This is a genomic window from Salinibacterium xinjiangense, assembly GCF_014645015.1.
In the GTDB taxonomy this organism is placed as follows: Bacteria; Actinomycetota; Actinomycetes; order Actinomycetales; family Microbacteriaceae; genus Rhodoglobus; species Rhodoglobus xinjiangensis.
The window spans coordinates 288,358-345,213 of sequence record NZ_BMLC01000002.1 but is presented as its reverse complement, the minus strand read 5'-3'; the positions used below and the strand labels follow the sequence as shown (position 1 = coordinate 345,213).

The window sequence follows — 56,856 nt, the reverse complement described above, 5'->3', positions numbered from 1 at the left end:
CCAAAGTCACCATCGCCCCCTGGGTCGGTGTGGCGGTCGCCGTCGCCCTCATGGCCCTCGCGATGCTTGTTCCCTGGGCGCTCAACCAGAACGTGTACGTCAGGTCGTTTCCCCCGCTTCATGCCGAGTGGATGCCGCGGGTCGGGCCCGGCACGATCGCCGCCGTAATTCTTGCCGTCGTCGCAATCCGCTACGCGACGGATGCCGCGGCCAGGGCGCCGTGGCGGTGGCTGCTGCTGGGCAGCTTCGTCGTCGCTGGTGCCTGGATGGTGAGTCTCGCCGCGGTCGACGGTCTGGACGGGATCGGCGTGATCCTCGACACCCAGTACGAATATCTGCGGACGGCCAGGGAGGTGACCGATTTCGGCGCGACGCTGCGCGAATACATCGCACATATCCCCCTCGACTCCGTCGACAATTGGCCTGTGCACATCGCGGGCCACCCACCGGGGGCCCTGCTCTTCTTCGTCGTGCTCGTGCAACTCGGGCTCGGCAGCGGGCTCGCGGCAGGCTTCGTCGTCATCGTGATCGCTGCGACGACCCCGGTCGCAGTGTTACTCACCCTGCGTCGGCTCGGTGCCGAAAAGGGTGCACGGCTTGCAGCGCCCTTCCTCGTCATGGGACCGGCCGCGATCTGGATGGCGGTCTCAGGCGACGCGATGTTCGGGGCCTTCGCGGCGTGGGGGCTCTGCCTCCTCGCGTTCGCCGCAACCTCCCCGAGGATGCGCGGCATCGCGGGATGGGGAATAGCCGCCGGGTTGCTGCTGGGCTACTGCGTGATGCTGTCCTACGGCCTCCCGCTTCTCGGAATCCTCTCGGTAGCGGTGCTGGCGATCGCCCGCACCTGGAAGCCTCTGCCGTGGGCGTTCGTCGCGGCCGTGGCCGTCGTGCTCGCGTTCGTGGCGGGTGGCTTCGTGTGGTGGGATGCCTATCCGGTGCTTGTCGAACGATACTGGGACGGCATCGCCACCCGCCGCCCGATCACCTACTGGATCTGGGGAAACCTCGCGGCTCTCGCCTTCAGCGCCGGGCCGCTGGTCGGGGCTGCTGTCGCCGTCGCAATTCGGGGGGCCGCCCCTATCCGGAGCTTACTGTCGCGACCGATCGTCATCCTGGCGCTGGCAGCATCCCTGACGATTCTCGCTGCCGACCTGTCTGGCATGAGTAAGGCCGAGGTCGAGAGAATCTGGTTGCCGTTCGTGCCGTGGCTGCTTGTCGGCACGGCGCTGCTTCCCGAGCGATGGAGGCGACCGGGTTTTACCACCCAGGTCGCGTTCGCGCTCATCGTGCAGCACCTGCTGTTCACCGGTTGGTAGCTCGCGCCGGCCCCGCCTTTCGTCTCGCCCTCCGCGAGGGTGGGCCTCTGCTGTCGCCGATCATTATTCGCGTTGTGCGATGGCTCGTGCCCTAGAGTCGAAACTCACGCGCGGCGCATATTTCCCAGCCGTCCAACGCGAGGAGGGCACGTGCCTACGGAGCGAATCGGGCCGCGCCATCCGATCAGGGAATTCGCCCGCACCTCCCCCGCCCGTGCCGCAGCACTCGTCTTCGTGCTTGCCGCCGCCGTATTCAGCGCGCTGCTCGCGTTGCCGATCTCGACCGATGACCCCAGGGGCACTCCCCTCATCGACGCGATCTTCACAGGTGTGTCTGCCGTGACGGTCACCGGGCTCACGACTCTTGATACTGCGAGCCATTGGTCGCTGTTCGGCCAGATCGTCATCCTTCTGGGGATTCAGGTCGGAGGGTTGGGGATCGTCACGATCGCGCTGCTGCTCGCCCGTGCCGTCACCCGGCATCTCGGGGTGCAGAGCAAGGTGTTCGCGCAGCAGAGTATCGGCACGTCGAAGCTGGGGGAGGTCGGCACGCTGCTGCGGATCGTGGTGCTCACCACCCTCACGATCGAAGGTGCGTTGTTCCTGCTTCTGCTGCCGCCGTTCCTGCTGGTCGAGCCGAATTGGTGGGAGGGCGCGGGAAATGCCCTTTTCTATGCGATCTCCTCTTTCAATAACGCGGGATTCTCGGTGCACGCCGGCGGGCTCGAACCGCTCGCCGGAAACCTGTTCATCATCACGCCCATCGCCCTGGGTGTCTTCGTCGGCAGTTTCGGATTCCCGGTCTTTCTCACCCTCATCATGCAGCGCTGGAATCGCAAGCGCTGGACCCTGCACACCAAACTCACCCTCTCGGTGACCACCGCCCTGCTGGTTCTGGGTGCCATCGGATGGGGCGTCTCCGAGTGGAACAACCCCGGCACGATCGGCGGGGAGACACCCATCGAGAAGGTGATTCACGCCGTCTTCGCGTCCACCATGATGCGTTCGGGTGGATTCGCCCTCATCGATACCTCGGCGTCGAACTCCGTGACCCTGCTGCTGACAGACGCCCTCATGTTCGTGGGCGGCGGTTCGGCATCCACCGCCGGTGGCATCAAGGTCACCACGCTTGCCGTGCTGTTCCTCGCGATCATCGCCGAGGCTCGGGGCGATAAGGACCTGAGGGTCGCGGGGCGGTCGATTCCGAGCGAGGGCCTGCGGGTCGCGATCAGTGTGGTGTTCCTCGGGGCCACCCTCGTGCTCGTGGCCACCTCGCTCATCCTCGCGTCGAACCCCGGGACGTCTCTCGAACGGGTGCTGTTCGAGGTCATCTCCGCCTTCGCCACCTGCGGGCTGTCGGTGGGGTTATCGGCAGAGCTCGACGGATTCGGAAAGATCGTGCTCAGCCTGATTATGCTCGCGGGTCGAATCGGCCCCGTCGGGCTCGCGGCCGCTCTCGCCCTCAAGCAGCGCAACCTGTTTTACAACCTTCCCGAAGAGCGACCCATCATCGGTTGATGATCACCGGGCCGGTTCCCAGCGGGAGCTTAGCTAAGCTGGATCTGGTATCCCGCAAAGTCTGGTGGGCGGGGTGACCGCGGAGTCGCCCGTTTCGACGACCGCTCCCGAAAGGTGTTCACATGTCACACGAACCGGATGACTCTTTCCGTCACCAGCAGCCACACTCGATCTGGTCGGGCATCCACCAGTCGCTCAAACAAGACACCGTCGGCGGTGCGCTTCTGCTCGGAGCCACTGTGTTGGCGCTCATTCTCGCCAACTCCCCCGCTGCCGGGTTCTACGAAGCGTTGCGTGACTTCACCTTCGGGCCAGAGGCGCTGCATCTCAATCTCTCGGTGGGATCCTGGGCGGCCGACGGCCTGCTCGCCATCTTCTTCTTCGTGGTGGGCCTGGAGCTGAAGGAAGAGTTCGTCGCGGGCAAGCTGCGGAGGCCGCAAACCGCGATCCTGCCCATCGCCGCCGCGATCGGCGGCGTCGCGGTGCCCGCACTGATTTACGTCGCGGTCGTCTCGAGCGTCGGCGGTGAAGCGATCAACGGATGGGCGATCCCCGCGGCAACCGACATCGCCTTCGCCGTCGCGGTGATCGCGGTGGTCGGCCGAAACCTGCCACCGGCGCTGCGCACCTTCCTGCTGACACTCGCTGTCGTCGATGACCTGCTCGCGATCTCGATCATCGCCATCTTCTACACCGACGACCTACAACCGCTCATCCTGCTGCTCGCCATCATTCCGCTCGCGATCTTCACGCTGGCTGTGCAGCGTGGCGTTCGAAGCATCTGGATCCTGCTTCCGCTGGCCCTGGTCACCTGGGGGCTCGTGCATGCCTCCGGAATTCACGCGACTGTCGCCGGGGTGCTGCTCGGATTTGCCGTCCCCGTCATCGCGACCCGCAGGGCGCGCGTCGAAGTCGGCAAGGATACCGCGGGCGAGCCGGTCTACGAAGGCCTCGCCGCCCACTTCGCCGACCGGTGGAGCTCGGTGTCATCCGGGGTCGCTGTGCCGATCTTCGCCTTCTTCGCCGCTGGCGTGGCCGTCGGCGGTCTCGATGGGCTCGGTGAGGCGTTCGGCGACCCGATCGCCATCGGAATCATCGCCGGCCTGGTGCTGGGCAAGGCGATCGGCATCACGGGGACGACATTTCTCGTCACCCGCCTGCCTGGGCTGGCCATTGATTCGAGCCTGAAATGGATCGACATGATCGGCATGGCGTTCATCGCCGGTATCGGCTTTACGGTGTCGCTGCTCGTCGGCGAGCTCTCGTTCGGTGCCGGCAGCGAATCCGACGACCACGTCAAGGTAGGTGTGCTCGCCGGATCCCTTATTGCCGCGGTTATCGGCGGCATCATCCTGAGTATCAGGAACAAGCACTACACCCGCTTACTGCAGCAAAAGCAGTGACGGATCGCCCCAGGACGACCCGTCACTGAGGTTCTACTCGTCGCGGTGAGGCAGTTTCCAGCCCGGTCGGATCGAGTGGCAGGTGTATCCGTTCGGACGCACCTCGAGGTAGTCCTGGTGCTCTTCCTCTGCCAGCCAGAATCCGCCAACGGGCTCGACCTCGGTGACGACCTTGCCCGGCCAGAGGCCGGACGCGTCGACGTCGGCGATCGTGTCACGGGCGACCCTCTGCTGCTCGTCATTCTCGAAGAAAATCGCGGAGCGGTATCCACGGCCTACGTCGTTGCCCTGGCGGTCTATCGTCGAAGGGTCATGGATCTGGAAGAAGAACTCCAGCACGTCGCGATACGAGATCAGCGACGGGTCGAAGATGACCTCCACGCTTTCGGCGTGATCGCCGTGGTTGCGGTAGGTCGCGTTGGGGGTGTCGCCCCCGGAATAGCCGACGCGGGTGGAGATGACTCCTGGTCGACGACGCAGCAACTGCTGCGCCCCCCAGAAACATCCACCGGCAAGAACTGCGCGCTCAGTAGTGGCCATGATCAGGCCTCCTTCGTATTGTGTGGGCCGCCGGCTGCGACCCTCATGGGTGAGAACAGTCACTGAGGGTAAATAGTTCCCGGTGCAACTGGGAATCGCCCCCGAGCTGCACCGTGGCGCACCTCGAGGGCGATCGCGCGACCAGCCTGGATTACGGCGCGGGCACTGCCGACGGGGTCGGAGTCGGGGTCGACTGCTCGTTGAAGTCGGCTCCGGTGGCCTGCAGCACGAAGGCCTGGAACGAGGCGAGGTCAGAAACCGAACCTTCGTACTTGAGTCCATTCACGAGCACGGTGGGGGTGCCCTGCACCTTGTCGATGTTCGAGTTCGGGATCGGGCCGTTGAGCGCACGGGCCGTCGATGCGTTCACCCACGACTTGAATTCCTGGTCGTTGATACACGCCGAGACATCGCTGGCGGACTCAACCTTCGCCTGCGTCGCGAACTCGATCAGTTGGTCGTCGGTGAGGCCAGTGGTGTTCTCGGCCGGCTGGTTCGCATAGAGCAGATTATGGAAGTCGTAGAACTGGTTGGGCGAGTAGTTCGCAACACAGGCCGCGGCATTGGCTGCTCTCGTCGAGTACTTCGTACCCTGCGACAGTCGATCGAGGATCGTGATCGGGTGGATCTCGACCGTCGTCTTACCGTTCTCCATCAGGCTCGAGATGTACTCGCCGTTGGTCTTCTCGAAGTCACCGCAGACCGGGCAAAGGTAATCGACATACATCTGGATGTCGAGGATGCCCGCTGCCTCGTCCCTCTTATTCGCAACCGGCTTGTCATCCGACTTCAGCGCGGGGGTCTCGGTGGCGATGGAACCCTGGGAGATCTGGATGCCGTCGCTGGCCATGTTCTGCGGACCGGGGCCGACGGGTCGAACGGAGTTGACGATCATGAGAGCGATGACAGCCACGGTCGCAAGCGAGGCGAGGATGATTCCTCCCTGCAACAGGAACTTCGTGCGGCGATCTTTCTTCTTCTGGTCTTCGCGAAGAATTCGGGCCTTATCGCGTGCGGCTTCGCGCTTCTCGTTCTTCGAGAGCCGCCCGTCGCCGGGTGTGACGTTGCTCAATCGATCCTCATTCATCAGGTCGGCACATGCGCGTCAGGAGCGACGCGCCTGTGGAATTCTACGAGGGATGCCTGTGTAATGCCCAAACGCGATCACTATGGCCCCGCTTCGGGTGCCATAATAAAAGGTGGTGGCACTGTCACCACTTCCATTCACTAAGGATCGTCCGGCACGTACCTGCCGGTGAAGGAGCGTTTGAAGTCATGGCATCAGTCACATTCGACAAGGCAACCCGTCTCTACCCCGGCTCGACCAAGCCGGCCGTAGATGCTCTCGATCTCTCGGTCGCCGACGGCGAGTTTCTCGTTCTCGTCGGTCCGTCCGGTTGTGGAAAGTCGACCAGCCTCCGCATGCTTGCAGGCCTCGAAGAGGTCAACGACGGCAACATCCTCATCGGTGACCGCAACGTCACCGATGTTCCGCCGAAAGACCGCGACATCGCGATGGTTTTCCAGAACTACGCGCTGTACCCGCACATGACTGTCGCAGAGAACATGGGCTTCGCCCTGAAGATCGCTGGCGTCAACAAAGACGAGCGCGCCACTCGCGTTCTCGAGGCAGCCAAGCTGCTCGACCTCGAGCCTTACCTCAGCCGCAAGCCGAAGGCGCTCTCCGGTGGCCAGCGCCAGCGCGTCGCCATGGGCCGCGCGATCGTTCGCCAGCCCCAGGTGTTCCTCATGGACGAGCCGCTGTCGAACCTCGACGCCAAGCTGCGCGTGCAGACCCGCACCCAGATCGCGAGCCTGCAGCGTCGACTCGGCGTCACCACCGTCTACGTCACCCATGACCAAACCGAGGCGCTCACCATGGGTGACCGCATCGCCGTGCTGAAAGATGGCGTGTTGCAGCAGGTCGGCACGCCACGAGACCTGTACGAGGCACCTCAGAACGTGTTCGTCGCTGGCTTCATCGGAAGCCCCGCCATGAACCTCTTCGACGCCGACCTCGTCGACGGTGGACTGAGATTCGGATCCGCGGTTGCCGCGGTCGACCGCGACACCTTCAGCGGCACCCAGGCCAGGACGGTCACCATCGGAATCCGTCCGGAAGACGTCAAGGTCTCCCACACCGGCGACGGCCTCGCGGTCGACGTCGACCTCGTCGAGGAGCTCGGCGCCGACGGCTACCTCTATGGTCACACCGAGATCGGCGGCAAGCGCGTAGACATCGTCGCCCGCGTCGACGGCCGCAACCACCCGAACGCCGGTGAGAAGGTCTTCATCACCCCGGAGCCCAACCACATCCACGTGTTCGAGACCGAGTCCGGACTGCGCCTCAGCAAGGCCGTCACAGTAGCCTAAGTATTTGACAACGATCGGGCCTGTCGGATTTCCCGGCAGGCTCGATCCGTCTTTAAGGACACCATGAGCGGCTCTTTGAACATCACCGCAGCGACCGTCGATCCGGCCCTCCTGGACCTACCCTGGTCGTTGCCACTGGAGACCTGGCCGGAAGACACGATCGCCGCATTGCCCAAAGGCATCTCCCGGCACCTCGTGCGTTTCGTGAATCTCAGCGGCTACGTGGTCGCCATCAAAGAGACATCAGCAGAACTCGCCCGCAAAGAATACGACATGCTGCGAAACCTCCAGCGGCTCGACATCCCCTGCGTCGACCCGCTCGCGGTAATCACGAACCGCACCACAGACACCGGTGAGCCACTCGAATCGGTGCTCGTCACGCGGCACCTCCGCTTCTCCCTGCCATATCGAGCCGTCTACTCCCAGAGCCTGCGGCCCGAGACCGCGACCAGGCTGGTCGACGCTCTCGCGGTGCTGCTCGTCAGACTGCACATCGTCGGTTTCTTCTGGGGCGATGTGTCACTCTCCAACACACTCTTCCGCAGGGATGCTGGCGCGTTCGCCGCCTACCTCGTCGACGCCGAGACCGGCAAGCTCTACAGCGGCCTGTCGAATGGCCAGCGCGAGAACGACCTGGAGATCGCCAGGGTCAATATGGCCGGCGAGCTTCTCGACCTGCAGGCAGGAGGACGCCTGGACGATGACATCGACCCCGTCGAGATCAGCAACGGGATCGTCGCCCGCTACCGCACGCTCTGGAAAGAACTCACAGCGTCCGAGGAGTTCGACCAGTCCGAACGCTGGCGCATCCACCAGCGCGTGGAGCGGCTCAACGAGCTCGGGTTCGACATCGAAGAGCTCGCCATCAAGACCGACGAGTCTGGAACCCAGGTGCGCATCCAGCCCAAGGTGGTGGATGCCGGCCACCACTCCCGCCGACTGCTGCGCCTCACCGGCCTCGACGCACAGGAGAACCAGGCGCGACGACTGCTCAACGACCTCGACTCGTATCGCGCCACGTTCGAAAAGCAGGATCTCGACGAGGAGGTCGTGTCACACGAGTGGGCCGCGAGGGTGTTCGAGCCGGTCATCCAGGCCATCCCGAAGGAGCTGCGGGGCAAGCTGGAGCCCGCGGAGATCTTCCACCAACTGCTCGATCACCGGTGGTACCTCGCGCAGAACGAGTCCCGCGATATCCCTCTGGCCGAGGCGGTCTCGAGCTACATCGAGAACGTGCTGCAGCACCGCCGCGATGAGGCGACCATGATCGACCCGCCGACGGGCACGTACACGCTCCCGACGCCGGTCATCGACGCGAGTGACTGGCGCTCGAAGGTTTAGACGAGCATTCCCAGCGGGCTCTCAATCCGTTTCACGAATGCAGCGAGCCACCGGGCCGCGAGCGCGCCGTCCAGGGCCCGATGATCTGCCGAAAGAGTGACGGTCATGATCGAGCCGATGGCAAGTTCCCCGTCGACGACGATCGCCTGCTGGCGAGCAAGACCGATGGCGAGAATGGCCGACTGCGGAGGGTTGATGATTGCCGAGAACTCGGTGACCCCGAACATGCCGAGGTTGGAGACCGCAAAGCTGCCGCCCTCGAGCTCGTGCTGCTTGAGCCGGCCGGCACGGGCTCGCTCGGCGAGGTCTGCGACATTTCGCGCGATCTCCGTCAACGACTGCTTTTCGACGGATCGAAGCACTGGGGTCACGAGCCCACCATCGATCGACACCGCGACCGACATGTCGACAGTGGAGTACTGCCGCGTCGCAGTCTCACCCCACGTCACGTTCGCTTCGGGAACATCCATCAGCGCAAACGCCGCCGCCTTCAGGACAAAGTCGTTGAGCGACACCTTGACGCTCGCGCTTTCGTTGACCGCTTTTCTCAGGGCGATCAACTGGTCGACATGACAGTCCGCCACGAGGTAAAAGTGCGGCACCGTCGACTTGCTCTCGGTGAGCCGGCGCGCGATGGCACGGCGCATGCCCGTGTGCGGCACGTCGACGAAGGCCTCTTCTGTTCCGGATGCCACGGCAGGGGCCGCGGTGACCACCGGGGCTGCGGGTTCCGGTACCCGATCGAGGTCGGCCCTGACCACGCGTCCACCAGGTCCCGTGCCAGTCAGGCTCGCGAGGTCGACCCCGCGTTCCCGAGCGAGTCGCCGCACCAGCGGGCTGACGAACCTGCGGTCTCCGGCGGCGCCGGTCGCGGCATGCTGAACCGGATCAGCCGCAGGCACCTCGACCGGGACGCCCGCCACGGGTGATGGGGCCCGCTCTGGTGCCGTTTCAGGCTCGGGCGCAGAAACGGTCGGGGCTGTTGCGACCTCCGGAGCGGGCGACTCGAGGTTGTCGATGTTCTCGCCCTCGGCACCCAGGACGGCGATCGGGTCACCGACCTTCACCTGCACGCCCTCCTCGACGAGCAGCTTCAAAACAGTGCCCGAGGTCTCCGAGGCGTATTCGACGATCGCCTTCTCGGTCTCGACTTCGGCCAGCGGTACGCCGACCTCGACGGACTGCCCGAGGGTCACGAGCCAGGTCTGGATCGCCGCCTCGCCCGAGTTGGCGAGAACCTCCGGCATCCGGATGATGGTAGCCATCAGCGCTGCCCCAGCCCAGTGCGGATTCGCTCGAGGCCGGCGACGACCTCTTCGGTGCGCGCGATCGCCGCACGCTCGAGCACCCGGGAGATGCTCGGCGACGCCTCGGATCCCGTCACCCGCTCGATCGGCTGGTCGAGCCAGTCGAAGAATCGTCGCTGGATCTCGTCGGACAACCAGGCGCCGTAGGAGGTGCCCTGGGCGCCCTGCTCGACGATCAGCACGCTGTTCGTCTTGCGGATGCTCTCACCGATCGTGTCCCAGTCGATGGATGCGCGGTCGAGCCAGCGCAGGTCGATCACCTCGGCGTCGATGCCGGACTGCTCAACCGCTTCGAGTGCGTGGCGCACCATCGAGAGGTAGCTGATGACGGTCACCTCGTTGCCCGCCCGGCGGATCGCGGCGTGACCCGGCAGCAGGACGTAGTCGAGGTCACCCTCGGGAACCCTGTCGGGCAGGGCATAGAGATCGACGTGCTCGATGACGAGCACCGGATCCTGGAGCATGAGCGCTGCGTTCATCAGACCCACGTAGTCAGCCGCCGTCGACGGGGCGACGATGCGCCAACCCGGGCTGGTCGCGAAGATGCCGGCCGGGTCCATGAGGTGTTGCGACCCGTACCCCGAGCCCATGGCCACCTTGGTGCGAAGAACGAGTGGCACGGCGTTGTCTCCGCCGAACATGTGCCTCGCTTTACCGATCTGGTTGAACACCTGGTCGGCGGCGACCCACATGAAGTCCGGGTACATGAACTCGATGACAGGCCGGAATCGTCCGTCCAGCGCGAGACCGGCCCCGAGCCCCGTGAAGGCGTTCTCGCTGATGGGGGTTCCGATCACACGGTCTTCCCCGTACTTCTTGAAGAGACCCTTCGTGGCGCCGTTCGTGCCTCCGCTGAGTCGGTGCACGTCTTCGCCCATGACCACGATGCGATCATCCTGTTCCATGCGGCGATCCATGACCTGGGCGACGGCATCGACGAACTTCACATCACGCCAGGCACCGGTATAGGTGAGCGGGTCGTCGACCTTCGCGTCCGCGAGTTCGCCGCCGTCGCCGCGCACGCCCACGTTGACGAAGCCGACATCAGGCCACAGTGCGGCGCGGATTCGGCGTTTGCCGGATGCCTGGGGGTCAGGTTCGAGCAATTCCCCTGCGGCGCCGACCATCGCCGACTGCGCCTGGGCGCGCACGGCATCGACGCCGGCCTGATTGATGAGCCCAAGGGCGATCATCTCGCGTGCAACCCGGTCGAGCGGGTCCCGGGCGCGCCATGACGCCTCTTCGTCCTTCTCGCGGTAGCCGAATGCACTGCCGGGGTATGGACCGTTCTGGTGGAAGAACCGGTATACCTCGACCTCGATGATCGCGGGCCCGTCTCCCCGGCGCATGCGCTCTGCGGCCTGCTCGGTCGCGAGGTAGACGGCCAGTGGATCCATGCCGTCGACCCGCCAGGACGGGATGCCGAAACCCTGGCCGCGAACGGAGAAACGCGGATCGGCTGTGACCTCTTCGGCTCGGGTCGATACGGCGTAGAGGTTGTTCTCGATGAAGAAGGCGACGGGAAGTTTCCACGCGGCCGCGAGATTCATGCTTTCGAGCACCGAGCCGATCTGGCTCGCCCCATCGCCGAAGTAGTTGATGGTGAGGTCTGTCGTGCCGCCGTGTTTCTGGGCCCAGGCGTTGCCTGCCGCCATGGCCGCGCCACCGCCGACAATCGCGTTGGTGCCGAGCGCGCCGGCCTCGAACCACTGGAGGTGCATCGAGCCTCCGCGCCCGCGACAGAATCCCTGCGCTAGTCCGAGGATCTCGGCGAGAGTGCGTTGCAGCACGGTCTGGATCTGCGGGTTGACGAGGGAATCCAGATCGAGCCGACCGGCGCTCACGTGGGTAATAGCTTTCGCGAGGAACTGGTGGTGACCGCGGTGCGAACCGTTCACCCCGTCGGTCGAGCGCAAGCCGATGATGGAACCGACTGCTCCACCCTCCTGGCCGATGCTGGAGTGCGCCGGGCCATGCACGAGCCCCTCGCCCGCCAGTTCGAGAACCGTCTCCTCGAAGGCACGGATGAGATGCAGCTGGCCGAGCATCGATGCCAGCAGAGAGGGATCCGCCGCTTTCCAGTCATCGGTGGTGCTGGTGATCTCGACCCAGTCGACCCCAGTCTCAAGCGTGCGCGTTGTCGGCATCGTCCCTCTATCTCCGTTGATCGACGTTCTCCGACAATAACCCTCGATTGGATTCAATTGCAACCTAAGACCTTGATATATCTCGCAAATAAGGGATGATTGGGGCTAACTGGATTCAATCCATCAACAAGGAGGTTGGCATGGCTCTGCCAGGACTTCGCGGCACCGACCACATCGGGTTCACGGTGCCAGACCTCGATGTAGCCGACGATTTCTTTGTCAGGGTGCTCGGCTGCGAGTTCGTGTACTCCCTGGGGCCTTTCGCACGAGAGAAGGGCGAGTGGATGCAGAATCACCTCGGCGTGCATGCCCGCACCGTGATGCGCAGGCTCAACTTCTATCGCTGCGGCAACGGATCCAACTTCGAGGTATTCGAATACGAGGCCGCGGATGGCCAGGCGCCGCAACCGCGAAACAGCGACATCGGCGGTCACCATCTCGCGTTCTACGTCGATGATTTCGACGCTGCGCTCGACTATCTGCATGCCGAAGGCCTCACCATCCTGGGCGACCCCACGGCCAGCTCGAGTGCGAGCCTGGGCCAGCGTTGGGTCTACTTCCTCAGCCCCTGGGGAATGCAGTTCGAACTCGTTAGCTACCCCGATGGCAAGGCATACGAGAAGGATGCGCGGGTGCTGCTGTGGCATCCGTAATAGATAAAGGAGTTGAGCACGTGCAGAATGTCAGGATCGCTGTTGTCGGAACCGGAGCGAACGGGGCGTCGATGGGCGCCGACATGGTGCGCGCCGGACTCGACGTGACCTTCATCGAGCAGTGGCCAGCCCACGTCGAAGCGATGCGGGAGCGCGGCCTGACCGTGCACCTGCCCGATGGCACCAGCGAGAACACCAGCGTGGCGGTGCTGCACTTCTGCCAGGTCGCCGAGATTCGTGGCACCTTCGACATCGTGTTCATCTCAGTCAAGACCTACGACACCCGCTGGGTCACCGAGCTCGTGAAGCCGCTGCTGCATGATTCCTCGGTCGTGGTCGGGTTACAGAACGGCATGACCATCGACGACGTTGCAGACATTGTCGGCCCGCATCGAACGATTGGGGCGGTGCTGGGTATCGCGGCCAACATGTTCAATCCCGGGGTCGTGATTCGCCAGGTCTCGCGTGCAGGAACCTGGCTCACGGTCGGCACGCTCGATGGTGCGAGCACCCCCATGCTCGAGAATGTCGTGGAGGCGCTGGGCCATGCCGGGCGCATCTCTATCTCCCGCGACATCCGCTCATCCAAATGGATGAAGCTACTCGCCAACATCCCCGAGATGCTGCCGTCCGCACTCATGAATGTGCCGCTGCTTACGGCCGCGAACACTGAGGGCATGCGCCCCGTCATGGACGCCATGTCTCGCGAGGCGTACCGCACAGCGATCGACCTGGGAATCACGATGGTGCCCGTACTCGGGAAGACGGCTGCAGACGTTCCGGACAGCGACCAGTACGCGATCGACCTGCTCGACACGATCCTGGAGTCGTATTCCCTGCCGGACACCCGGGTCGCCGTGCTGCAGGACTGGGACAAGGGTCGCCGGGCCGAACTCGACGCGTTCAGCGGATACGTGGTCTCGAAACAGCGGGAGCTCGGCACCACCGCTCCAGTGAATGAGGCGATCCTGCGCCTGTCTGAACGAGTCGAGCGAGGCGAACTCGCACCGAGCCCCGACAACGCGGCGCTCATGATCGAGGCCCTCACAGCCAGCTCCCGGCCGGGCTGAGGCGCGGCGAACTCCGCCGCAGCCACTGCAGTCAGCGCACCGCCATGGCCGGGCGGTAAAGTGACATTACTGCAGGAATCGCGGCACGACGACGTGTCGACAGGCGAGGGAGGGTTGATCGAGGTGGTGTTCCAGATGACCCCCTCGATCTCGCCTACCCACGGTAATGCCAGTGCCCGCATCGCCGAGCAATTGCGCTCCGCCATCCTGCAGGGCGAGTACCAGCCAGGGCAGCGCATCAGGCAGGATGACGTCGCCCAGCGTTTCGGGGCGAGCCGGGTTCCCGTGCGCGAGGCGTTCCGAACACTCGAAGCCGACGGTCTCGTCACCCTGGTGGCCAACACCGGAGCCTGGGTCTCGCGACTCAGCCTCGCCGAATGCGACGAGGTGTACCAGACCCGTGAGCGTGTCGAACCACTACTGCTGCGCTATGCCTTGCCCGGCATCGACGAATCGAAGATGGATCGGCTTGACGAGCTCGCCGCGCAGATGCAGCACACTGAGAGCGTCGAGGAGTTTCTCAGGCTTGATCGCGAGTTTCACCTCGGATCCTACGAATCGGCTGAGACCACCGTGCTCGGGGACCTCGTCCGGCGACTCTGGAACACGACCCAGCACTACCGTCGCGCCTTCACGCTGCTGCTCGACGAGCATGCGGCACGTGTCGTGCACGACGAGCATCACATGCTCGCCGGCGCGATCCGTGACGGGGATGCGGATGACGCGGAGCGCATTCTGGCCGGGCATATCCGGCGCACCAGGCTGGGGCTCGGCCGTCACCCCGAAGTTTTCGACCTCACTCCCGACCTCCACCAGCGAAAGGCATAATCATGGCCATTGCCACAGTCAACCCAGCGACCGGCGTCACCGAGAAGACTTTCGAGGCGCACGATTCGCAGGAGGTCGACAGGCGCATCGCACTGGCGGACGCCGCGACCCGCGGCATGCGGACCACGAGCTTCGAGGAGCGCGGCCGGTGGATGAATGCTGCCGCAGACCTGCTCGAGGCCGATGTCGATGTGGTCGCGCGCATCATGACCCTCGAGATGGGCAAGCCCATCGCCCAGGCGAGGGGCGAGGCACTCAAATGCGCCAAGGGCATGCGGTTCTATGCAGAGCACGCGGCCGAGTTCCTGGCCGACGAGCCGCTCGAGAATCCGTCGAGCGTCAATGCCTCCGCCGCGTATTCGGTCTACCAGCCGCTCGGTGTCGTGCTCGCTGTCATGCCGTGGAACTTCCCGATGTGGCAGGTCGTGAGATTTGCAGCTCCCGCCCTGATGGCGGGCAACTCCGGGCTTCTCAAGCATGCCTCCAATGTTCCGCAGACGGCGCTGTATCTCGACACCCTGTTCACCCGCGGAGGCTTCCCGGAGGGCGCGTTCTCTACGCTGCTGGTCGGCTCGCAGGCGATCGCCGCCGTTATCCAGGATTCCAGGGTCAAGGCGGTCACCCTTACGGGCTCAGAACCAGCCGGGCGTGAAGTCGCCGCCAACGCCGGCAGCCAGATCAAGAAGGCCGTGCTCGAGCTGGGCGGCTCAGACCCGTTCATCGTGATGCCCAGCGCTGACATCGAGAAGGCCGTCGATGTGGCGGTCACCGCCCGCGTGCAAAACAACGGCCAATCATGCATCGCCGGCAAGCGCTTCATCGTGCACGCCGACGTCTACGACCGGTTCGCGGCGCTCTTTGCCGACAAGCTCAGTGCACTTATCGTCGGCGACCCGATGGATGACGCGACACAGGTCGGCCCGCTGGCCACCGAGTCCGGGCGCGACGAACTCGCCGAACTGGTGGATGACGCGAAGCTGCACGGCGCCACGATTCTCGCGGGGGGCTCGGCCCCCGATCGCGCCGGCTGGTTCTACAACCCGACGCTCATCGCCGACCTGCACAACGGCATGCGACTGGTGATGGAGGAGGCTTTCGGCCCCGTGGCATCCCTCTATCGGGTGGAGTCGCGCGAGGAGGCACTCGAGATCGCGAACCAGACCACCTTCGGTCTCAGTTCTGCGGTGTGGACGACGGATGCCGTCGACGAGCAGTACTTCATCGACGCACTCGACGCCGGCGCCGTCTTCGTCAACGGCATGACGATCTCGTATCCCGAGCTTCCGTTCGGCGGAATCAAGGCGTCGGGATACGGCCGCGAGCTTGCTGCCGCGGGCATCAGGGAGTTCTGCAACCTGAAGACCGTGTGGAAGGGCTGAGGCAGCTGTTCACTTGGACTTGGTAAGTGTTCAGTGAGAGTGTACATTTGCAAGGTGCTACGACGACGTAGCCGGAAAGGTCGCTGCAGCCAATGTCTATAAGCACCACCTCAGCAGGAACACACAGGGCTCTCGTCGTCGGATCCACCGGGATCGTCGGCCAGACGGTCGGCCGGCAGTTCGCAGAACAGGGCTGGGAGACCTTCGGTCTCTCGAGATCGGCATCCGTCGACATCCCCGGCGTGACCAACGTCAGCGCCGATCTGCTCGATCCGGAGTCGCTCGCAGCAGCCCTTGCTGACGTGAACCCCGAGGTGGTCGTGATCACCGCATGGATGCGCAACGACACCGAGGCGGAGAACATCCGCGTCAACAGCGCGACAGTGCGCAACGTGCTCGCGGCGCTCGAAGCCTCGGGTTCGGTGCGACACGTCGCGCTGCTCACCGGGCTCAAGCACTACCTCGGGCCGTTCGAGTCGTACGGCACCGGCGTCATGGCTGACACCCCCTTCCACGAGAGCGAGCCGCGACTCGACTTCCCCAACTTCTACTACGCCCAGGAAGACGAGGTCTTCGCGTCAGCCGAGCGCAACGGTTTCACGTGGAGCGTCCACCGCGCCCACACCATCTTCGGCTTCGCCACGGGCAATGCCATGAATATGGCGCTCACCCTCTCGGTGTACGCGACGCTGTGCAAGAAGCTCGGTCAGCCGTTCATCTTCCCCGGCTCCGAAGAGCAGTGGAACTTCGTGACGGATGTCACGGATGCCGACCTCCTCGGTGAACAGCTCATCTGGGCATCCACTCATGCCGAGGCCGAGAACGAGCCGTTCAACATCGCGAACGGCGACGTGTTCCGGTGGCGCTGGCTCTGGCCACAGATCGCCGCGCACTTCGGCATCGAATGGGAGGGATTCGCGGGCGAGATGCGACCCCTCGAGTCACGGATGGCAGGCATGGAGCAGGCCTGGAGCGAGATCGCGACCGAGAACGGACTGGTCGAGAGCGACCTCGGCAGGCTCGCATCGTGGTGGCACACCGATGGGGATCTCGGCCGCACCATCGAATGCCTCACCGACATGACGAAGAGCCGTGAGGCCGGATTCCTGAACTTCAGGTCGACACCGGCCAGCTTCTTCGACAAGGTGCAGCGCTACCGCGACGCCCACATCATCCCCTGATTCGTGACAGAGGAAGCGGCGCTGGCTCCCACAGCCAGCGCCGTTTTTCACGCGATCACGCTGGGACTGGCGCGTCGAACTCTATGTGGGCCTTGATCATGGACTGTGGATGATGTGCCGCGTCCAGCGCGTCGAGGGCTGTGTCGACGCCGAACCGCGCGGTCACGAGCGGGCTCAGGTCGATGCCACTGCTGGCAAGGAACCTCAGGGTCTCCGGCCACACCCCGGGGGACCCTATCGAGCCGGTGATGCTCAACTCCTTCGACTGGATCAGGCCGAGCTTCGCGGGCGCCTCGCGGCCGACGTCGATACCGATGTAGCAGACGCGTCCCCGGTATCCCGCGAGTTCGAGGGCTCTTGCCATCACGTCGGGACGGCCACTGGCCTCGACGACGACATCGGCTCCCCGGCCTCCTGAGACCACGGACAACAGCGCATCGATTTCCTCGGGTGTCGTCACATGCGCCGCTCCCAACGAGAGCGCCGCGGCACGGCGCTCTGCCGATGGCTCGACGACAATGGTCACGGCCCCGAGCGCCGAGGCGGCCGCCGTCACGGCGAGTCCGATGGGACCAGCGCCGAGCACCACCAGCACGTCGCTACCGTTCACGTTCCCGGCCCGCATGAGGGCATAGTAGGCCACGCTGAAAGGCTCGACGAGGGCACCGTTGGTGTAGCTCAACTCATCCGGGAGCTTATGAAGCCACGCAGCTTTGGCGACGAAATATTCCGCAGCGGCCCCACTGATCGAGAAGCCGAAGTGCTCCTGGCCGATCACGCATTCGCCGACCACACGGTCGCCGACGGCGAAGTTCTCGACGGCACTTCCCACGCGAGCGACCTGCCCCGACCACTCGTGGCCGGGGACAACCGGAAAGCTGAACGGGATGATGTAACGCCCCTCCAGCAGGTCGATGTCGGAATGGCACACACCGACCGAGCGGGAGGCGAGCAGCACTTCATCCGGACCGATCTCCGGAATGGCCAGGTCGTTCACCGCCGCGACACCTTCGGAGACGAACTGCAGGCCCCTCATCATTTGCCCCTCGCGTTGACGAGCACCTTGACCTGGTCGCCGGTCGGCGAGAGGAGCGTCTCGAAACCCCGTTCGACCACGTCGTCGATCGCAATCTTCGCACTGACCACCTTCTCGACGGGGTACCGGCCGCGCGCGATGAGATCGATGATGCGCGGCCAATCGGTGACCGGGAAGCACCAGGTTCCGGACAGCGTGATGTCGTGCCTTGACAGGATCATGGGGTCGATGGATGCCGCTCGCGTGTGCAGTCCGGTCTGGGAGATCCGCCCGGCCGAGCGCACCGAGGTGAGCGCGGTCTGCAGTGCGCGCTCGTTACCGGAACACTCGATGACGGCATCGACACCGATGCCCTCCGTCGCATCCTTGATCCACGCGCTCACGTCGATGGCCGAGGGGTCGAGCACCTCGCCGATGTCGAGGCTCCGAGCCAGCGCCGCCCTCGTGGGGTTGAGTTCGGAGACGAACACCCGTGCACCGATGGAAGCGGCATACAGCGAGGCCAGGGCGCCGATGGGCCCGGCTCCAGTGATCAGGACGGTATCGCCGGGTCGTACCTGCGCGGTGTCGACGCCGTAGGCCGCGACGGCCCCCGGTTCGACGAGAGCCCCCTGCAGGTCGCTCACCTCGTCGGGCAGCACACTCAGGTGCGACGCCGGCACGACGGCGAACTCGGCGATGCCGCCCCACTGGAAACTCAGGCCGACACACGCCATCGACTGGCAGAGGTGGTTGAGTGAGCGCCTGCAGTAATAGCAGTTGCCGCAGTGGAGCAGTGGCATGACAGAGACCCGCTGGCCGGGCCTGATGCCGACAACCCCGGAGCCGACCTCCATGACCTCGGCGGAGAACTCGTGGCCGAGGATCTGCGGAAGCACGGATCCGTTCAACGGATGGGGCGTTGCCGGAATGACGATCGGCCCCATCGCGTACTCGTGCAGGTCAGTGCCGCAGATGCCGCACCAGTACGGCTTCAGGAGCACATCGCCCACGCCGAGATCGGCGGGGGCCGCGACATCCTCGACCCTGATGTCTTTCGCCCCGTAGAACACTGCGGCTTTCATGCGGTAACGCCTTTCGTCGTCGTACCGCCATCGGCACGAAGTATGGCATCCATCGGCAGCGATGGATCGAACAGGACCTTGCCCTCGATGCGGCCACGGGCGAGATCGTCGAGCAGCGCCGGCAGCGCCGACAGGGGGTTGACGGAGTCGAGCAGTTCGGCCGCCAGCGATGTGGTCGCAAGAATCTGGAGCGCGGGAGCGAGGTCGGCATCGCATACGTGGGCGAGTGTCGAATCGATGGTCACCTCGCGCATCACGAACGAGTGCACGTTGATCGGCTGGTCAGCGGACGGCAACCCGACCTGCAGCACCCGGCCACCCACCCGCACGAGCGAGAGGGCGTTCGCAAGCTGGCCGGTGGCCCCACTCGCCTCGATCACGACATCGGCTCCACCTACTCCGATCGCAGCGTCGATGTCGGATGCTGCGCCCTCACCAGCAGGCACGACTCGAGTCGCACCCACCCGCGCCGAGCGCTCCAGCCGCTTCCCCGGGAAGTCGACGACGGTAATGTCGGCATCACCGAGTGACAGCAGCCCGGCGAGCACGAAGGTGCCGATCGCGCCGGCACCAATGATGATGACGCGATCGCCGGATGCCACGCCCGCCCGTCTCGCCGCGTGCAGGCCGACGGCCAGCGGCTGGGCCAGCCCCGCGACATCTGGTGACATGCCGTGCGGTACCCGCACCAGGTTCTTCACGGGGACGCTCGCAAATTCGGCCATGCCCCCGGCGATATTGAGACCCAGGGTGTAGTAGGTCGAGCAGAGGTTGGTGCGGCCCTCCAGGCATCGCGCACACTCACCGCACCAGACGCCCGCGCCGCTCACGACAAGATCGCCCACGGAAAGGTCGCTGTCCTCGTCGATGTCGAGGATCTCGCCGATGAACTCGTGCCCCGGGATCATCGGCCCGGTGTGGCCTGTCACGGGATGCACGCGGTTGACGGGGAACGTCAGCGGCCCGGTGCGCCACTCCGTCGCGTCGGTGCCGCACATGCCGCTGCGAACAACGCGGATCATCGCCTCTCCCTGGCGACGCTCCGGCCGATCCACCATCTCGATGCGCACATCGCCGGGGCCATAGTAGACGGCCGCGGTCATGAGACCTGTCATCAGGCAGGCTCACCCCGACCGGCGGCCGTGTTGAGGTGTGACTGCGGATTGCGCAGCAGCGGCAGCGGGCCACCCACCGAGTAATAGCGCTGGCCGGCAACCAGGAGGTCTTCAGCGGGGAACTTCGTGATGACCTCGCAGCCGGTGGCAGTAACGACGAGTTCCTCCTCGATGCGGGCTGCCCCCATGCCGTCCTTCGACGGCCAGTACGTCTCCAGGGCGAAGACCATTCCCTCCTTCAGCACCTCGGGGTGGTCGAGCGAGATGAGCCGCGAGAAGATCGGCTTCTCCCAGATCGACAGCCCGACGCCGTGCCCGTACTGCAGTGCGAAGGCGGCCTCCTCGTCAGGGAACCCGAACTCCTGTGCTGTCGGCCACACCGAGACGATGTCTGCGGTGGTCGCACCGGGGCGTACCAGGGCGATGGCCCTGTCCATGTATTCGCGGGCGATGCGGTAGGCGTCGTGCTGGGCGTTGCTCGCTGAGCCGACAGCGAAGGTGCGGTAATAGCAGGTGCGGTAGCCCTGGTAGCTGTGCAGGATGTCGAAGAACGCGGGATCGCCGGGCCTGATCAACCGGTCGGAGTAGACATGCGGATGCGGCGAGCAGCGCTCACCGGAGATCGCGTTGACACCCTCCACGTACTCTGAGCCGAGGTCGTACAACACCTTCGACACGAGCCCGACCGCCTCGTTCTCGCGCACGCCGGGGCGGAGGAATTCGTAGAGTGACTCGTAGGCGGCATCCACCATCGATGCGGCGTGACTGAGCAGCGCGATCTCGTCGCCCGTCTTGACCGTACGCGCGCCGAGGAAGACCTGCTGGCCGTCGACGACCGTGATGCCCTCCGCCTGCAGCGCGAACAGGATCGGCAGCTCGATCAGGTCGACGCCGAGCGGTTCGTTCTGTAACCCAAATTTCTCGAGCTCGCGCTTGATCTTCTTCGCGACGCCCTCCGCGATTCCCGCATCGGGGCTGAACGCACCGCGCAGGGTCGAGATTCCGGCGCGAGCACCAGACTCGAGCCGCGGCTTGACGGCTCCGTGGTGCGGTGCGTGCGGGTCGGCGTCGGCTTCGGCCGTCGTCGTGTTCAGCCACGGGTTGTACAGCTGGTGGTGCTTGGCCGCCGAACCAAAATCCCAGACTATGGGATCGCTGTGGCGCGTCAGCAGCGAGAAGCGGATCAACTTGTCCATCGCCCAGGTGCCGATGTGGGTTGCTGACATGTAGCGGATGTTCGCGAAGTCGAACGCCAGCACCGCCCCGAGGTCTGATGCAGCAAGCTCGGCCTTGAGCTTGGCCAGTCGCTCTGATCGCAGGCGGTCGAAGTTGATGCGCTCCTCCCAGTCGACGGCGTTCGTACCGAATGTCGCAGTGGTCATGATCGTGTGGTGTCCCTTCGGAACGGGTGTTGGGGTGATGAGAGCGTGCTGGGGCTAAACGAGGATCATTCCGCCATCGATGGGAATGACCTGGCCGGTGATGTAGTCGGAGTCGGCGGCCGCCAGGAAGATCGCGGTCGGCGCGATGTCTTCCGGCTGCGCCGGTCGCCCGAGCAGGATTCCGGCCGCCATTGAGTCGAAGCCGGAATCGCCCTCCCCCATCGCTTCGAGGTCGGCGTCGAGCTTCGTCCACAGTGGCGTGGCGACGACGCCGGGTGCGAAAGCGTTGACGGTGATGCCGTTCGTGGCGAGCGCTCGAGCGCCGGCCTGGGTCAGGGAGATGACGGCGGCCTTGGATGCGCTGTACGGCGCGAAGCTCGCAAAACCCTGCCGGCCAGCGATCGACGCGGTGTTGATGACCTTGCCACCGCCGCCCTGGGCGATGAACTGGCGAGCGGCCTCCTGGATGCCGATGAGCACACCGAGTGCGTTGACCCGCATTACGAGTTCGAAATTGCTTTCCGTGATGTCGAGGAATTTCATGGGGGCATTCATGCCGACGTTGTTGAAGTAGGCATCGAGTCGACCGTGTCGGGAGACTGCCTCTTCGATCCCGGCGACCACAGACGCGCGATCCGTCACGTCGACGCGCACCGCATAGGCCGCGCCGCCCGTCGCGGTGATCTCATCGGCTACCCGTTCAGCGCTGTCCAGGTCGAGGTCGGCAATGACGGCGTTCGCGCCCTCTGAGGCGAGTCCGCGACAGATCCCCGCGCCGATTCCGGAGGCTCCGCCGGTCACGATGATCGTGCGTCCCGCGAGTCGATCGCCCATCTTCGCCTGCTCCTTTGCAGCGCTGGAACCTACGGTGCGATCCGGAAGAATCGCGACAAGTTCACCCAACGTGTGTAGTGCCACTGTACAGTGTGTACACGATCATTCAAACTATTCGAGTGTGGCTTGTCAACACGGTGGTCACACCCGAACGGCACAACGACAACAAAGGAGTTGTTCATGGCTTTCACCATCACCGGGGTGCACCACATCGGTTTGACGGTCAGGGACATCCGGGCATCCTTCGACTGGTACACCCGGATGTTCGACCTCACCCCCGGCCCCATCAATGAGGGGTCTGGTGAGGCCCTGTCGAAAGCTCTGCAGGTGGATGACGCGTCCCTCGCGTTCTCCATGATCGCCATAGGAACTACCCGGATCGAGTTCCTGGAGTACCGGAACCCGCGTGGACGCGACTTCGACCGCACGAATGGGGATGTCGGGTCATCCCATGTCTGCATCGAGGTCAATGACGCGGCGGCGGCGTATGCGGACCTGCAGGCGAAGGGCGCGATTTTCAATGCGCCGCCCATCACCCTCACCGATGGCGACCTCGCCGGATCGACCTGGGCATATCTCCGCGACCCAGACGGAATCCAGCTTGAAATCTGGCAGTCTGCGTACTGACCCAGACCGCTTCGCGCACGATTGTTCAGTATTGGTTTACAGGAAGGCAGTGGGATGACGACAGTAGGTTTCATCGGACTCGGCGCCATGGGCGCCACGATGGCACGCAGGCTCATCGACGCAGGCCACGAGGTCGTGTTGTTCAACAGGTCCCCTGGTGCCGTCGATGCCCTCGTGGAGGCTGGCGGTGTCAGGGCAGCCAGCGCTCACGAGGCGCTGGCGACCGGACTGGTTTTCTCCATGCTCCCCCACGACGCCGCGGCGGAAGCTGTCTTCACCGCTGAGCTCCTCGCCACCGCCCCGGATGGCAGCGTGCACGTCAGCTTCGCCACCCTCAGCGTCGCCGCTGCCGATCGGCTCGATGCGCTGCACACCGCGGCCAGCGTGCAGTACGTCTCGGCTCCGGTGCTCGGCAGGCCCAATGTGGCCGAGGCGGGGCAGCTTAACATCGTCGCGGGCGGCCAGTCCAGCGCCATCGTGCGAGCCCAGAACCTGCTCGACGTGCTGGGCAAGCGCACCTGGGTCGTGTCAGAGAAGCCGAGCGCCGCGAATCTGGTCAAGATCGGCGTCAACTACAACCTCGTGCACACCATCCAGGCCCTCGCCGAATCCGTCACCCTGGTAGAGCACGGCGGCATCGACGGAGGCACGTTCGTCGACATCCTGACCGACACCGCCTACACCGGCACCGCCTATTCGGGATACGGCCGGATGATCGTGGCCAGGGAATACCCGCCGCTCTTCACTGTCGCGCTCGGGCTCAAAGACCTGATGCTCGCCGAGCAGGCAGCGGCCGCCACCGGCGTTGCCCTGCCCACGGCACCCGTGCTGCACGAGCTGCTCGACCTGGCTGTCGCCGACCCCGAACTGTCTCAGGGCGACTGGTCAGCGATGGCCGAGATCACTCGCGCGCGGTCGTCGCAGCCCTAGCCGTCTGCGGTGTCCGCAACATTCCCGCTACTGGCACTTTCCGTGCACGAACCACACACCGGTCATGATCTCGGTACCGGCGTTGCGGAATGAGTGCGGAATCGATGAGTCGAAGCCGAGCGACTCTTCGGGGTGCAGCGTGAATGTCTCATCACCTATCGACACGTCGAGGGTGCCCTGGGTCACGAAACCGTACTCGTAGCCCTCGTGGCTGAGCATCTCGCCACCGTCGGTGGAGGCGGCACCCGGCGCGTACGAGATCTTCATGAAGTTGACCGAGCGCTCGGGGGTCGCGGCCAGGCGTTCCCATTCCACTCCGGCGGCCATGTCGAGGTGGGAGCGATGCGCAGGATGCACGACAGACACCCGGTTCGCGTATTCGGACGGCTGCCAGGCGTCCGAGGGGTTTCGCAGGTCCCCGCGCGTCATCGAGTCAGCATCGAATACGGCGGCAGAGACATCGGCGACGGCGGGACGGCTCTCGAACAGGTCATCCACAGACACATTCAATAGCTGCGCGAACGCGTAGAGGGTCGCCACAGATGGCTGGGATTTCCCGTTCTCGATCTGGGAGATGAACGATGGCGACACTTCGGCCTGGCGGGCGAGCTCGCGCAGCGTCATCCCGGACTTGAGGCGGATGTCTTTCAGCCTTGACCCCAAATTGTCCATCTGGATCAATGCCCCCTGTCGGATGTCAAGCATGACTCATCCGGCTTTCGCGCACTGAGAATGTTCGGGATACCCGCAGGTTGGGCCGCGGAGGCACCGAGAGCCACTGCCTCCCCAATATACACAGCGACAGTCTGGGCTCAGCTGTTGTGTGGCGGGCAAATTGCGGCGCGTCGCTCTCGACCGCGGCGAGACCGGCTTTCATGCGAGAGTCCGCTTCTTTCGTGCCCGCGCCAGCGAGTACAGCACGGCAGCAGCCAGGATGAGCACACCCTGGAAGATGTACTGCCACATCTGGCTGAGTCCAAGGAAGGTGGTCGCATTGAGAACCTGGACAAGCAGCACGGCACCGAGCACGGTACCGATGAATGTTCCGCGCCCGCCCAGCAGGCTCGTGCCGCCGAGCACCACCGCCGTGATGCTCGTCAAGGTGTAGCTCACGCCCTGCGCGGGGTCACCGACTCCGATTTGAGCCATGAGCATGATCGCACCGAGGAACGTGAAGCCTGATGTCGCGACGTAGGCGAGGATCATCGTGGCGTTGACTCGCACTCCGGATCGCCTTGCCGATTCCTCGTTGGATCCGACGGCACGCAGGTTCCAACCCCACCGCCGTTTCCTGAGGAAGAACTCGAGCGCGAGGGTGACGAGGATCAGGATGATGAAGGCGACCGGAAGTGGCCCAACCTTGAAGGTGATGATGTCGGTCGCGGAGCGTGCGATATAGCCATCCGGTGCATCACGCAGGATGAAGCTCAAGCCCTGCAGGGCAATGTACATCGTGAGGGTCGCAGCGATCGCGGTGAACTTGCCAATCCGGATCAGGGTCCCGTTGATGAGCCCCGCGAGCATCGCGATGACGAACATCACGACCAGCCCGATCACGACGACGCCGAATGGTTTGTCGTCGTTGATGAAGAACGAGCCGACCACGACCAGGAACCCGGCGAGCGGGCCGACGGACAGGTCGATCCCCCCGATCAACAGGGCGATCGTCTGGCCGAGCGCGATGAACCCGAGGGCGCTCACCAGCATGAGCATCGAGAAGATATTGAAGTCGTTGAGGTAGCGGTCGTTCTGGGTGAGGACAAAGGCGCCGAGACCGAGCACTACCGCGACCAGCAGGGCGCTGGGAGCGTAGTCACCCTGGATGAAGCGGCGCACCGCCGACCGACGATCGGCGTCGCCGTCCAAAGCGCGCTGGCTCGCCGCACGGGTGTCACTGATGGCCGTGACCGACTGGGTCGTCGAGCTCACAGCGGCATGGATCATCCGCTCCTCACTGATGGCCCCGCCGACAAGCGTGTCGACGACGTGCCCACGGGACATCACGATGACGGTGTCGCAGAGCCCCTCGAGTTCTTTCGCGTCAGACGAGGCGACGATGACCGGGATGCCGGAGGCCGAGACTTCGCGCAGGATGCGGTAGATCTCGGCGCGAGCGCCGACATCCACCCCCTGCGTCGGCTCGTCGGCGATCAGGAGTGTCGGCTCGGAGAGAAGCGCCCTGGCCATGACGACCTTCTGCTGGTTACCACCCGAGAGCGACGAGACGTCTGCATCCATGGATCGAGCCTTGACGGCGAGAGAGTCGAGCGTGTCTCCGACGGTCTGGTTCTCCTGCTTTCGGCTCAGGAACAGTCCCCTACTGAACCGGGACAGGGCGGAGACTGCCGCATTCTCGCGCACGGTCAGGCTCATCATGAGCCCCTCACGGTGCCGATCGGCTGGCATGTACGCGACATCCCGCACCATGCTCTTTGTGGTCAGTCGCATGCCGTTCACGGTCACTGTCCCGGTGAACTGCTCGAGTCCGGCGAGCGCCCTGAGCAACTCGCTTTGGCCGTTGCCAACGACACCTGCAATACCGATGATCTCCCCGCGGCGACCCTGCAGGGTGATGTCGGTGAAGCCGGGGCCACTGAAGCCCTCGATGGAGAGGTTCTGCGCACCGTCACCCTCGTGTTTGGGCGGGAAGGTCGACTCGAGCTGGCGACCGACGATCATCGCGAGCAGTTCACCGTCAGTAATTTCGGAGACGATCTCGGTTCCGCGTACCCTGCCATCGCGCAGCACCGTCACCCGATCGGCGAGTTCGCGCACTTCGGCGAGCCGGTGGGTGATGTAGACGACGGAGGTACCCTCGAGCACGGCAGAGCGCACACGGGCGAAAAGCAGGTCGACGGAGGCCTGGCCGAGTGGTGCTGTCGGTTCATCCAGCACCAGGAGTTTTGGTTTCAGGGCGAACGCCTTGGCGATCTCGAGCAGGTGCTTCTGCGCAACCGAGAGCGACTCGACCCGATCCTTGAGGTGCACGGTCAGGCCAACATCCGCCAGCAGCGCGGTCGCGACGCCGTAGATGTTCCCTCCCTCGAATACCGAGGGAGGCAGGGCGACGAGCAGGTTCTCCTCCACGGTCATGTCCGGCATCACGGCCGGATGCTGGTGCACGACGGCGATGCCGAACTGGGCCGCGAGAGTGGGGGTGAGGGTGGATACCTGGCTTCCCTCGATGGCAATCAAACCCATATCCGGCTGGGCGATGCCGGATGCCACGTTCATCAGCGTCGACTTGCCTGCGCCGTTCTCGCCGAGCAGTGCATGCACCTCACCCCGGGCGACTTCGAGCGACACGTCGGTGAGCGCCGCCACCCCGGAGTAGAGCTTGGTTATGCCTGACAGGAGGAGGGTGGGGAGCGTGGTGGGCCCACTGTCAGTCTGAGTTATCACCGGTTGCGCCTTTGCATGTCGTATGTGGTTTATGCAGTCGTCAGGTCGGCCATGACGCGCGTGGCCGACCCGACGACTGTGGTGTTGCTGGCGTACTGTGCTGCTACTTGAGTAGAGCTGCCTGGTCTGCAGGCGACATCTCGGCTGACAGGAAGATGTCTCCCGGCAGGTCACGCTCACACTCGACGGGGTTCGGTGTTCCGCTGACCGAATCCTCGAACGCCGGGGCGTCGAAGGTGGTCGACGACGGCACCACGCCACCGGTTGCAACGGCGACGGCGTACTGCACCGCGAGGCGCACGTTGTCGTTGCCGGTGGCAACCGTCATCAGCTTGAAGTCGGGGTTCGCAGCCTTATTGTCTTCCCAGAAGCAGCCCAGGACGTTTCCGTCAGAGGTTACGAGGGAAGGAATCGAGCGACCACTTTTTTTGAACTCGGGAAGCGCTCCCACGAGTGACGGCCCGAAGTCGGAGACGATGACGTCGATCTTCGGGTTTTTCGCAATTGCAGCCGTGAGCACCTGCTGGGTGAGAGCCGGGTCCCAGTTGGTTGGGTCGAACGGCGTCTCTCCGACAAACACGTACGAGTCGTCGAGAACTGTCTTCATTCCGGCGAGCTCGTCCGCGCCCTGGCTGTTGCCCTTCGGGCCACTCAGGAACAGGATATTGCCACCGTCGGGGAAGTTCGTCTTGATCCAGTTGCCCCAGTTCGCGCCATCGGTGGTGAAGTCAGCACCGATCCACGCGTTGTAGTCGACTCCGTCTTTTCCGCCCGGGTTGACGCGGTAGGGAACGGTGACGACCCCCGCTTCGTATGCGCTGCGAAGTGCAGGAAGCATGGCCTGGCCGGCGTCGGGGAACACGACGAGCGCATCCACTCCCTTCGCGACCATGCCCTGGATGTCTGCAATCGACTTCTGCGTGTCACCCTGGCCATCCGCGTATTCGTAGTTGGTCACACTGGGGCACTTTGCCACTTCGTCAGCACCAGCAGCGGTCGTAATGAGTCTCCAGCTGTTGCCACCGAAGCCGTCGAGCAGGCCCAGGGTGATCTCTTTCGAGCCACACCAGTCTGGTGCGCCAGCAAGCGGCCCACCTTCCGTGCCACCCGTGCTGCCGCTGGTCGAACTGCAGCCTGCCAGCGCGAGCATGACGACGCTAACCGAGAGGGCGAGTGCCGCACCGATTTTGCGATTCTTCATAATTGCTTTTCCTCCTGTTGGTGCACGACGCCTCTGTCGCGCTGTTTCGACGATGGATGCCGAAAGTCGGGTGGGGTTGTTGGTCACGCAACCTGTGCGGGTTGCCTGCGAGAGAATCTCTGTCTCACGGCGGCCCAGTCGATCGTGTACACCGCGACGCCCGCGGCGAGCGCGGCGGCCTGCAGTAGTGTGCGCACGGCGTATGGCACGCCCAGCGCGAGTACGAACTGGTCGAGCTGGCTGAGAAAGAGTGCGGCGACCACGGTGGAGATGGGGAAGCCCCTGCCACCGAGCAGCGAGGTGCCACCCAGCACCACGACGGCCACTGCGGGCAGTAGATAGGAGTTGCCCTGGAACGCGGTCGGTTGCGCGGTGATGCCTGCGAGCAGGATGCCAGCGAGGCAGAAAAGCAGCTGGGCCCATACGTAGGCTGCAGTCTGCTGGAGCTTCACGCGGAGCCCCGCGACCAGTGCGGTGTTCGGGTTCGCGCCCGTCGCCTCGAACCTGCGACCAGACGCTGTGCGCTTGAGCAGCAGAGCGACGACAACGAGGGTACCGATGGCGAAGAACACGGAGTTCGGGATTCCGGCACTCACGCCACCGGCTATTGAGGCGAGCAGGTCGGTCGTGCGCCGAGGGGAACCACCGGAAATACCCAGGACCGCTCCGAAGAGCAGTGCGTTGGTGCCGAGGGTCGCGATGATCGAGTTGAGTCCGAGTCGGCCGACGAGTAGTCCGTTGACCAGGCCGGCTGCGATGGCGAACAGCACGGCCAGGAAGATCGCCGGCACCAGGACGCTGTCGTCACCGTTCGGAACACGACTGACCACGACGATCGCCAGTGATACCGCGCCGGGGATGGAAAGGTCGATTCCGCCCTGCTGTACAACCAGCATCTGACCGAGGCCGACGATCGCCAGCACCGCCGCGAAAGGCAGCATGCCGAGCAGCGCTCCCTGCGAGACACTGGATGGAGCGATGGCTGTGCTCAGAAGGAACAGAGCGATCGTTGAGACGGTCACTGTGACGAAACCCTTGGGCACCGACATGCGTGATCGAGTCACGGCTTTCGAGTCGCGCATCGTTGCGTCTTGCATTCCGTCTCCCACGCTTTGACTCGACTTCGAGTCTCGCTTTAACATCCTTGTTCAGCGTCACTTTACAACAACCCGGAGTGTTCACAATAGGTTTCGGTAACGATTGAACAGTTTAAAGCTAGAAAGACGCGGAATTTTCCTCGGGAAATACACGATCACTGCAATCACGTGATGCAGAAGTGAACACCACGACTCGATACGGCCTCGTCGACGAGGTTTTCGGGCGAGGCCGGTTGAACCATGCCACTGCATCGCGACAGGGCCAGCAGGCCGCGCGACCCTGGCCGTGTAGCGGGGTAGCTACTTGCGCTTTGCCGCAGCCCGCAGTTTTGAGATCTCGTACAGCGTCACGCTCGCCGCGATGCCCGCGTTGAGCGATTCCGTGCTCGACGAGATCGGAATCGACACGACGGCGTCGCAATTCTCCGTCACCAGTCGCGAGAGGCCTTTGCCTTCGCTGCCGACGACAATGAGCACGGGTTCCTTCGCAAGCGCCAGCTGGGGCAGCGAAACGTCGCCATCGCCGTCGAGCCCGAGCACGAAGACGCCCTGCGCCTTGAAGGCCTTGATCGTCTGCGTGAGGTTGGATGCCATGGCCACCGGCGTGCGTGCTGCGGCACCCGCCGAGGTCTTCCACGCCGACGCGGTCAGTCCGACCGAGCGGCGCTGCGGCACGATGACGCCCTGGCCGCCGAACGCTGCAACGGAACGGATGATCGCCCCGAGGTTGCGCGGATCGGTGATGCCATCCAGCGCGACGAAAAGCGGCACCTGTCCGCGAGAGACGACCTTCTCCAGCAGCTCGATCGGATGCGCGTACTCATACGGTGGCACCTTGAGGGCGACGCCCTGGTGAACGGAGTCGAAACCGGCGAGGCGGTCGAGCTCGGGGCGCATCACCTCGAGGATCGGGACTCCGCGCGTGGTGGCGATCTGCAGGATCTCCTTCACGCGGTCGTCGAACTCGATGCGAGCCGCCATGTACAGCGTGGTCACAGGGATCTTCGCCCTGAGTGCCTCGAGCACCGAGTTGCGGCCGGTGACCATCTCGGATTCGTCGCTCGTCTTCGGGCTGCGGCGAGCCTGGGTGCGCTGGGGGGCTGCGCCATCCGGAACCTGCTTCTTGCGACCACCGGCTGCCTCGAACCGGTCGGCTGCGGCCCTGCGCTTGCCCGCGGGGTGGTACGGGCGGTCGACGGCCTTCGGCGTGGGCTTCTTGCCCTCGAGTGCCTGGCGTCCCTGGCCTCCCGATCCGACCTGCGGACCCTTGCGTCCCTTGCGGACGGCACCTGCGCGTGGCTTGTTTCCTGGACTCTTCATGCTAATCAATACTCCAATGGGATCCCGTGGCGCCGTCTTCGACGGTGATGCCCGCAGCGGCAAGTTCATCGCGGATCCGATCGGCCGCTGCGAAGTCTTTGGCCGCGCGTGCGGCATTACGATCGGCGATGAGCGTCTCGACGAGTGAGGTGAGCGCCATCTCGGACGGGCTCGCCCTCGCATCACGCCACTGAGGTGACAGCGGATTGATGCCGAGCACCTCGCTCATCGCGAGCACGGCACCGCGGGCGTCAGCCACCGCGCGAAGATCGCCGTTGTCGAGGGCGGCGTTTCCTGCACGCACCGTCTCATGCAACACGCCAAGAGCCTGCGGCACGGCGAGGTCGTCATCCATCGCCGCAGCGAACTCATCGGGCACGATCTCGACGCCACTGCCAGCGAACCGGGTGGAGTCGAGCCGACGATCGGCGCGCGCGAGAAACACCTCGACACGGTCGAGCGCAGCCTCTGCCTCGACGAGCGAACCGTCGTGATAGTCGATGGTGGACCGGTAGTGCGCCGCGCCGAGGAAGTACCTCACGACGATCGGCGGCGCCTGCTGCAGGAATTCGGCCGCGAAGATGGAGTTGCTGAGCGACTTCGACATCTTCTGGTTGTTAACATTCACGAGCCCGTTGTGCACCCAGTAGGTGGCGAACGCGTCCCCGGCAGCCGTGGACTGCGCGAGCTCGTTCTCGTGATGCGGGAACCGGAGGTCGAGCCCTCCCCCGTGGATGTCGAATGATGCACCGAGGTAGCGCTTCGACATCGCCGAGCACTCGATGTGCCAGCCGGGCCGTCCAGCGCCCCACGGCGACGGCCACGAGGCATCCGCCGGCTCATCGGGCTTGTGGCCCTTCCAGAGCGCGAAGTCCCTGGGGTCGCGCTTGGCGCGGACTTCCGAGTCTGCCGCCGCCACCGTCTCGTCGGGTTTCTGGCGGGTCAGCGAACCGTAGGCCGACCAGCTCGCGGTGTCGAAGTACACGTCGCCGTCTGCCGCATAGGCGTGTCCGTTGTCGATCAGTCGCTGGATGATGTCGCGCATCTCGCTGATCGACGCGGTCGCGCGCGGCTCATACGTCGGAGGCAGGATGCCCAGGGCCGTGTACCCGGCGGTGAACTCCAACTCGAACCGGTACGCGAGAGCCCACCAGGGCTCCTTGCCATCGGCAGAGGCGAGGATCTTGTCGTCGATGTCGGTCACGTTGCGCACGAGTGTCACATCGAAGCCACGGTACGTGAGCCAGCGACGCCAGAGGTCGTAGACGAGTGCCGAGCGCAGGTGGCCGATGTGCGGGCTCGACTGCGCCGTGGGTCCACAGACGTAGATGCCGACCCTGCCCTCAACAAGAGGAACGAAGTCGACCTCGGCCTGCAGCCGTGAATCGTAAACTCGCACTGTCACTGGGTAAGTTTAGCGATCCGAATGCACCAACGCGGTCGCGATGACCGCTACGCCCTCGGAGCGACCGGTGAAACCGAGCCCATCGGTGGTGGTGGCGGCGACGCTGACCGGTGCCCCGACGAGGGCCGTGAGGTGATGTTCGAGTTCGGTGCGCCTCGATCCGAGTCGTGGATGCTTCGCCACGAGTTGCACGGAAACGTTGCCGATCGCGAACCCCGCGCCCGCCACCAGCGCGACAGTTTCGGTGATGAAGACGTCACCGTGGGCGCCAGCGAACCGCGGATCACTCGTACCGAAGCGTCCACCGATGTCCCCGAGCCCCGCGGCCGACAGCAGCGCGTCACAGATGGCGTGGCAGAGGGCATCACCGTCGGAATGCCCCGCGAGCCCCACCTCGTCGGGCCAGTACAACCCCCCGAGCCACAGGGGCTGGGCGGGGTCGTAGGCATGAACATCCATTCCGACGCCCGTACGTATCGCTGTCGAGACGCCGAGCATGTGCCCGGCGCGCTGCAGGTCCCAGGGGGTGGTGATCTTGAACGCCTGCGCGACGCCCTCGACGGTCTCGACCTGGTGGCCGGCCGCTGAGTAGAGCGCGGAATCGTCGGTGTACTCGACGGTTGCTGACGCGTACGCGGCAGCAAGTAGAGCACGCGGGAAACCCTGCGGGGTCTGCACGTGCACGAGTTCGCTGCGGTCGACGGTGTCGAGCACGATCGGCCCATCCACTCGCTTTATCGTGTCGCTGACCGGAAGACTCGGAACGACCCCATTGTTGCTCGCGCGCACGGCACGGGCCACTCGATCGAACGCCTCACCCGGAGTCAACGCCCTCGCCGCGTCGTGCACGAGCACGATGTCGACGTCGTCACCCAGGGCTGCGAGCCCCGCCGCAACCGAGGCCTGGCGGTGCTCCGCGCCGACGACGACGGAAATGGCTCCGGATGCCGCTCCCGCGGCTCGCCGGGCGATCGCCTGCGCGACCACGAGGTGCGATCGCGGCGCGACCACGACGACCTGTGCCGGTTCCACGGACTGGAACACTCCCCCGAGCGCGCGCTCGAGAATCGTGATCCCCTTGAGTTCGACAAACGCCTTCGGCCCACTGACACCCAGCCTGGTTCCGCTGCCTGCAGCGACGACAACAATCCCGATCATGTCATCAGGATGCCAGAACCTCGTCGAGCCCGAGCAATGCCTGCTCTTCCTCGGTGATGATCCACGTTTTCCCGTCACTGGGGGTCGCGGCGCTGTGATGCGCGTACACGACGGCGTCACCGGCCTCGAACCGAAGAGGAGGGTGCTTTCGCCGGGGTAATAGGTCATCGCGGCGATCTTAAGGTTAGGGTCGCCTTACTCCTCTACTGTGCGCCCCAGAAGATAGGCTAAGTGGGTGAAAACTCGCAACCCTCTCGCCCGCGCTGCGGCATCCGTCGTCATCGCCGCCGCCCTGCTCGCGGGCACTGCAGGATGCACCTTCGTCACCCCGCAGGCCACGCTCATCGAGTACAACCCCGGTAACGGCGTCGCGGGCCAGGTCGGATCGGTCGAGCTGCGCAACGTCGTGGCGATCAGCGGCGACGATGGCAAGACCGTCAGCCTGCTCATCACCCTCATCAACTCCGGCACCGATGACGCAACTGTCCAGTTGCAGTTCGAGTCTGGTGGCGAACCCCTCAACGACCTCAAGGCGGTCAAGGCCGGGGAAGCACTGGCGTTCGGCAATAAGGGCGAAGAACAGATTGTCATACCGAACGCGGGCGTGGAACTGGGGGGCCTCATGCCCGTCTACGCGCAGTACGGCGACAACGCGGGGGTGCAGCTGATGGTCCCGGTGCTTGGTGCCGACGGGATCTACGACGGTCTCGGCGCAGATCCCGTCTCCAACTAGCGCCCGGTTCTCCCCGGAATCACGCTGAACGGCTAGCTCTCGAAGCGGTAGCCGAGACCTCTTACTGTCACGAGCATGGTGGGCTCTGACGGCACCTTCTCGATCTTGGATCTGATGCGCTTGATGTGGACGTCCAGTGTCTTCGTGTCGCCGAAGTAGTCTGCTCCCCACACCCGGTCGATCAACTGGCCGCGGGTCAGCACGCGACCCGAGTTGCGCAGCAGCAGTTCGAGCAACTCGAACTCTTTGAGAGGCATCGGGGTCGTGACTCCATCCACGGCCACCGTGTGTCGCTCGATATCCATGCGCACAATCCCCGCCTCCAGCACGGTCTCGCTGTCATCGTCTGTTTCGACGCGACGTCGGAGTACTGCACGGATGCGCGCCAGCAGTTCGCGGGTGGAGTAGGGCTTCGTGACGTAGTCGTCGGCGCCCAGCTCGAGCCCGACGACGATGTCGACCTCGCTGTCTTTCGCTGTCAGCATGATGATCGGCACGCTGGAGCGCGCCCTCAGTTCGCGGCAGACCTCGGTGCCCGGCAGTCCCGGGAGCATGAGGTCGAGCAGCACCAGGTCGGCTCCGGCGCGATCGAATTCCGCGACGGCAGCAAGACCGTCGTCCGCGATCTGGGTTTCGTATCCTTCGCGTTCGAGAAGGTAGGCGAGGGGCTCGCTCAGCGAGGATTCGTCTTCGACAATGAGGATTCGGGTCATTTCTGTGCTCCCTGCGGGATCGGGATTGCTGTGATTGCCTTTGGCAGGCGGATGGTGAAGGTGGAGCCTTTTCCGAGCTGTGACCACACGCGAACGTCGCCGCTGTGATTCTGGGCGACATGTTTGACGATACTGAGGCCGAGACCCGAGCCACCGGTGTTGCGGCTGCGAGCAGGGTCGCCGCGGAAGAACCGTTCGAACACCCTGTCGAGTTCGTCGGCCGGGATACCGGCACCCTGGTCGGTGACCGCGATTTCGATGACATCATCCCGACGGATCACCCCCACTCCCACCCGGGATCTCACCGGGGAGTACTGGATCGCGTTGGCGATGAGGTTGTGGAGCGCAGTAACCAGCAACGCCTCGTCGCCGTAGACGCGCGCGCCGCTCTTTGCTTTTGTCACGAGAAGCACCTCGTGGGATTCCGCCGCGACCCTGTTCTGGTCGATGGCCATGCTCACCACGAGGTCGATGTCGACGAGCTCGGGGCGCGCGAGGGCATCCGTCGCCTGCAATCTCGACAGTTCGATGATCTCCTGGGTGATGCGTGCGAGCCGTTCAGACTCTTTGGTGAGTCGCTTGGCGAACCGTTTGACCTGCTCCGGTTCGCTCGATGCGCTGACCAGGGCTTCGGCCAGCAGTCCGACGGCGCCAATCGGTGTCTTCAGTTCGTGGCTGATGTTGGCGATGAAGTCACGTCGCATCTCGTCCAGGCGGAACGACTCTGTGCGGTCTTCAGCGAGCAGCAGCACGTAACGTGCCCCCAGTCGGGCAACTCGCACGAACAGGAGGAGGCTGGCATCGCCGAACGGCCCGCGGCTGAGGTGCAGTTCCTGGGTGACCGGTTCGCCGTCACGGCGCACCTTGTCGACGATGTCTGAGAGTTGAGGATGCACCAGCTGGCCGTTGGCGACGATGCCGAACGTGAACGCCCCGGGTGACGCTTTCACGACGCCGTTCGAGGGGTCGATGACGGCTGCTGCTGACTCGAGGGCTTCGATCACCTGGTCGACGCCATCCGGAACAGCGGTGCTCGTCACCTCCATGGCAGTCTGGCCCCTGCGGGCTGCTGCGAGCACTATGGCGAAGATACCGACACCGAGGATTACACCGAAAGCCAATGCGACTAGCACCAGCGTCTGGGAGTCCATATCGACTAGATTAGTTACATTGGGCGCGACGCGGTGTCAGTGGCTTCTCAGACCGTTCCACTTCAGGTGATGTTCAGATCCGGAACACCGGCTGTTCACCTCCTACGACCAGTCTGAAACCGATCCGTGCGGGTGAGAGCTGAATTGCACGGGTCTTGCGGGTAACCCCGGCTACAGTCTGAACCGTTCGGGTGTGACCCGTGATGAAGGGACCAGAGTAAACGTGCGCGAAGTATTCCAGCAGGAACTGCGCGAGGTGCAGGATCGCCTCGTCGAGATTTCGACCCTCGTGGCCGTGTCGATCGAGAACGCCACTCGTGCGTTCAATGAGTCCGATGTCTCATTGGCCGAAGCCGTGATCGCCGACGACGACCGGATCGATGAAGCTGCACTGGCACTGGATGAGCTCGCCATCAACATCCTTGCTCGCCAGCAGCCGGTCGCTCGTGACCTCCGCATCGTCGTCAGTGCGCTGCGTGTCAGTGCTTCGCTCGAGCGGATGGGCGACATGTCCGAACACATCGCCCAGCTGGCCCGCTACCGTTTCCCTGACAAGGTCGTTCCGAAGTCGCTGCGTGCAACGTTCGCCGAACTCGGCACACTCGACGTCGCTATCGCTCGCAAGCTGGTCGAGCTCCTGACGTCTGGCGACGTGCGAATCGCGGAGCAGATCCGTAACGATGACGACAGGATCGACGCGCTGCACCTGAGTGTGTTCGACAAGGTGCTCGGTGAAACCTGGAAGGGCGGCGCTGTCGACACCGTGGATGCGACTCTCGCGTCGCGGTATCACGAGCGTTTCGCAGACCACGCCGTCTCTATCGCGAAGAAGATGCAGTATCTCGCGACCGGCGACTGGGTTGCGCCTGAGCTGTAGCTCTCCCCTGACTGAGGTGCTGAGTCAGTAGTTCGCCTGGGTTGTTTATTGCTTCGCTTGACGGCGGCTCCCGGTTGTCGGCGGTTCGGCCCAGCGGTAGCTCAGCCCGTCGATAGCTCAGCCCAGCGGTAGCTTGGCCCGTCGATAGCTCAGCCCGTCGGTAGCTTGGCCCAGCGATAGCTCAGCCCAGCGGTAGCTTGGCCGGTCTGCATCCGGACGACAGCTTCTCGCCCTGCTCTTCCTGCTGCCGTCGCACTGTCCCTCGTGTGTGGGCAGATCCTCTCCCGTGGGCAGATCCTCCCTTCGGGCAGGGTTATCCGGTTTGTTGGAGTGGGCATTTCGAGTGCAGCTGTGTGGGCTGGGCGTGTAGTCCGGGAAGTCCGGGCTGTCCGGGTGGTGGTGTGAGCCAGTAGCTTCCGTCGGGTCGTTTCTGGATGGACCAGTTGTTGGCGTGGAGTTGCATGTGGTGGAACCGGCAGAGGCTGATCCCGTTGACAAGGGTGGTGTTGGTCCCGTTGAAGGGGTCGAGGTGGTGCACTTCGGTGAATTGGGGTGGCCGGTCGCAGTCGCCCCAGGCGCAGCCGTTCCATTGCGCGGTGATAGCAGCGCGTTGTCGGGGGCTGTGGAGCCGTTGGGTGCGTCCTGCGTCGATCGGGGTGTGTCCGTCGAGCAGGATCGGCAGTATTCCGCTGAGGCAGAGGTGTCGTTCGGCGGTGCTGATACTGACCAAGGCAGACTGGCCTTCAAAGTAGGCGAACCCCCGGCTGCTCTGGAGGGCTTCGGCCTGCACGTGCACCCTGACGGCCGGCGACTTCTGCCCGAACATTGCCGTGGCGCCGGCAGCTCGGGTCGCGAGTTGCACGATCTCCACGAGGGTGTCAACGGCGAGCTGGTCGTTGCTGCGGGGGTCATCCAGCATGTCCTGGGCGCGCTGCACCTCGGCTGGGTCGACGAACCGTGGCCCGCCGCGGCGTGGGGACAGGGCGGTGGCAAGAGCGCCGGTGATGATCGCGGCGGATTCCGAATCCAGTAGCGCGTGAAGCCGGGTCATCCCGTCGGCGGTCTCGAACCAGCTCAGGGTGCGCCGGGAGCGGCGGTGTTCTTCCAGGTCTGCCACCGAGTCCGTGTCCAGTCGTGCGCGGGCAAGACGGGCGGCTTTGGCGATGTCTTCGGGCGTGGCGGTGCCGGCGCAGGAGACCAGGACCGTGGCGACCTCCCGCAGGTCGCTACTGGAGACCGCAGCGGAGGGCTCGCCGATACCCGTGGCGATTGCGGCCGCGCTGGCCACCGACAGCTCCCCGCACGACACCGCCTCGGCGACCGTCGACAACCACACCGAACCGCCACCCTGCACCGCGTCGAGGGCTTTACCGGCAGCCGTCAGCGCGCGGGCCTCGGAGGCGGTGGCTCCGGTCAGTTTCTGGATCAACTTCTCCGCCGAAGATTCCCCCGCACGCGCCGCGAGCCCCTGCTGGCCGAGAGCACGATCTGAGCGTCGCGCGATCTCCGCCGCCACGACCGCAGCCCGGGCATCCAACCGCCTAAGCGCCAACCCGAGCTCACCCTGAATAGCAAGCAACGCATCATCGGCCAGAGACCCCACTCCGACCACCGACGGCAACACCATGATCGTGTCGTCAGAAGATGAATTTCGGGCCATGGTCAACGTTCGCAGAATTCGAACAGAGTTACTACAGTGCAGCCCTAATTGAATAATAGAAATCGAAACTAAATACGACCATAAACTGCGTTGCATTCAAACAACACCCTGCCACCAATGCCTCGGCGTTGTCGGTGGCGGCCCTCGCGCTGATCCTGTTGCCGGGGCCGAGCGTGCTGTTCGTCATCGGCAGGTCGATGTCCCTCGGGCGAAAAGGCGGGGTGCTGAGCGTCGCCGACAATGCGCTCAGCACGCTGCCGGCCATCACTGCGATCTCGCTGGGCGTCGGGGCGATCGTCGCCGAATCTGTGGTGGTGTTCACAGTCATCACGTTCGTGGGAGCCGCCTACCTCGTTTACCTCGGCGTGCAGGCGATTCGCCACCGTGGCGATCACACAAGGCCTGCTGCCACCGTTTCGAAGCGGCCGTCGGTTCTGAGGCTTCTGCTCGAGGGTTTCTTCGTAGGGGTGTCGAACCCGAAGACGATCGTGTTTTTCTTGGTGATCCTGTCGCAGTTGGTCAGCTATCGCACCGGAGCCATCCCGCTGCAGATGGCGATTCTCGGCCTCATCTTCTTCGCGATAGTTATCGTCGTGGACAGCATGTGGGCTCTTGCCGCGGGAACCGCGCGTGCCTGGTTCGCGCGTAAGCCCCCACGCCAGTCACACATCAGTGTTGGCGGGGGCGTCATGATGATCGGGCTCGGCGGCGCGCTGGCACTTACCGGCAGCAAGACCTGACCGACGGCACGTCAGGAAAACAGTTGCGCCAGCGCGCTGCAACCCGCAGGCTGCCAAACCTGTGCCAACAGGCACAACCGTCACTCACGGTCGCTGTGTTCGCAATGCCGTCATCGACGCCATCGCTGCTCAACCGTGACGAGATGATGGATCGGGTCGTGCGGCAGGTGGGTGAGCCAAAGGGCGCCATCTCGGCGCGCTTCGGTGAGCTCTGGCTGATCCCCGGATCGATGGGCACGGCGTCGTACGTGGCGGAGGGGCTCGGGAATCCGGTCGCCGTGCACTCGTCGCCGCACGGTGCCGGTTGCGAGTACTCGCGGTCGGTGGCCCGGAAGACGTTCACGGCTTCCGACCTCCGCACGGCGATGGAGGGCATCGAGCACCGCGATACCGACTCGTTCATCGACGAGATTCCTGCGGCGTACAAGCCGATCGACCAGGTGATGGCGGATGCCGAATCCCTCGTCAGGGTGCGGCACACGCTGAGGCGGCTCGTGTCCGTAAAGGGCGACTGGGGATACGCCGTCTGCCGCACAGAACTCTCTGTGCGGCAGACGCGCGGGGGCGAAGTGGAGCACACTGTCTGACATGCAGAAGATCTCACTGGCGGCGCTGGCGCGCCACGAATTAGCCCACGCGCTTGGCGCCTCGAACGGGCGCAGCGCAAAGACAGTCTTTGGAGGGCACGAGCATCAGCTTCGACAGACTCTGATCGCGCTGCGGGCAGGCGAGGGCATGTCGGAGCATGAGAACCCGGGCGAGGCGACCATTCAGGTTCTCCTGGGACGAGTGCTGTTGCGGGCGGGCGAGGTGACCTGGAACGGATCACCGGGCGACCTGATGATCGTGCCAGACCGAATGCATTCCCTCGATTCGGTTGAGGATTCGGTAATCCTGCTGACGGTCGTGAAGAAGCTGTGACGTGACCCTCCGCGGTCGCGGTCATCGGTTCTGGCCTCGTGAGTCGTAACCGTGGCGTTGACGCTGCTCGGGCAAGAGCGTCTCGGTCATCTCAGCCACGGTGCATCCTTCACTTCGCGCATCGCCGTCGAATCGTTCTCGCAGCTCAGAACGAGCCGTGATCGTCGTCGTCGTCGTCGAAGTACACCCACGGTGTGCTGACGTAGTCATCCGGCGCTACTTGCCTCACGGTATCGCCGAGCAGGAGGTACGGTCCGCGAAACGAGGCGCCCGACTCGACGCTCGATTCCCTGATGGACCTGAGCCAGCGCTTGTCGCACCCCATGATCTCTGCTGGTCCCGGTCGTTCGAGAGTCAGCACGAGGGTGGAGTCGGTGAAATCCATCGTCAGGCAGCGCAGCGTGTCGGCAAAGGTTGACACATCATCGGCATACGGTTCGGCGTCGACGTCGAGCGGCATCAGGATGGGCAGCGGGCAGGAGTGCTCGTCGAGCACCATGATCCAGACCTGTCGACGAAGCGCCGTCTCGAGCATGACCTGCAGGTGAGGGATCAACTCGCGATCGGTGGGGAGGGGAATCGTGCGGATGTCGTCGTAGCGGGGTCTGGTCATGGAGATATGGTTGCGCCAGATACCGACGCTGGCGTTGTGGCGCTTCAGGTTGGGGAGAGAGCCTCCCCGTCTCGTTCTGTGGATAAGACGCGGAGAGGATCTCGCCTAGCTCGCGAAGTTCTGCGCCCCTGATCTCCAGAGCAGAAGCGTTTCCAGTCTCGCTCGGAAAGGAACGCCGCCAGCTCATCGGTCGCCGATAGGTTTGCCATGCGGTCAACGAAGCGGGCCGACTGTGTGCCGCAGTGGACTCGTGCACGTGCCACCCCCGCGCAGCGTCCACAAGGACTGGAAAAGTGTGGCCGCAGGGTGTGAACTGGAGTTCACACAAGGGAGACCGAATGTCTGACGCAGGTAAAGAGTTCGACGACACTGGCGTCATCGAGGCGCAGGGCCCGGACGTTGAAGTAAGCAGCGACACCCCCGCGCCGAGTGCCGGGCTGGATCCTGCCCAGGCGTACCTCGACGACCAGGTGCGCTCAGTGCGTTCAGCCGAAGAGGGTCAGCGCGAGGCGCCCGATACGGAGTAGGGCGGAGCAGCGCGGTTGCGGTTCCGGCGGCAGTCTGCGGGCTGTGGATCTACCTGAACGTGATCACCGGCAAGTGACCAGAGCCCGTTTACGCTCAGTCCCCACCGCCACCATCGCTGGAACCACCATGATCGCCGAAACCGCCACGGCGGTTCGCCGGCCCACCGGAGTCTCCGACGTTGAACGAGAAACCGCTCGCCGGTTCGAGCAGCGCACTGACCGTGAACCGGCCCGAGGTCACTTCTTGGCGCCCTGGGCTGCGACCGCGGCGGCGCCGGCTGCAGCAGCCTCGGGGTCGAGGTACTTTGCGGGGCCGGTGGGCATGAAGTCGTCGTTGAGTTCATAGACCAGCGGAATGCCGGTGGGGATGTTGAGCTCGGCGATGGCGTCATCCGAGATGCCGTCGAGGTGCTTCACCAGCGCGCGCAGCGAGTTGCCGTGGGCCGTGACGAGCACGGTCCTGCCCGCGGCGAGGTCGGGGACGATATCGGATTGCCAGTAAGGCAACATCCGGTCGATGACGAGCTTGAGGCTCTCGGTGCGCGGGATCTCGCCGTCGATTCCGACATAGCGCTCGTCGTGCACCTGGCTGTACTCGGCATCATCGTCGAGCACGGGCGGCGGCACGTCGAAGCTGCGGCGCCATTCCTTGAACTTCTCCGGGCCGAACTTCTCGAGCGTCTCGGCCTTGTCGAGCCCCTGCAGCGCACCGTAGTGGCGCTCGTTGAGGCGCCACGTGCGCTTCACCGGCAGCCAGGCGCGGCCCGCAGCATCCAGCGCGATGTTCGCGGTATCGATCGCGCGGGTGAGCAGGCTCGTGTACGACACATCAGGCTTCAGCCCCGACGCCGCCAGCAGGTCGCCAGCCCTCGTCGCCTCGGCAACGCCCTGCTCGCTGAGAAGCACATCGACCCAGCCCGTGAACAGGTTCTTCTGGTTCCAGTCTGAATTGCCATGGCGGAGAAGGATGAGGGTGTGCGTCATGGGTATCAGCGTACCGACGAGCGCTCGCGTGGGCGGTTAGGCGTGGCGGGGTTACGGGAGAATAGGCCCATGCCCATCGGCCAGGTCACGCGCGGCACCACCGGCACCAACCGCCTGAGACGCGTCGACCGGTGGATAGCGCAGCTGTCGCCACTGCGGCTCGCGAGCGTGCCGCTGGTGGTCGACCTCGGCTACGGGGCATCCGCCACCACATCCCTGGAACTGCACCAGCGGCTGGCGCGCGTGCGAGCCAACGTGGAGGTCGTCGGCATCGAGATCTCGCAGGAACGCGTGACCGAGGCAAGTAAGAGCGCGCGCCCCGGAGTCAGCTTCAGACTGGGCGGCTTCGAGATTCCGGGCGAGCGGCCCGCGGTCATCCGGGCCCTCAATGTGCTGCGGCAATACGACGAGTCGCAGGTGCTCGCCAACTGGCAGCGCATGGTCGACCGTCTGCAGCCGGGCGGTGTGCTCGTCGAGGGCACCTGCAACGAGGTCGGCAGGGTTGCCAGCTGGGTGGATGTCACCACCGACGGCCCCCGGAGCCTCACTGTGAGCCTGCGCCTCGCCGATCTGTCCGCTCCAGGTGCCAGCGGGCCGTCGATCGTCGCCGAACGGCTGCCGAAGGTACTCATTCATCGCAACGTTCCCGGGGAATCCGTGCACCGCTACCTCGCCGACCTCGACCGCTGGTGGCAGGTGCATGCGCCGCTCGGGGTGTACGGGCCATCGCAGCGGTGGACTGCTGTGGCGGCATCCATGAAGCAGGATTGGCCGATTCTCGGCACGAAAGCACGGTGGCGACTCGGCGAGCTGACCGTGGACTGGCACGCGGTGGCGCCGCGCGGCTTCGAGTGGTGAGCACGCTGGATAACGGCCGTCGGTCTTCCCACGTGACCCTGCTACACCTCGGGCAGCAGCGCCCGCGCCTCCTCGATCGGCATTCCCGTACCCACCAGCAGGTCGACGGCCAGCGGCCGCAACATCAGCACCATCGCCTGGTCTGTGACATGGCCGTCGGGAACGATGATGGATGGATCGAGCTGGCGGGCGGCATCCGTCAGCAATGATCGCGCGGCACCCGACACCTGGGGGTCGTCGGCCTCCTCCCCGATCAGGCGCAACCCTGTGGCGAGTCGCGCCACGATCTCGGCGAGTGCTGGCCGCTTCACGCCGTCGCGCACGAGAAACTCTGCTCGCCTCGCGAGGGTGCGCAGGTGCCGTGACGCGAGTTCCGCCGCCGCCAGGAAGCGCACGTCGCGATGCAGTTCCGGCAGCCGTGCGCGCAGGAACGGCGAGATCTTCGCGACCGCAATGGCGCTCTCGAGCGAGGTAGTCCACGCATCGATGTGCGGCTGGGTTCGGCGCAGCCGGGTGAGGCCCAGCTCGCCCGCGGCCTCATCCGCATCCCGCAGGCAGTCGACGACGGATGCGGTGCCCTCGCCGACGGCTGCGAACAGCCGCCGCCGCTCGCGGGAGGCGTCGCGGTTCGGGTTCCGCGGGATCAGCGCGGTGGCGAGCAACGCCACCACACCGGCGACGATCGCGTCGAGGCTGCGGGTAAACGCCATGCCGCTCGGGTCAGGAACGATCACCACGATCCCCGATTGCACGGCGGCCGCGACGGCGAAGGCCGGATTCGGCGAGAACGCGCGGGAGACCAGCAGCACCACGAACAGCACGAGTGCGATCTGCCAGACGCCCTTGCCGACCACGAGCACCATCAGTCCGCTCAGCGTGATGCCGATCGTGACACCGAGGGCGTTGTCGAATACGCGCCGAGGCCGCGCATCCCGCGTCAGCCCAAGCGAGGTAATGGTCACGGTTACAGCGATGAACGGTGTCGGATGCCCCAGCACGAAGTGCGCGATCGAGTACGAGGCGACAGCCGCTGCGACGATCTGCATGACCGCGGGCAACGATTCCGTGGCACGTCGCACCGCGGACCGGAGCATGACCCGCACATGGACCCGACGAGCGAGTCGACGAAGTGGGGCGGAGTCGCTCAACGCCGCACGGCACCGAGTCGAGGAAGGCGAGGAACGTTCGCCGCGGCGCCCGCGTCCGGCGGCACTATCACTTCCTGCGCAGCAGCGATGAATGTGTCGTCGGCCTTGACGACCAGGTCTGCAGCGGGGTCGACGCTGCGTTTGACGACGGCGAGGGCGATCGGCCCCAACTCGAAGTGCAGCGCGGCCGAGGTGACACGGCCGACCTCGGCGTCGCCGAAGAGAACGGGCGAGCCAGCGACAGCGTGCACGCCCTCAGAACCGTCGAGATGCAGCATCACGAGCCGACGCGGCGGATGCCCGAGATTGTGCACTTTTGCGATCGTCTCCTGGCCGCGGTAGCAGCCCTTTGACAGGTGCACGGCCGAACGCAGCCAGTCAAGCTCGTGCGGGATCGACTTCTCGTCGCCCTCCGTTGCGAGCCGCGGACGCCACGCGGCAACGCGCAGAGCCTCGAGTGCGAGGGATCCCGCTGCCGGGAACGCGCTGAGGTCGGCGTCGCGCACGACCACCACCTCGCTGTAGGTCCAGGGCGCATCCGGCCTCGATGCCGCATAGGTATGGCCGGGCCCATCCAGCCAGGGATCTCGCCAGGTGACCACGGCGGGCAGGTCTGGCGAGCCGAGGGTGCCGACCGTGTCGAAGTCTGCAGAGCGGTCGACGACCTCGACGCGCAGCATGAAGCGCATACGGTCGAGCCACGCCGTCAGGGTCGGGCCTTCGGCTGCGTCGACGAGAAGCCAGGCGGTCTCGCCGTCATCCACCAGCCGGATGGCCTGCTCGAGTCGGCCGGAGGGGTCGAGCAGCAACGTCTCGGCCGATTCGCCCGGGACCAGCCGTGCGACGGACTGCGAGGTGAGCGAGTCGAGCCAGGTGAGCCGGTCCGGCCCGGTGATGGTGATGACCGCGCGGTCGGACAGGTCGACGATGGCCTCGCCGTTCGCCAGTGCCCTCTGCTCGCCGAGCGGGTTGCCGTAGTGCTGCGGAGGGTCGCCCACGGCTCCGGGCCGGGCGCTGAAATTACTCGACACGGGAGAGCCGTCCTGACGCGTGGGTGCGCAGATCCTGGCCGAGGGCGGCGATATCCCACGCCCAGAGCAGGTGATTGTCGACAAGGCCGTAGAGTCTCGTCGCGGCCGCGTACTCCTTAGCACTGGCGGTGCGCATGACGGCGTCGGTGGCGAGGTCGATGCGCGGCCCGCTTGCGCGACCCAGGTAGAACTCGTTGACGCCTCCCGGATGCACGATCGAAACCTCGATCTCGAAGCTGCCGTCTGAGCGGCGCAGGGTCTCGACCGAGCGGGCCGTCGTGAAGGGTCGTGAACCGATCCCGGGTAGCAGCCCCGGCCCGGGGTCGCCCTCGAGTGCGGGCCTGGTCAGCTTCCAGTAGCCGGTTTCGGTGACGTGCGGTGTGCGACCCTCATCCAGCAGCCAGGTGTACGAGTTGTAGTTCAGGTGCGGCAGCCCGTCGTGGGTGAAGCTCAGCCGCTGGCCGAACTCGAGGGAGCGCGTCTCGTCGCCGACCTTGTAGTCGACGATGCCGGTGCCTTCCCACAGCCCGATGAGCCACGAGATCGGTGCGAGTTCTGCCGGGTTGGTGGCATCCAGTTCAATCACTGTGCCTCCCTTTCAGCTCAGCGCTGGCCGCGGAACAGGTTGAAGAGCACGACGACCGAGACGAAACCGATCGACAGCGTCGCCAGCACAAGGAGGCCGACGAAGAAGAGTTCCAGTGCGAGCAGCATCTTATTATCCTATCCAAAGAGCAGGGTCACACCCGTCGCCCCGGCGAGGATGACGACGCTCACACCGATGCTCGCCATCGCGCGCATCACGAACCCCTCGGGACGCCTCGTCGCCAGTTGGAGCGCGAAGGTCGCGATCACCGCCGCTGCCGCCACAACTCCGAGCCAGGTGAAGTACTCCTCGCGGGGCGAGACGACCCCGGTCACGATGGATCCGGCGAGCGCAATGAGCCACACCGGGATCACGCTTGCTGCCTGCCACCTCATATCTGCCATGGTATTCGATGGCCCGATAGACTGTCCCCACCACTTTGGAGGCACGTTGGCGCAGCTGTTGATTTTGACCTCTGTGGTCGACGCTGAAGTCCTTCCTGCACTGGGGCTGCTGAGCCATACCGTCCGGCAGATTCCGGCATCCCCGGCGTCGCTGATCTCGGCGCCCAGTTGCGACCTCATTTTCGTGGATGCCCGCCAGGACCTGGCGAGCGCAAAGTCGTTGTGCAAGATCCTCACGACCACGGGGGTCAACGTTCCCCTGATTCTCATCCTCACCGAGGGCGGGCTGACCGCGGTCTCGGCTGACTGGGGGGTGGACGACGTGATCCTCGTCTCCGCAGGCCCCGCTGAGGCCGATGCGCGCATCCGGCTCGCTCTCGGCCGCCAGGCGCAGAGCGCTGGTTCATCGAAGATCCAGGCGTCCGGTGTCGTCATCGACGAGGCGTCGTACTCGGCGAAGGTGCATGGCCGCCCGCTCGACCTCACCTTCAAGGAGTTCGAGCTGCTGCGGTTTCTCGCCACCCACCCATCACGGGTGTTCACGCGCGAGCAGTTACTCAGCGAGGTGTGGGGCTACGACTACTTCGGCGGAACCCGCACTGTCGATGTGCACGTGAGGCGACTGCGGGCGAAGCTCGGCGACCTCGAGTCGCTCATCGGCACCGTGCGCAACGTCGGATACCGCTTCAACGTCTATGACGATGACAATGAGCGACCCGCTCTCGCCAACGCGCAGTAACCCGGCGCTTCTCGGCCTCATCGAGCGCGCTCGCGCTGCCGATGGCTCTCCCCCGTTCTCGGATGGGGCGCTCGTCGAACTGTCGCAGGGCACGGCGACCCTGCAGCGGCTGGGTGACGCGGCCGCGATCGTCACTGCCGACTCCGTCGAGTTCGTCGTGGATCCGGATGCCCGCCGCCGAGGGCTCGGAACCCGCATGCTCGAGCACCTCACTTCACATGCCCCTGGGCAATTGCTGTTCTGGTCGCACGGCGACCACCCCGGCGCGCGGGCCCTCGCCGCGAGTCACGGGCTCGAGCCAGTGCGCGAGCTTCTGCACCTCGAGGCCGAGGTACCTGCAGGCGTTCCCGCAGACCCCGGAGTCAGCCAGATCCGGCTGCCGGAGGAGGCTGACGCGTGGCTCGAGCTCAACGCGCGAGCCTTTGCCGGGCATCCTGAGCAGGGCAGGGTGACCCGCGCCGACCTCGACACGACCATAGCCGAGCCGTGGTTCGACGCCGCAGACTTCCTGGTGCTGCGCGACGGATCATCGATCATCGGATTCTGCTGGCTCAAGGTCGAGGAGGGCCCTCCCGGTCGGCGCGAGGGCGAGTTCTATGTGGTCGGCGTGGATCCGGGGCGGCAGGGTGAGCGGCTCGGGCGGCGGCTTGTGGAGGCCGGTCTGGCGCGGCTGGCCGGGCGCGGCATCCGCACGGCGCACCTCTACGTGGAGGGTGACAACGCGCCCGCGCTCAGGCTCTATCGCGGCTTGGGATTCACGAACCGGTCGGTCGACATCCAGTACCGCTCGGCGCCGCGACTCTGAACCAGTGCGGGCCTCGGCTTAATCCGACGTTCACGAGTGAATGACAGCGCGAGTGAGTGACAGTATGAGTGGATGGACAGTTCCAACAGCCTCACCGATGCCGCAGACGCGACAGACTCGCTCGACGAGTACGACCTCGACGAGTCGTCGAGTGTCGATGACGGAACCCTGGAGCCAGACCGCTTCCTCGACCGCGAACTGAGCTGGCTCGCCTTCAACCAGCGCGTGCTCGAACTCGCCGAAGATCCCGCGCTCCCCCTGCTGGAACGCGCCAACTTCCTCGCCATCTTCGCGAGCAACCTCGACGAATTCTTCATGGTGCGCGTCGCAGGGCTGAAGCGGCGCATCCTGACCGGGCTCGCCGTGCCGACCAACGTGGGACGCGCGCCCGCCGAGGTGCTGGAACTGGTCAGCGCGAAAGCGCACGAACTGCAGGAACGTCACGCGCAGGCGTTCCGCACGCTGGTCAAGCCCGCCCTCGATGCCGCAGACATCCACATCGAGACCTGGGCCGACCTCGGAGCTGCTGACCGTATCCGCATCGACGAGATCTTCTCGACCCAGATCTTCCCCGTGCTGATGCCGCTGGCCGTCGACCCGGCACATCCATTCCCCTATATCTCCGGGTTATCGCTCAACCTGTCGATCCGGGTGCGCAGCCCCAAGAACCGTAAGGAAGAATTCGCACGCCTGAAGGTGCCGCAGAACCTGCCCAGGTTCGTTCAGCTTCCCGACGACAAGAGCGGCCTGCTCAGGTTCATCCCGCTCGAAGACCTCATCTCGAACCATCTCGGTGACCTGTTCCCCGGCATGGAGATCCTCGAGCACCACGAGTTCCGCGTCACCCGCAACGAAGACCTCGAGGTGGATGAAGACGAGTCGGATAACCTCCTCAAGGCTCTCGAGAAGCAGATCCTGAACCGCCGCTTCGGCCCCCCGATCAGGCTCGAGATCACCGACGACATGGATGAGGTCACACTCGGCCTCCTGATGAGCGAGCTCGACATCACCGAGCAGGAGGTCTACCGCCTCCCGGCTCCCCTCGACCTCGGAGGCCTGTTCCAGCTCACCAAGATCGATGAGCCCAAGCTCAAATACCCGCGCCACGTGCCGACCACCGCCGTCGCGCTGCTGCCGAGTGAACCGAACGCCACGCCCAACATCTTCGCCTCGATCGCCAAGCAGGACATCCTGCTGCATCATCCCTACGAATCGTTCTCGACGAGCGTGCAGGCGTTCCTGGAGCAGGCGGCGGCCGACCCGAACGTGCTGGCCATCAAGCAGACGCTATACCGCACGAGCGGTGACAGCCCCATCGTCGAGGCCCTCATCGCCGCAGCCGAGGCCGGCAAGGCCGTGCTCGCGCTCGTCGAGATCAAGGCCCGGTTCGACGAGACCGCCAACATCAACTGGGCCCGCAAGCTCGAGAAAGCCGGCGTGCACGTCGTCTACGGTCTGGTCGGGCTGAAGACCCACTGCAAGCTCGCGCTCGTGGTGCGCCAGGAGAACGGCGTGCTGCGCAGCTACAGCCACATCGGCACGGGAAACTACAATCCCAAAACGAGCCGCATCTATGAGGATCTCGGCCTCCTCACCGCGAGCAACACCGTCGGCAAAGACCTGACACGGCTGTTCAACGAGCTATCCGGTTACGCCATCGAGAAGAAGTTCAAGAGGCTGCTCGTGGCCCCGCTTCACCTCCGGAAAGGGCTGCTCAAGCTCATCCAGACCGAGACCGAGAATGCGAAGGCCGGGCGTGCGTCCGGCATCCGGATCAAACTCAACTCGATCGTGGACGAGGCCATCATCGACGCGCTCTACCGTGCCAGCAATGCCGGCGTGCCTGTGGAGCTCGTGGTGCGTGGCATCTGCTCGATCAGGCCGGGCGTCGAAGGCCTGAGCGAGAACATCAGGATTCGCTCGGTGCTCGGGCGCTACCTCGAGCACGCGCGCATCTTCTCGTTCCACAACAACGGAGACCCGCAGGTCTACATCGGCAGCTCCGACATGATGCACCGCAATCTCGACCGCAGGGTGGAGGCCCTCGTACGACTCACGAGCCCGGCCCACCTTGCCGAACTCGAGCAGCAGTTCGACCTCGCGCTGTCTGACGAGACCTCATCGTGGTGGCTGGAATCCGACGGGTCATGGACACGCCACCACCTCGCAGCAGACGGTAGCCGCCTCCAGGACCTGCAGAACGTGCTGATGAAGCAGGTTTCCCAGCGCAAGCGCAGCAGCAGTCGGTGAGCATGCCAGTACCGCCCGTGCTCACGGCAGGCGCCGTGTGCTGGCGCATCGTCGACGGCAGGGCCAGGGTCCTGGTCGTCTACCGGGCCACCCACTCCGACTACTCGTTGCCCAAGGGCAAGCTCGACCCCGGTGAGACGCTGCCGGAGACGGCCGTGCGCGAGATCCGGGAAGAGACCGGGCTGGGGGTCACTCTCGGGCCACCGCTCGGAACCATCGCATACACGCTGCCGGGCGGTCGCGACAAGGTCGTGTACTACTGGGCTGCAGAAGTGGATGACCACGCCCTCGAGCTCGCGAGATTCCAGCCCAACGAAGAGATCGCCGCGCTCGAGTGGCTGCCCGTGGCGAAGGCCCGCAAGAAGCTGACCTATCCGCACGACCTCGACGTGCTCGACCGTTTCGAGAAACTGCTCGACGCCGACTGCGTGCGCACCTTCGCGATCATCGCCCTCCGCCACGGCAAAGCCGTGTCGCCGTCGACGTGGGACGGTCCGGATGCCACCAGGCCGCTCATGCACCGAGGCAGCGACCAGGCCGCCGGCATCGCCAACGGCATCGCCGCATTCGGTCCGGGGAAGATCATCAGCAGCACGGCCGCCCGGTGTCTTGCAACAGTCGCACCGCTCGCGGCCCTCACCGGGCTCGAGGTCAAAGCGAGCGACAGGATCAGCCAGGATGCGCTCGAGAACGGTACGTCAGACCTGCCGTCGGTCGCCGCCCGCCGGCTCAAAAAACGCGTGACCGCGGTGCTGTGCAGCCACGGTCCGGTGCTCCCGAGGCTCATCGCCCAGGTTGCCCGGCATTCCGGTACGGCGATGGATGAGGCCCTGCGGTCCGCGTCGTCGCTCGACACCGGCGACTTCACCGTGCTGCATCTTTCACACACCAATAAGGCTGCAGGCATCGTTGCGGTTGAGACACACACCCCAGCGTGACCGCGCGTTGTTTGACGAGCGTTAACCTCCAGTTCACCTTAGGTGTCGATCTCGGTTAATCGCTGCGCATAGATTCTTCCCTTGGGTCGCACCGGCCCACACCCTGTAATCCCAGCGAAACCTCCTGAAAGGGACACAACTTTGAACTCTGTACTCTCCCGGTACAAGCGCCTCGCCTCCATCGGCGCGATAGCCGTCGCAGGAACGATCCTTCTCTCCTCGTGTGCAGCAAACGAGGCTGGCACCACTGACCCCAGTGCCGCAGCGAGTGACCTCGCCGGCACGATCGACGGGTCTGGCGCATCGTCGCAGGGCTCGGCACAGGAGGCGTGGGTTGCCGCGTTCCAGACCGAGAACCCCGACGTCACCATCAACTATGACCCCTCCGGATCAGGTGCGGGCCGCGAGGCGTTCATCTCCGGTGGCGTCAGCTTCGCTGGAACCGACTCGGCCCTGAAGCAGGACGAGATCGACGGTGGCTTCGCTGCCTGCGTTCCCGACACCGGCTACATCCAGGTTCCCGCATACATCTCTCCGATCGCCGTGATCTTCAACGTCGAGGGTGTTGACGCACTCAACCTCGACGCACCGACCATCGCCGGCATCTTCAAGGGCACCATCACCACGTGGAACGACCCGGCAATCGCCGCGCTGAACGCCGACGCCACGCTGCCGTCAGCACCGATCACCGCGGTGCACCGCTCAGACGACTCGGGCACCACCAAGAACTTCACGGACTACCTGAACAAGGTCGCCCCGGAGATCTGGGACGCCCCCGCCGCTGACCCCTTCCCTTACCAGGTGGGCGAAGCAGCACAGGGCACCTCGGGTGTCGTTGACGCCGTCACAAACGGAACCAACACCATCGGTTACGCCGACGCATCCAAGGCCGGCGACCTCGGCGTTGCCGCTATCAAGGTCGGCGACGAGTTCGTCGACTACAGCCCGGAGGCAGCAGCCGCCGTCGTCGCAGGGTCGCCTGCCGGTGACACCGCGAGCGACACCGACCTCGTGATCAGCCTCGACCGCAAAACGACCGACCCGACGCACTACCCGCTCGTCCTGGTGAGCTACATCATCACCTGCACCGAATTCGTCGATGCCGAGGTCGCGCCCGTCGTCAAGGCGTACGTGCAGTACATCACCAGCGATGCTGGCCAGTCCGAAGCTGCCAGCTCAGCCGGCGCAGCACCGCTGTCCACTGACCTGTCAGCCAAGGTCGCAACCGCCCTCGAGAGCATCAAGTAACACCGTTCCTCCCCGTTTGTCGGGCTGCGGCAAGAGTGCACATTGCACCCCTTGCCGCAGCCCGACAGACTTAAGCAGCATCACAACCCTCCCCGCCCGGCACGGTCCCGCAGGAAGACAGGAATGACGACCACCTCGACGCGCAAGCCGAGATCCACGCTCCGCCCCGCAGACCGCATATTCGCCGGCAGTACGGTCATCGCCGGCAGTCTCATCCTCGCCGCCCTCGCCGCCGTTGCGGTCTTCCTGATCGCTGAATCGATTCCGGCCCTGATCGTCGACCCGGCCGAGTTGAAGGGCGCACCATCCAGCTTCTGGGCCTACGTCGGGCCGCTGGCTTTCGGCACGGTCTGGGCAGCGTTCCTCGCCCTCGTGATGGCACTTCCCATCTCCATCGGAATCGCGCTGTTCATCTCGCACTTCGCCCCGCGCCGCATCGCGCAGGGTCTCGGTTACATCATCGACCTGCTGGCCGCTGTGCCGTCCGTCGTCTTCGGCCTGTGGGGTATCAAGGTGCTCGCCCCGGCGGTCACACCCCTTTACGGCTGGCTGGTGCAGAACCTCGGCTTCCTTCCCTTCTTCGCGGGGGGCGTCTCGGGCACGGGTCGCACGATCCTCACCGTGGCCATCGTGCTCGCCGTCATGATAATCCCGATCATCACGGCCGTCACCCGTGAGGTCTTCCTGCAGACGCCACGGCTGCACGAGGAGGCGGCGCTCGCCCTTGGCGCCACCCGCTGGGAGATGATCCAGATGGCGGTGATCCCCTTCGGTCGCCCCGGCATGATCTCGGCTGCGATGCTGGGCCTCGGCCGTGCACTCGGAGAGACGATGGTCGTCGCCATGGTGCTCTCGCCAGCACTCGTCATCAACTTCGTGCTCACGGGCTCACAGAACCCCTCCACCATCGCCGGGAATATCGCGCTCAACTTCCCCGAGGCCAACGGTGTCGACGTCAACGCACTCATCGCGACCGGAATGATCCTGTTCGTGATCACGCTGGTGATCAACTCGATAGCCCGCATCGTCATCAACCGCCGCAAGGCATTCTCGGGAGCAAACTGATGACCGCCGCGGCGCAGTCCACCGGAATTGTGAACTCCCTCACCACCGGCCGACTCCCCCGGTGGGCGACCTGGGTGATCCTCCTCGGCAGCTGGGCGATCATGGGTGTGATCTTCGCGCTCATCGCCGCAGGCTCCGGCACCGAGTTCAACATCAGCGCAGCACTGCTTCTGGGATTGTTCCTGTTCATCGTACTGATCTTCGTTTTTGCCTACCTCGTCGAAGGCCTTCGTCAGGCCAAAGACCGTCTGGTCACAGCTCTCGTGGTCAGCGCCTTCCTGATCGCGCTGATTCCGCTCATCTCGCTGCTGTTCACCGTCGTCTCCAATGGTCTGCCGAGGTTCGATCCTGGCTTCTTCGGTCAGTCGATGCGTAACGTCGTCGGTGAGGGCGGTGGTGCGCTGCACGCCATCACCGGGACGCTGCTCATCACCGGGATGGCCACGCTCATCTCCGTACCTGTCGGGCTGCTGACCGCGATCTATCTCGTCGAGTACGGCCGGGGAGCGTTAGCGAGAGCGATCACGTTTTTCGTGGACGTCATGACAGGCATCCCCTCGATCGTTGCCGGTCTTTTCGCGTTCGCCTTCTTCGCCCTGATCCTGGACGACCCGGGAATCCGGTTCGGATTCGGTGGCTCGATCGCGCTCTCGCTGCTGATGATTCCCGTGGTGGTGCGCTCCAGCGAGGAGATGCTGAAACTTGTTCCCAACGAGCTGCGCGAGGCTGCATACGCGCTCGGGGTGCCGAAATGGCTGACCATTCTCAAGATCGTGATCCCGACATCCATCGCCGGAATCACAACCGGTGTGACACTCGCGATCGCGCGCGTCATCGGCGAGACCGCGCCGCTGCTGATCATCTCGGGCTTCACCGCGAGCATGAATTACGACCTCCTCAGCGACCGGATGATGTCGCTGCCGGTCTTCGTCTACACGCAATACCAGAACCCTGGCTCAGAGGTGCAGCCCTACCTCGACCGCGCCTGGGCTGGCGCGCTCACCCTCATCCTCATCGTGATGCTGCTGAACCTGATCGCCCGATTGATCGCCCGCATCTTCTCCCCCAAGCTCGGCCGCTAAGCGGCGCGCAAGAAAAGGAAACCTGTGTCAAAGCGCATCGAAGTCAACGACCTCAATGTCTACTACGGCAAGTTCAAAGCCGTCGAAGACGTCACGCTGAAGATCGAGCCGCGTACGGTGACGGCATTCATCGGCCCCTCCGGTTGCGGTAAGTCGACGTTTCTGCGCACCCTGAACCGAATGCACGAAGTCATCCCCGGCGCCTTCGTCGAGGGCGAAGTGCTGATCGACGGCAACAACCTCTACGGCCCCGGTGTCGACCCCGTGCTGGTGCGTCGCCAGGTCGGCATGGTGTTCCAGCGTCCGAATCCGTTCCCCACGATGTCGATCCGCGACAACGTGCTCGCAGGTGTGAAGCTCAACAACACCCGCATGTCGAAGAGCGACGGCGATGCCCTGGTCGAGAAATCGCTGCAGGGCGCCAACCTCTGGAACGAGGTCAAGGATCGCCTGGGCCTCCCCGGCTCAGGTCTCTCCGGCGGGCAGCAGCAGCGACTCTGCATCGCCCGCGCGATCGCTGTCGAGCCTGAGGTCATCCTGATGGATGAGCCGTGTTCGGCGCTGGACCCGATCTCGACTCTCGCCATCGAAGACCTCATCGAAGAGCTTAAGCAGGAGTACACGATCGTGATCGTGACCCACAACATGCAGCAGGCATCGCGGGTCTCCGACCGCACGGCCTTCTTCACCATCGCCGGCACCGGCAAGCCGGGCAGGCTCATCGAGTACGACGACACGGTCACGATGTTCTCGAAGCCCAGCGTGCAGGCCACAGAGGACTACGTTTCAGGCAAATTCGGCTGATCCTGCCCGTCTGGCGCTGAGGCCCTGGGAGTTCGGGGGCTTTTCGTTTGCCACCACGTCGGCCAGCTGCTCCCTGCCCCCTTCCTTCCGCGCCGCGCCCTTCCGCCCCCTTTTCCTTCCGAAACGACGGAAGTGGCGGCATCCTGCTCATCCTCAAGCCCGGAATCAAGCGGGAGTGAGTGGATAGGATGCGCCCACTTCCGTCATTTCGGAAGGTGAAGGTGGAGGTGCGGCGCGCGGCAGGCGCGGCGGGCATGCGGGGACAGGAAAGGCCCCCGGAGAACCGGGGGCCTTCTGGGACCCGAAGGTCGAAACGCCAGGTCAGGCGCTCTGGATGCTGACGACGGGGGCCGTGGTCGGCGACTCCGACCCGCCCGATGGTTCGATCGTGACACCGATGACGTCGCCGCTCTGAAGCTCGCCGTCCAGTACGCGCCAGGCATTACCGTTTTTGTCGATGTTGAAGGTCCCCGCTGCACGAGGACCGTCACTGCCGATGTACCACAGCTCGTAGGTCTTGCCTGAGGCAAGCTCCTGCAGGCCCTCGGCGATGAATGCCGAGGTACCGAGCTCTTGCGACCACATCAGCGTGGCGGAGCCCCCGCTGCCGATCGCGGTGTCGACACGCTGGGTGTCGTTCGCCGAACCGATGGCGGCTAGCTGGTTCGCCTGCGCCTGCTGGAAGGAGTTGTCGTTGACGGAGTTGACGATGACGCCACCACCCACCACCAGAATGACCGCGGCGGCGATGCTCGCCAGGGCCGTCAGGGGCTTCGAGAACCAGCGGGCCTGCGCCTTGGCTGCGGCTTTGCCGTTGAAGCTGCTGGGGTGGATCGGATCCTGCACCCGTCCGGCCTCTTCGCGGGGCAGCTGCGGCGTGCTTGCGAGCTGTGCCATGATGCCCAGCTTCAGTGAAGCTGGAGGTGCGACGGGATCGATCGCCATGCCGAGCAGCACGGCAGTATCGGTCAACTCGGTCACCTCGTTACGGGTCTCTTCAGACTCGGCGAGGTGGGCTTCGAAAAGCCTCGTCTCGTCATTGTCCAGTGCATGGAGCGCATACGCGCCTGACAGGCTTTCGACCTCGTGCTTTCGGGGAGTCACGATGTCACCCCCAACTCATCACGCAGACGGATCATGCCGTCGCGCAGTCGTGTTTTGACAGTGCCGATTGGCACACTCAGTTGTGCTGCCACTTCGCTGTGGCTGAACCCGCCATAGTACGCAAGGGAGACAGCTTGGCGTTGTAATTCGGTAAGTCGTGACATTGCCTTCTCCACCCTTTCGTGCTCGATGCGGACTTCAATTGTTTCTGCGACGTTGTCGTAGTCAGGGCTGTAATCACGGATGCC

The 56,856-nt window shown here is 64.7% G+C and carries 54 protein-coding genes and 1 pseudogene (2 of these 55 cut by a window edge); 27 read left to right on the top strand and 28 right to left on the bottom strand.

Annotated features, from left to right (window positions below):
- The 3 genes from IEW81_RS08380 to nhaA form a co-directional block, all read left to right on the top strand.
- A protein-coding gene (locus IEW81_RS08380; RefSeq protein ID WP_218839951.1) for a hypothetical protein crosses the window boundary here: on the top strand, positions 1-1,316 show its 3' portion. It extends 7 nt beyond the left edge of the window; only the last 1,316 of its 1,323 coding nucleotides appear in the window; the start codon falls outside the window, past its left edge; its stop codon occupies positions 1,314-1,316.
- Positions 1,317-1,466: 150 nt separating this feature from the next.
- Positions 1,467-2,834 carry a TrkH family potassium uptake protein gene (locus IEW81_RS08375; protein WP_229671308.1) on the top strand — a complete coding sequence of 456 codons (1,368 nt, stop codon included), beginning with the start codon at positions 1,467-1,469 and terminating at the stop codon, positions 2,832-2,834.
- A gap of 122 nt (positions 2,835-2,956) precedes the next feature.
- On the top strand, positions 2,957-4,237 hold the full coding sequence (gene nhaA / locus IEW81_RS08370; RefSeq protein ID WP_097059478.1) for a Na+/H+ antiporter NhaA: 1,281 nt from the start codon (positions 2,957-2,959) through the stop codon (positions 4,235-4,237).
- A 33-nt stretch (positions 4,238-4,270) separates the two neighbouring features.
- On the opposite strand, the gene msrA is transcribed toward nhaA, so the two are convergent.
- On the bottom strand, positions 4,271-4,777 hold the full coding sequence (msrA, locus tag IEW81_RS08365; protein ID WP_097059477.1) for a peptide-methionine (S)-S-oxide reductase MsrA: 507 nt from the start codon (positions 4,775-4,777) through the stop codon (positions 4,271-4,273).
- Between the two features lie 151 nt (positions 4,778-4,928).
- Positions 4,929-5,849, bottom strand: a complete 921-nt coding sequence (locus tag IEW81_RS08360; RefSeq protein ID WP_229671307.1) for a DsbA family protein — start codon at positions 5,847-5,849, stop codon at positions 4,929-4,931.
- Positions 5,850-6,052: 203 nt separating this feature from the next.
- Between IEW81_RS08360 and IEW81_RS08355 the strand changes: the two genes are divergently transcribed.
- Both IEW81_RS08355 and IEW81_RS08350 read left to right on the top strand, forming a co-directional pair.
- Positions 6,053-7,150 carry an ABC transporter ATP-binding protein gene (locus tag IEW81_RS08355; protein WP_097059475.1) on the top strand — a complete coding sequence of 366 codons (1,098 nt, stop codon included), beginning with the start codon at positions 6,053-6,055 and terminating at the stop codon, positions 7,148-7,150.
- A 63-nt stretch (positions 7,151-7,213) separates the two neighbouring features.
- Positions 7,214-8,491 carry a DUF4032 domain-containing protein gene (locus IEW81_RS08350; protein WP_097059474.1) on the top strand — a complete coding sequence of 426 codons (1,278 nt, stop codon included), beginning with the start codon at positions 7,214-7,216 and terminating at the stop codon, positions 8,489-8,491.
- On the opposite strand, the gene IEW81_RS08345 is transcribed toward IEW81_RS08350, so the two are convergent.
- Both IEW81_RS08345 and IEW81_RS08340 read right to left on the bottom strand, forming a co-directional pair.
- Entirely contained in the window at positions 8,488-9,756 is a 1,269-nt protein-coding gene (locus tag IEW81_RS08345; RefSeq protein WP_097059473.1) for a dihydrolipoamide acetyltransferase family protein, read from the bottom strand. The genes IEW81_RS08350 and IEW81_RS08345 overlap by 4 nt on opposite strands.
- A complete protein-coding gene (locus tag IEW81_RS08340) occupies positions 9,756-11,945 on the bottom strand; it encodes an alpha-ketoacid dehydrogenase subunit alpha/beta (protein WP_097059472.1) in 2,190 nt (729 codons plus the stop codon). The genes IEW81_RS08345 and IEW81_RS08340 overlap by 1 nt, the downstream gene beginning before the upstream one ends.
- Before the next feature lie 140 nt (positions 11,946-12,085).
- Between IEW81_RS08340 and IEW81_RS08335 the strand changes: the two genes are divergently transcribed.
- From IEW81_RS08335 to IEW81_RS08315, 5 genes are all read left to right on the top strand, one after another.
- Positions 12,086-12,598 carry a VOC family protein gene (locus IEW81_RS08335; protein WP_097059471.1) on the top strand — a complete coding sequence of 171 codons (513 nt, stop codon included), beginning with the start codon at positions 12,086-12,088 and terminating at the stop codon, positions 12,596-12,598.
- Positions 12,599-12,618: 20 nt separating this feature from the next.
- Positions 12,619-13,668: a ketopantoate reductase family protein gene (locus IEW81_RS08330; RefSeq protein ID WP_097059470.1), complete on the top strand. Its 1,050-nt coding sequence runs from the start codon at positions 12,619-12,621 to the stop codon at positions 13,666-13,668.
- 60 nt (positions 13,669-13,728) lie between these two features.
- Positions 13,729-14,496, top strand: coding sequence for a GntR family transcriptional regulator (locus IEW81_RS08325; RefSeq protein ID WP_229671306.1), 768 nt, complete (start codon positions 13,729-13,731; stop codon positions 14,494-14,496).
- A 2-nt stretch (positions 14,497-14,498) separates the two neighbouring features.
- The gene (locus tag IEW81_RS08320) at positions 14,499-15,875 is read left to right on the top strand and encodes an NADP-dependent succinic semialdehyde dehydrogenase (RefSeq protein WP_097059469.1); all 1,377 of its coding nucleotides are present in this window, start codon (positions 14,499-14,501) and stop codon (positions 15,873-15,875) included.
- A 92-nt stretch (positions 15,876-15,967) separates the two neighbouring features.
- A complete protein-coding gene (locus tag IEW81_RS08315; RefSeq protein ID WP_097059468.1) occupies positions 15,968-17,056 on the top strand; it encodes an SDR family oxidoreductase in 1,089 nt (362 codons plus the stop codon).
- A gap of 55 nt (positions 17,057-17,111) precedes the next feature.
- Here the strand turns inward: IEW81_RS08315 and IEW81_RS08310 are convergent, their stop codons facing one another.
- The 5 genes from IEW81_RS08310 to IEW81_RS08290 are packed head-to-tail and all read right to left on the bottom strand — an operon-like array spanning position 17,112 to position 22,571.
- A complete protein-coding gene (locus tag IEW81_RS08310; RefSeq protein WP_097059467.1) occupies positions 17,112-18,092 on the bottom strand; it encodes a zinc-dependent alcohol dehydrogenase in 981 nt (326 codons plus the stop codon).
- Positions 18,092-19,156, bottom strand: a complete 1,065-nt coding sequence (locus IEW81_RS08305; protein ID WP_097059466.1) for a 2,3-butanediol dehydrogenase — start codon at positions 19,154-19,156, stop codon at positions 18,092-18,094. The genes IEW81_RS08310 and IEW81_RS08305 overlap by 1 nt, the downstream gene beginning before the upstream one ends.
- Positions 19,153-20,271, bottom strand: a complete 1,119-nt coding sequence (locus IEW81_RS08300) for a zinc-dependent alcohol dehydrogenase (protein WP_097059465.1) — start codon at positions 20,269-20,271, stop codon at positions 19,153-19,155. Before IEW81_RS08300 ends, IEW81_RS08305 begins: the two co-directional genes overlap by 4 nt.
- A complete protein-coding gene (locus tag IEW81_RS08295; protein WP_097059464.1) occupies positions 20,271-21,653 on the bottom strand; it encodes a M24 family metallopeptidase in 1,383 nt (460 codons plus the stop codon). Before IEW81_RS08295 ends, IEW81_RS08300 begins: the two co-directional genes overlap by 1 nt.
- A 54-nt stretch (positions 21,654-21,707) precedes the next feature.
- On the bottom strand, positions 21,708-22,571 hold the full coding sequence (locus tag IEW81_RS08290) for an SDR family NAD(P)-dependent oxidoreductase (RefSeq protein WP_218839950.1): 864 nt from the start codon (positions 22,569-22,571) through the stop codon (positions 21,708-21,710).
- Positions 22,572-22,667: 96 nt separating this feature from the next.
- Here IEW81_RS08290 and IEW81_RS08285 point away from each other — a divergent pair, with 96 nt between their 5' ends.
- The gene (locus IEW81_RS08285; RefSeq protein ID WP_097059463.1) at positions 22,668-23,114 is read left to right on the top strand and encodes a VOC family protein; all 447 of its coding nucleotides are present in this window, start codon (positions 22,668-22,670) and stop codon (positions 23,112-23,114) included.
- A gap of 54 nt (positions 23,115-23,168) precedes the next feature.
- A complete protein-coding gene (locus tag IEW81_RS08280) occupies positions 23,169-24,044 on the top strand; it encodes an NAD(P)-dependent oxidoreductase (protein WP_097059462.1) in 876 nt (291 codons plus the stop codon).
- 27 nt (positions 24,045-24,071) lie between these two features.
- Here the strand turns inward: IEW81_RS08280 and IEW81_RS08275 are convergent, their stop codons facing one another.
- From IEW81_RS08275 to ispD, 7 genes are all read right to left on the bottom strand, one after another.
- A complete protein-coding gene (locus tag IEW81_RS08275) occupies positions 24,072-24,749 on the bottom strand; it encodes a helix-turn-helix domain-containing protein (RefSeq protein ID WP_097059461.1) in 678 nt (225 codons plus the stop codon).
- Between the two features lie 168 nt (positions 24,750-24,917).
- Positions 24,918-27,446: an ATP-binding cassette domain-containing protein gene (locus IEW81_RS08270; RefSeq protein WP_097059460.1), complete on the bottom strand. Its 2,529-nt coding sequence runs from the start codon at positions 27,444-27,446 to the stop codon at positions 24,918-24,920.
- Positions 27,447-27,549: 103 nt separating this feature from the next.
- Entirely contained in the window at positions 27,550-28,647 is a 1,098-nt protein-coding gene (locus IEW81_RS08265) for a substrate-binding domain-containing protein (RefSeq protein ID WP_097059459.1), read from the bottom strand.
- A gap of 83 nt (positions 28,648-28,730) precedes the next feature.
- Entirely contained in the window at positions 28,731-29,744 is a 1,014-nt protein-coding gene (locus IEW81_RS08260; RefSeq protein ID WP_229671305.1) for an ABC transporter permease, read from the bottom strand.
- A gap of 300 nt (positions 29,745-30,044) precedes the next feature.
- On the bottom strand, positions 30,045-31,064 hold the full coding sequence (gene rlmB / locus IEW81_RS08255; RefSeq protein WP_097059458.1) for a 23S rRNA (guanosine(2251)-2'-O)-methyltransferase RlmB: 1,020 nt from the start codon (positions 31,062-31,064) through the stop codon (positions 30,045-30,047).
- A 1-nt stretch (position 31,065) separates the two neighbouring features.
- Entirely contained in the window at positions 31,066-32,469 is a 1,404-nt protein-coding gene (gene cysS / locus IEW81_RS08250; RefSeq protein ID WP_097059457.1) for a cysteine--tRNA ligase, read from the bottom strand.
- A gap of 9 nt (positions 32,470-32,478) precedes the next feature.
- A complete protein-coding gene (gene ispD, locus IEW81_RS08245) occupies positions 32,479-33,627 on the bottom strand; it encodes a 2-C-methyl-D-erythritol 4-phosphate cytidylyltransferase (protein ID WP_097059456.1) in 1,149 nt (382 codons plus the stop codon).
- A gap of 235 nt (positions 33,628-33,862) precedes the next feature.
- Here ispD and IEW81_RS08240 point away from each other — a divergent pair, with 235 nt between their 5' ends.
- On the top strand, positions 33,863-34,360 hold the full coding sequence (locus tag IEW81_RS08240) for a hypothetical protein (protein WP_097059455.1): 498 nt from the start codon (positions 33,863-33,865) through the stop codon (positions 34,358-34,360).
- 32 nt (positions 34,361-34,392) lie between these two features.
- Here IEW81_RS08240 and IEW81_RS08235 read toward each other — a convergent pair whose 3' ends face one another.
- Together IEW81_RS08235 and IEW81_RS08230 are read right to left on the bottom strand one after the other, a co-directional pair.
- Positions 34,393-35,073: a response regulator gene (locus tag IEW81_RS08235; protein ID WP_097059454.1), complete on the bottom strand. Its 681-nt coding sequence runs from the start codon at positions 35,071-35,073 to the stop codon at positions 34,393-34,395.
- Positions 35,070-36,224 (bottom strand): sensor histidine kinase, encoded by a 1,155-nt coding sequence (locus IEW81_RS08230; protein WP_097059453.1) that lies wholly within the window; start codon positions 36,222-36,224, stop codon positions 35,070-35,072. The genes IEW81_RS08235 and IEW81_RS08230 overlap by 4 nt, the downstream gene beginning before the upstream one ends.
- Positions 36,225-36,447: 223 nt before the next feature.
- On the opposite strand from IEW81_RS08230, the gene phoU reads away from it, so the two are divergent.
- The gene (gene phoU, locus IEW81_RS08225; protein WP_097059452.1) at positions 36,448-37,101 is read left to right on the top strand and encodes a phosphate signaling complex protein PhoU; all 654 of its coding nucleotides are present in this window, start codon (positions 36,448-36,450) and stop codon (positions 37,099-37,101) included.
- Positions 37,102-37,414: 313 nt separating this feature from the next.
- On the opposite strand, the gene IEW81_RS08220 is transcribed toward phoU, so the two are convergent.
- On the bottom strand, positions 37,415-38,761 hold the full coding sequence (locus IEW81_RS08220) for an HNH endonuclease signature motif containing protein (protein ID WP_179691742.1): 1,347 nt from the start codon (positions 38,759-38,761) through the stop codon (positions 37,415-37,417).
- A gap of 134 nt (positions 38,762-38,895) precedes the next feature.
- Between IEW81_RS08220 and IEW81_RS08215 the strand changes: the two genes are divergently transcribed.
- The 3 genes and pseudogenes from IEW81_RS08215 (at position 38,896) to IEW81_RS08205 (ending at position 40,422) form a co-directional block, all read left to right on the top strand.
- Positions 38,896-39,501: a LysE family translocator gene (locus IEW81_RS08215; RefSeq protein ID WP_229671304.1), complete on the top strand. Its 606-nt coding sequence runs from the start codon at positions 38,896-38,898 to the stop codon at positions 39,499-39,501.
- A gap of 122 nt (positions 39,502-39,623) precedes the next feature.
- A pseudogene (locus IEW81_RS08210) lies at positions 39,624-40,013 on the top strand (RtcB family protein); the annotation flags it as partial.
- Positions 40,014-40,089: 76 nt separating this feature from the next.
- Positions 40,090-40,422 (top strand): cupin domain-containing protein, encoded by a 333-nt coding sequence (locus IEW81_RS08205; RefSeq protein WP_097059448.1) that lies wholly within the window; start codon positions 40,090-40,092, stop codon positions 40,420-40,422.
- Between the two features lie 145 nt (positions 40,423-40,567).
- Here the strand turns inward: IEW81_RS08205 and IEW81_RS08200 are convergent, their stop codons facing one another.
- Positions 40,568-41,035: a hypothetical protein gene (locus IEW81_RS08200; RefSeq protein ID WP_097059447.1), complete on the bottom strand. Its 468-nt coding sequence runs from the start codon at positions 41,033-41,035 to the stop codon at positions 40,568-40,570.
- A 338-nt stretch (positions 41,036-41,373) separates the two neighbouring features.
- Here IEW81_RS08200 and IEW81_RS08195 point away from each other — a divergent pair, with 338 nt between their 5' ends.
- Positions 41,374-41,562 carry a hypothetical protein gene (locus IEW81_RS08195; RefSeq protein ID WP_097059446.1) on the top strand — a complete coding sequence of 63 codons (189 nt, stop codon included), beginning with the start codon at positions 41,374-41,376 and terminating at the stop codon, positions 41,560-41,562.
- A gap of 94 nt (positions 41,563-41,656) precedes the next feature.
- Here the strand turns inward: IEW81_RS08195 and IEW81_RS08190 are convergent, their stop codons facing one another.
- Positions 41,657-41,803: a hypothetical protein gene (locus IEW81_RS08190; RefSeq protein WP_179691741.1), complete on the bottom strand. Its 147-nt coding sequence runs from the start codon at positions 41,801-41,803 to the stop codon at positions 41,657-41,659.
- On the bottom strand, positions 41,800-42,546 hold the full coding sequence (locus tag IEW81_RS08185) for a phosphoglyceromutase (protein ID WP_097059445.1): 747 nt from the start codon (positions 42,544-42,546) through the stop codon (positions 41,800-41,802). The genes IEW81_RS08190 and IEW81_RS08185 overlap by 4 nt, the downstream gene beginning before the upstream one ends.
- Before the next feature lie 69 nt (positions 42,547-42,615).
- On the opposite strand from IEW81_RS08185, the gene IEW81_RS08180 reads away from it, so the two are divergent.
- On the top strand, positions 42,616-43,404 hold the full coding sequence (locus IEW81_RS08180) for a class I SAM-dependent methyltransferase (protein ID WP_097059444.1): 789 nt from the start codon (positions 42,616-42,618) through the stop codon (positions 43,402-43,404).
- 41 nt (positions 43,405-43,445) lie between these two features.
- On the opposite strand, the gene IEW81_RS08175 is transcribed toward IEW81_RS08180, so the two are convergent.
- The 4 genes from IEW81_RS08175 to IEW81_RS08160 all read right to left on the bottom strand — a co-directional run bounded on the left by IEW81_RS08175 (position 43,446) and on the right by IEW81_RS08160 (position 46,564).
- Positions 43,446-44,498 carry an FUSC family protein gene (locus IEW81_RS08175; RefSeq protein ID WP_097059443.1) on the bottom strand — a complete coding sequence of 351 codons (1,053 nt, stop codon included), beginning with the start codon at positions 44,496-44,498 and terminating at the stop codon, positions 43,446-43,448.
- A gap of 50 nt (positions 44,499-44,548) precedes the next feature.
- Positions 44,549-45,583 (bottom strand): CAF17-like 4Fe-4S cluster assembly/insertion protein YgfZ, encoded by a 1,035-nt coding sequence (ygfZ, locus tag IEW81_RS08170; RefSeq protein ID WP_179691739.1) that lies wholly within the window; start codon positions 45,581-45,583, stop codon positions 44,549-44,551.
- The gene (locus tag IEW81_RS08165) at positions 45,573-46,169 is read right to left on the bottom strand and encodes a heme-binding beta-barrel domain-containing protein (protein WP_097059442.1); all 597 of its coding nucleotides are present in this window, start codon (positions 46,167-46,169) and stop codon (positions 45,573-45,575) included. Before IEW81_RS08165 ends, ygfZ begins: the two co-directional genes overlap by 11 nt.
- 137 nt (positions 46,170-46,306) lie before the next feature.
- Positions 46,307-46,564, bottom strand: coding sequence for a hypothetical protein (locus IEW81_RS08160; RefSeq protein WP_097059806.1), 258 nt, complete (start codon positions 46,562-46,564; stop codon positions 46,307-46,309).
- 55 nt (positions 46,565-46,619) lie between these two features.
- Here IEW81_RS08160 and IEW81_RS08155 point away from each other — a divergent pair, with 55 nt between their 5' ends.
- The 8 genes from IEW81_RS08155 to pstB all read left to right on the top strand — a co-directional run bounded on the left by IEW81_RS08155 (position 46,620) and on the right by pstB (position 55,504).
- Entirely contained in the window at positions 46,620-47,312 is a 693-nt protein-coding gene (locus IEW81_RS08155) for a response regulator transcription factor (protein WP_179691738.1), read from the top strand.
- A complete protein-coding gene (gene mshD, locus IEW81_RS08150; protein ID WP_229671303.1) occupies positions 47,281-48,117 on the top strand; it encodes a mycothiol synthase in 837 nt (278 codons plus the stop codon). The genes IEW81_RS08155 and mshD overlap by 32 nt, the downstream gene beginning before the upstream one ends.
- A gap of 72 nt (positions 48,118-48,189) precedes the next feature.
- On the top strand, positions 48,190-50,367 hold the full coding sequence (locus tag IEW81_RS08145) for an RNA degradosome polyphosphate kinase (RefSeq protein WP_097059440.1): 2,178 nt from the start codon (positions 48,190-48,192) through the stop codon (positions 50,365-50,367).
- Between the two features lie 2 nt (positions 50,368-50,369).
- Positions 50,370-51,305 carry an NUDIX hydrolase gene (locus IEW81_RS08140; RefSeq protein WP_097059804.1) on the top strand — a complete coding sequence of 312 codons (936 nt, stop codon included), beginning with the start codon at positions 50,370-50,372 and terminating at the stop codon, positions 51,303-51,305.
- 141 nt (positions 51,306-51,446) lie between these two features.
- Complete coding sequence (gene pstS, locus IEW81_RS08135; RefSeq protein WP_097059439.1) at positions 51,447-52,553, top strand: phosphate ABC transporter substrate-binding protein PstS; 1,107 nt, start codon at positions 51,447-51,449, stop codon at positions 52,551-52,553.
- 123 nt (positions 52,554-52,676) lie between these two features.
- Positions 52,677-53,618, top strand: coding sequence for a phosphate ABC transporter permease subunit PstC (gene pstC / locus IEW81_RS08130; RefSeq protein WP_097059438.1), 942 nt, complete (start codon positions 52,677-52,679; stop codon positions 53,616-53,618).
- Complete coding sequence (gene pstA / locus IEW81_RS08125) at positions 53,618-54,700, top strand: phosphate ABC transporter permease PstA (RefSeq protein ID WP_097059437.1); 1,083 nt, start codon at positions 53,618-53,620, stop codon at positions 54,698-54,700. Before pstC ends, pstA begins: the two co-directional genes overlap by 1 nt.
- Positions 54,701-54,724: 24 nt before the next feature.
- Positions 54,725-55,504 (top strand): phosphate ABC transporter ATP-binding protein PstB, encoded by a 780-nt coding sequence (gene pstB, locus IEW81_RS08120; protein ID WP_097059436.1) that lies wholly within the window; start codon positions 54,725-54,727, stop codon positions 55,502-55,504.
- Between the two features lie 321 nt (positions 55,505-55,825).
- Here pstB and IEW81_RS08115 read toward each other — a convergent pair whose 3' ends face one another.
- Positions 55,826-56,608, bottom strand: coding sequence for an anti-sigma factor (locus IEW81_RS08115; protein ID WP_097059435.1), 783 nt, complete (start codon positions 56,606-56,608; stop codon positions 55,826-55,828).
- On the bottom strand, positions 56,605-56,856 hold the final stretch of the coding sequence (locus IEW81_RS08110) for a sigma-70 family RNA polymerase sigma factor (protein ID WP_373285385.1). Its footprint extends 381 nt past the window's final position; 252 of the gene's 633 nt are visible here — the last part of the coding sequence; its start codon lies beyond the right edge, outside the window; it ends in the stop codon at positions 56,605-56,607. Before IEW81_RS08110 ends, IEW81_RS08115 begins: the two co-directional genes overlap by 4 nt.

What these genes read in the sequence shown, in the direction of transcription:
- nhaA (WP_097059478.1), top strand. Translation starts at nt 2,957, where the DNA reads ATGTCACACGAACCGGATGACTCTTTCCGTCACCAGCAGCCACACTCG.
- msrA (WP_097059477.1), bottom strand. Translation starts at nt 4,777, where the DNA reads ATGGCCACTACTGAGCGCGCAGTTCTTGCCGGTGGATGTTTCTGGGGG.
- IEW81_RS08355 (WP_097059475.1), top strand. Translation starts at nt 6,053, where the DNA reads ATGGCATCAGTCACATTCGACAAGGCAACCCGTCTCTACCCCGGCTCG.
- IEW81_RS08350 (WP_097059474.1), top strand. Translation starts at nt 7,214, where the DNA reads ATGAGCGGCTCTTTGAACATCACCGCAGCGACCGTCGATCCGGCCCTC.
- IEW81_RS08345 (WP_097059473.1), bottom strand. Translation starts at nt 9,756, where the DNA reads ATGGCTACCATCATCCGGATGCCGGAGGTTCTCGCCAACTCGGGCGAG.
- IEW81_RS08340 (WP_097059472.1), bottom strand. Translation starts at nt 11,945, where the DNA reads ATGCCGACAACGCGCACGCTTGAGACTGGGGTCGACTGGGTCGAGATC.
- IEW81_RS08335 (WP_097059471.1), top strand. Translation starts at nt 12,086, where the DNA reads ATGGCTCTGCCAGGACTTCGCGGCACCGACCACATCGGGTTCACGGTG.
- IEW81_RS08320 (WP_097059469.1), top strand. Translation starts at nt 14,499, where the DNA reads ATGGCCATTGCCACAGTCAACCCAGCGACCGGCGTCACCGAGAAGACT.
- IEW81_RS08315 (WP_097059468.1), top strand. Translation starts at nt 15,968, where the DNA reads ATGTCTATAAGCACCACCTCAGCAGGAACACACAGGGCTCTCGTCGTC.
- IEW81_RS08310 (WP_097059467.1), bottom strand. Translation starts at nt 18,092, where the DNA reads ATGAGGGGCCTGCAGTTCGTCTCCGAAGGTGTCGCGGCGGTGAACGAC.
- IEW81_RS08305 (WP_097059466.1), bottom strand. Translation starts at nt 19,156, where the DNA reads ATGAAAGCCGCAGTGTTCTACGGGGCGAAAGACATCAGGGTCGAGGAT.
- IEW81_RS08300 (WP_097059465.1), bottom strand. Translation starts at nt 20,271, where the DNA reads ATGACAGGTCTCATGACCGCGGCCGTCTACTATGGCCCCGGCGATGTG.
- IEW81_RS08295 (WP_097059464.1), bottom strand. Translation starts at nt 21,653, where the DNA reads ATGACCACTGCGACATTCGGTACGAACGCCGTCGACTGGGAGGAGCGC.
- IEW81_RS08285 (WP_097059463.1), top strand. Translation starts at nt 22,668, where the DNA reads ATGGCTTTCACCATCACCGGGGTGCACCACATCGGTTTGACGGTCAGG.
- IEW81_RS08280 (WP_097059462.1), top strand. Translation starts at nt 23,169, where the DNA reads ATGACGACAGTAGGTTTCATCGGACTCGGCGCCATGGGCGCCACGATG.
- IEW81_RS08275 (WP_097059461.1), bottom strand. Translation starts at nt 24,749, where the DNA reads ATGCTTGACATCCGACAGGGGGCATTGATCCAGATGGACAATTTGGGG.
- IEW81_RS08265 (WP_097059459.1), bottom strand. Translation starts at nt 28,647, where the DNA reads ATGAAGAATCGCAAAATCGGTGCGGCACTCGCCCTCTCGGTTAGCGTC.
- IEW81_RS08260 (WP_229671305.1), bottom strand. Translation starts at nt 29,744, where the DNA reads ATGCAAGACGCAACGATGCGCGACTCGAAAGCCGTGACTCGATCACGC.
- rlmB (WP_097059458.1), bottom strand. Translation starts at nt 31,064, where the DNA reads ATGAAGAGTCCAGGAAACAAGCCACGCGCAGGTGCCGTCCGCAAGGGA.
- ispD (WP_097059456.1), bottom strand. Translation starts at nt 33,627, where the DNA reads ATGATCGGGATTGTTGTCGTCGCTGCAGGCAGCGGAACCAGGCTGGGT.
- IEW81_RS08235 (WP_097059454.1), bottom strand. Translation starts at nt 35,073, where the DNA reads ATGACCCGAATCCTCATTGTCGAAGACGAATCCTCGCTGAGCGAGCCC.
- IEW81_RS08230 (WP_097059453.1), bottom strand. Translation starts at nt 36,224, where the DNA reads ATGGACTCCCAGACGCTGGTGCTAGTCGCATTGGCTTTCGGTGTAATC.
- IEW81_RS08220 (WP_179691742.1), bottom strand. Translation starts at nt 38,761, where the DNA reads ATGGCCCGAAATTCATCTTCTGACGACACGATCATGGTGTTGCCGTCG.
- IEW81_RS08205 (WP_097059448.1), top strand. Translation starts at nt 40,090, where the DNA reads ATGCAGAAGATCTCACTGGCGGCGCTGGCGCGCCACGAATTAGCCCAC.
- IEW81_RS08200 (WP_097059447.1), bottom strand. Translation starts at nt 41,035, where the DNA reads ATGACCAGACCCCGCTACGACGACATCCGCACGATTCCCCTCCCCACC.
- IEW81_RS08195 (WP_097059446.1), top strand. Translation starts at nt 41,374, where the DNA reads ATGTCTGACGCAGGTAAAGAGTTCGACGACACTGGCGTCATCGAGGCG.
- IEW81_RS08185 (WP_097059445.1), bottom strand. Translation starts at nt 42,546, where the DNA reads ATGACGCACACCCTCATCCTTCTCCGCCATGGCAATTCAGACTGGAAC.
- IEW81_RS08180 (WP_097059444.1), top strand. Translation starts at nt 42,616, where the DNA reads ATGCCCATCGGCCAGGTCACGCGCGGCACCACCGGCACCAACCGCCTG.
- IEW81_RS08175 (WP_097059443.1), bottom strand. Translation starts at nt 44,498, where the DNA reads ATGCTCCGGTCCGCGGTGCGACGTGCCACGGAATCGTTGCCCGCGGTC.
- IEW81_RS08160 (WP_097059806.1), bottom strand. Translation starts at nt 46,564, where the DNA reads ATGAGGTGGCAGGCAGCAAGCGTGATCCCGGTGTGGCTCATTGCGCTC.
- mshD (WP_229671303.1), top strand. Translation starts at nt 47,281, where the DNA reads ATGAGCGACCCGCTCTCGCCAACGCGCAGTAACCCGGCGCTTCTCGGC.
- IEW81_RS08145 (WP_097059440.1), top strand. Translation starts at nt 48,190, where the DNA reads ATGGACAGTTCCAACAGCCTCACCGATGCCGCAGACGCGACAGACTCG.
- IEW81_RS08140 (WP_097059804.1), top strand. Translation starts at nt 50,370, where the DNA reads ATGCCAGTACCGCCCGTGCTCACGGCAGGCGCCGTGTGCTGGCGCATC.
- pstC (WP_097059438.1), top strand. Translation starts at nt 52,677, where the DNA reads ATGACGACCACCTCGACGCGCAAGCCGAGATCCACGCTCCGCCCCGCA.
- pstA (WP_097059437.1), top strand. Translation starts at nt 53,618, where the DNA reads ATGACCGCCGCGGCGCAGTCCACCGGAATTGTGAACTCCCTCACCACC.